Source organism: Mesorhizobium japonicum MAFF 303099, from assembly GCF_000009625.1.
Taxonomy (GTDB): Bacteria; Pseudomonadota; Alphaproteobacteria; order Rhizobiales; family Rhizobiaceae; genus Mesorhizobium; species Mesorhizobium japonicum.
Genome location: NC_002678.2, coordinates 2,760,001 through 2,816,344 on the forward strand (window position 1 = coordinate 2,760,001; position 56,344 = coordinate 2,816,344).

The following is a 56,344-nucleotide window of genomic DNA, read 5'->3' on the forward strand; positions in this document are numbered from 1 at the left end:
AGCAATGGCGATTCCGGCGAGGTGGCCAAGACAACCAGGCTGGTGGCGCCGCGTCAGATCGCCAAGGCCAAGGACCGCCGCCGCATGGAAGTGTCGATGGCCACCAAGGTCGGTGACCGCGATGTCATCCACACCATGCCTTTCGTGCAGATCAAGATGGCGCTCGCTGCGGGCCACACCACCAGCCGGCCCTACCCGCCTTTCGATCCGATGCAGGTGTTCGGCGACGACGGCGACGACGCTCCGGCGCAACCGGCGACGGCCTCCGCTGCCTCCGGCCAGATCTATGGTGCGAAGGTCGAAAGCGAGATGAGCCTGAAGACCGTCGACTTCCCCATCGAGACGGCGTCCTTCGACGAAAAGAGCGATCTGTCCGCCGACGAGGTGGAAAAGGTGGTGCGCGAGGCCGGCACCGACCTCAGCGACGGCGCCGTGCAGGTCGCTTCACTCCACTATGTCGATCCGCAGCGATTCGGCGAAGCCTTCGCCGAGAGCATGGCCGGCTCCTATGACGTCAAGATCGTGCCGGAAAACGTCTCGGTTTCGCCGCGTGCTGCCACTGACGACCAGGCGCCGGCTTTCGCCGAGGAGATCATTCCCTTCACCAAGGACACCGACCTCACCGAGGCCTTTGCCGATTCGGGCTATACGGGCGACGACGCCACCGGCATGGCCGAAGCGATTGCCAAGCTGTTGAACGCGCCGACGCTGAAAGCCGGAACGGTGCTGCGCGTCGGCCTCGAGGTTCACGGCGATGCCGCCAAGGTCGTGCGCACCAGTGTTTACGACAAGACCACGCATATCGTCACCATCGCACTCGACGATCGCGGCCAGTATGTGCCGGCGCAGGAACCGGAGCCGAACCCTGAACTTTTGACGGCGTTCGATGATTCGTCGGCACCGGTCGTGGTGCGCGGCAACCTGCCCAATGTCTATGACGGCATTTACCGCGCCGCCTATTCCTACGGCATGTCGAAGAAAATGACCCAGCGGCTGATCAAGCTGCTGGCATCTGGCGTCGACTTCCAGTCGCGACTCAATCCGTCCGATCGCCTCGAAGTGCTGTTCTCGCAACCTGATGGCGACGACCAGACATCGGACGATTCCGAGCTTCTCTACGTCTCGGCGACATTCGGCGGTACGACCCGCAACTTCTATCGCTTCCAGATGCAGGACGGCAGCACCGACTATTTCGACGAGGATGGATCGAGCGCCCAGCAATTCCTGCTGCGCAATCCGCTGCCCAACGGAAGATTCACCTCCGGCTTTGGTGCGCGCAAGCATCCAATCCTAGGGTATGTTCGGATGCACACGGGCACCGACTGGGCCGCCCCGATCGGATCGCCGATCATCGCCGCCGGCAATGGCGTCGTCGAGAAGGCCGGCTGGGCTGGCGGCTATGGCAAGCAGATCATCCTGCGCCATGCCAATGGCTACGAGACCTCCTACAATCACCAGAGCGCCTTTGCAAAAGGCATCGCGCCGGGCATTCGGGTTCGCCAGGGCCAGGTCATTGGCTATCTCGGCCAGACCGGTCTTTCCACCGGTCCGCATCTCCACTACGAGCTGATCGTCAACGGCACCAAAGTCGATTCGATGCGTGTTCGGCTGCCGGTCGGCAAGGTGCTGAAGGGCGACGACCTCGTCGCCTTCAAGCGCGAGCGCGAGCGCATCGACGATCTGCTGAAGCAGGAAGATGGCAACTCGCTGAAGGTCGCCAGCGCCAAGATCGACGGCTGAACCTCGGCCGATCCGGCAAGAGCAAATCAGCTTCGCGACGAATCAGTCCACGATTGGTCCGTGCGGCGCGGCCAGGGCAGTGCCTGACCCGAAACGGTCACCCAGGCGATGATCGCGGCAAGCAGGCAGAGCACGGCGGTCGTCAAGGATATGGCTGAAAAAGCCATGTCGCTGGCAGCAAGCCGTGTTGCTTCAAGTTCTGGCGGCAAGCCTGTCGATACCGGTTCGCCAAAACCCGGAATGCCCGGCCGGACACTGGTGTCGAGCATCGTTGCATAGACCCACGTGGCAAGCGAGCCCATCGCCGCCACCGCGATCAGGCCGCCAATGCGCGAGACGGCATTGTTGATGCCGGAGGCAGCCCCCGTGTCCTTGTCTTCCACCGCCGTCATGATCGCGGTCGACAGTGGTGAGACGACCAGCGCCATGCCGAGGCCCATCAGCGCCATCAGCGGAAGTATCCCAGTCCAGAAATGGTGGATGCCGGCATGGCTGAGCAAGGCAAGTCCGGCGAAAGCGAAAGCCACGATCAGGCTGCCGCAGGCAATCGGGAAACGCGGTCCGATCCGGTCCGACAACTGGCCGGCCGGTCCCGACAGAAGCGCGATCGATGTCGACAGCGGCAGGAAGATGAAGCCGACCTCGGCCGTGCTCAGTCCCCAGCCGGCGATCAGCAGCATCGGCAGATAGAAAAGATTGGCCGACAGCGCGAAATACAGAAAGAAGGTCGCCACATTGGCACCGGCGAAGGCGCCGATGCGAAACAGGCTGAGGTCGATCATCGGCTCGCGCTGGCGCTGCTCGAACAGGATGAAGACGACAAGCAGCACCGCGCCGGCGGCAATGCTCGGCCCGGCCATATGGCCCTCGCTGCTCGAACTCATCGAGGTCAGCCCGTAGGCGAGTGCGCCGAACGCCAATGTCGCGAGCGCGCCACCGCCGAGGTCGAGGCTGCGTTTTTCCGTCGCCGCATCGGCCGGAATCTTGACGAGCAGCAGGTAGATCGAGATCAGGCCGAGCGGCAGGTTGACGGCGAAGATTGCCCGCCAGATGCCATCGCCAAAAACCGACAGCACCAAACCACCGAGCACCGGCCCAAGGGCCGTGGTCAGCGCCGAGGCTGCCGCCCAGATGCCGATCGCACGGCCGCGCTCCTTTTTCGGATAGGCCTTGGCAATGATGGCGAGGCTGCCCGGCACCATGATCGCCGCCCCAATTCCTTGGAGAGCGCGAAAACCGATCAGCACGACAGCATTCGGCGCCAATGCGCAGGCGAGCGAGGCAACAATGAACAGCGCGATGCCGGCCACGAAGGCACGGCGCAGCCCGAACCGGTCGCCGGCGGCGCCGCCGGCAAGGATCAGCGCCGAAAGTGTCAACGCATAGGCATTGGAGATCCACTGCGCCTCGGCAAGGCTGGCGCCGAGGTTGACACGGATCGCCGGCATGGCGATGGCCAGGATCGACCCGTCGATGAAGCCGAGCGCCGAGGCCAGGATCGCCGCGATCAAGACGAATCGCCGCTGCGATTGCGGACAAAAGGTTCCGTTCGTGAGCCGGCTGGTCAGCGGGATTGCGGCGGCTTCATTTGGCGAATGCATGGCACCTTGCTTAGACCCCAAGCGCGCCGGCAACAATCCGCCAGCAGCTTGCAGTCCTTGAAACCAGCCAATTGGCCAGGATGCGTCCCGTGCCGATGCAAATGCCGGTAGTCATGCTAGGTTTTCCGGAAAACGGCAGCCGGGGAAAAATCAATGAAACGTCCACTCGAAGCGTCGGCGGAAGGGCGCGGCCGCATTGTCGGCATCACCGACGGCGTCTTTGCCATCGCGCTCACGCTCATCGTGCTCGAGATCAGGGTGCCGGCGCATGAGACCGTGCATTCCGAGCACGATCTGCTTGTCGCCATTGCGGCGCTGGCACCGCGCTTCCTGACTTATGCCTTGAGCTTCCTGACGCTGACCATCTTCTGGTTCGGCCAGCAGGCTCAGCACGGGCTGATCGCCAAATCCGACAGGCGGCTTGCCACGCTGAATCTCTGCTTTCTCGCCTTCATCGCGCTCTTGCCGTTCTCGACCGACCTTCTGGCGGACTTCCTCGAATTCAGGACCGCGGTGCTGGTCTACTGGCTCAACCTGCTGATGCTCGGCGTCACGCTGTTCGCCAGTTGGCGCTATGCGGACAAGAACGGCTTTGTCGCGGAAGACGCCGATGCCGAAACGAAGCGCACGGTCTATCTGCGCATCATCAAGGCGCAGATCCTGTGGGCGATCGGTGCGCTGCTCTGCCTGATCACGCCGTTGCTCAGCGTCGGCTTCATTCTGGTGGTGCAGCTGATCTATGCCACCGCGCTGCGCGGCTCATTGCTGCGCAAAGTCATCGGCTGACGGTCCGCCGACGAACTCCACGGTGACGCCCGGCGACACCAGCTTGGCAAGTTCGCGCGCGTCCCAGTTCGTCAGGCGAACGCAGCCATGGCTTTCGGTCTTGCCGATCTTCGAGGGCTCGGGCGTTCCGTGGATGCCGTAAGTCGGCTTGTCCAGGGCGATCCACACCGAGCCGACCGGGCCGTTGGGGCCTGGCGGAATGGTCAGGATCTTGTCGTTCTGGCCCTGCTTGAAATTGATGTTCGGGTTGTAGGTGTAGTTCGGGTCGAGCGCGATGCGCGACACGGCGTGGATGCCGGTGGGCGACGGCGTATCCGCCGAGCCGATGGTGGCGGGATAGGCTGCGACCAGCTTGCCGCTCGCATCGTAGGCGTACACTTCTTTCTTCGTCTTGTCGGCGACGATGCGCGCGACCGGCGTCGAAACCAGCTTGCCGAAATTGGCGACCTTGATGATCGTGCCGGGGCGATTGAAGTCGAGACCCTTGTTGATCGACTTCAGATAGTTCTCGTCCATGTGGAAGCGCTCGGCGAGCGCCTCGGTGACGGAGATGTAGCACATGCAGTTGAGCTGCGCCTTCTGGCCGTAGTCTTCCGGGATCGAGGCAACATAGGGGCCAGCCGCATCTTCCGCTGTAATGGTGTAACTGGCGAAAGCATCGCCGCCCGATTGCGCGAGCGCCGCCTGGATGCCGACTGTGTCCGTCGATTTCAGATTGCTGCCGGTGATCTGGTTATAGGCGGCCAGGGCCTTATCGACATTTGAGCCGAAACGCCCGTCGATCACGCCCGGCGAAGCGCCGCCGCGGTCGAGCAGCACCTGCAGCGCCGCCACGTCCTGGCGCACGCCGAGCGACAGCGACGGATCGACGGCGGCCTTGCCGCCAGTGTCCGGCGGCAGGGAAGCCTGCGTATCCGGATTCACCTGCTCTAAGTCCGGCTGCGCAGGGTCTATCGCGGCCTCGTTCAGCGGCTGGCGCTTGATGGTGCCCGGCTTTGCCGGCTGTGGCGCATCGGGATAGCTGTTGTCGTAGCTGCCGTCGTCCTGCGGCGCCGGCGGATAGGCTTCCACCGAATTGTCGCCATTGGGGTCGTATTCATCCGCCGGCGGCGGGATGACCCTGCCCTCCTCTTCCAACTGCTTGCGACGGAACCGCGCCATGTCTTGCGGATCGTCGAGATAGTAGCGGTCATCGTCGGCTGGGGCACGGCCCAATTCGCGCAGCCTTGTCTCGCGGCGCAGCGCGCGCCGGTCAAGCCGTGTCTGCGGCGGCTGGATGGCGATGACCTTGCCGGTGTCGGCATCGACGATGACGCGGTTGCCACGGGCGTCGTAGTAGATGTCCAGATTTCCGTCCTGGGCGACAAGAATGCCGCCGTCATTGGCAGTGCGGACAACCCTTGGGGCGTTATCCTGCGTCGGCGCGCCAAGCGCACCGAAGGACACGAGCCCGGTGGCGAGTGCCGAAAGGGCAAAGATCGTGCGGAACATCGTGGCCAACTCTCCGGTCCGTAATTGCCGCCGCCGGCATTGTTCTCTGGGCGAACCCCTTCGCCAGCAAACCAGTTACCTCACCCTATGGTTCCATTATGAACCGGGCATGAAGATGGCGGTTTTTCGGCGTACCGACGAATACCCGCTAGCTTGCAAGCCCCAATTCCTTGCGCGCCTGCTTGGTCAGCTTCAGGGCGACAAGGCGATGGCTCTCGCGCAAATAGTCCTTCAGAGCAGCATCATCCATGCTCTGGCTTGTCCGACGCTGGATCCATTTCATGCCGCGCGAGGCAAGATAGGGCGCGGGCCGCAAGCCCGGCTGCTCCTTCAGCACGTCATAGGCGATGTCGGAACATTTGAAGGTGACGAAGAACTGCTGGCCTTGATCCCAGCCGCCGATCGCAAACACCTTGGTCCCGACCTTCCAGACATGGGCGCCGCCCCACTGGACGACGTGGTTTGCCGCAGGCAATGAGGCGCAGAAGCCGTTGTAGTCGTCCAGCGTCATCCGCCCCCCAAATCACTATGAAAACGCCGCGCGCCCAGCCTGGACGCGCGGCGTTGAAAATCAGGCCGCCGCTTCGGTCGCGACGACCGTCGGCTTCGAGCGGAAGTTCAGCCGGTCGGAACCGGACGTGACCTTGACGGTCGAACCGTCGAGAATCTCGCCGAGCAGGATCTTCTCCGCCAGCGGATCCTGCAGTTCCTTCTGCATCACCCGCTTCAACGGCCGCGCGCCATAGGCCGGGTCGTAGCCCTTGGCCGCCAGCCACTCGATTGCCTCGTGATCCAGCGACAGCGTGATCTTGCGATCGACGAGCAGGCTTTCCAGCCGCTTGAACTGGATCTCGACGATGCGGTCCATGTCCTTGCGGCGCAGCCGGTGGAACAGGATCACCTCGTCGACGCGGTTGAGGAATTCCGGCCGGAACGATGCCCTGACCACGCCCATCACCTCGTCGCGCACGGCATCGACATCCTGGTCTTCGCCGAGATTGACAAGATATTCGGCGCCGAGGTTCGACGTCATGATGATCAGCGTGTTGCGGAAATCGACCGTGCGGCCCTGCCCGTCGGTGAGCCGGCCGTCGTCCAGCACCTGCAAGAGCACGTTGAAGACATCGGGATGCGCCTTCTCGATTTCGTCGAACAGCACGACCTGATAGGGCCGGCGCCGCACCGCTTCGGTCAGCGCACCACCCTCCTCATAGCCGACATAGCCGGGAGGCGCGCCGATCAGCCGGGCGACCGAGTGCTTCTCCATGAACTCCGACATGTCGATGCGCACCATGGCGCTGTCGTCGTCGAACAGGAAGCTTGCCAGCGCCTTGGTCAGTTCGGTCTTGCCGACGCCCGTCGGCCCCAGGAAGATGAACGAGCCGATCGGCCGGTTCGGATCCTGCAGGCCGGCACGGGCGCGCCGCACCGCCTTGGAAACGGCCTGCACCGCCTCGCCCTGGCCAACAACCCGCTTGCCGATCTCGTCTTCCATGCGCAGCAACTTGTCGCGCTCGCCCTGCAGCATCTTGTCGACTGGAATGCCGGTCCAGCGCGAGACGATATGGGCGACGTGGTCGGGGGTGACCACTTCCTCGACCATGCCGGCCTTGCCGTCCTGGGCTTCGGCTTCCTTCAGCTTCTTTTCCAGTTCCGGGATCTTGCCATAGGCGAGCTCGCCGGCGCGCTGGAACTCGCCCTTGCGCTGGGCAATGGCGAGCTCGTTGCGTGCCTCGTCGAGCTGCTTCTTCAAGTCGGCCGCAAGCCCGAGCTTCTGCTTCTCGGCCTGCCACTTGGCGGTGATCTCGGTCGATTCCTCCTCAAGGCCGACAAGCTCCTTCTCCAGGCGGACGAGCCGGTCCTTCGAGGCATCGTCCGTCTCGACCTTCAGCGCCTCGCGCTCGATCTTGAGCTGCATGATGCGGCGGTCGATCTCATCCAGCGCCTCGGGCTTGGAATCGACCTGCATCCTGAGCCGCGAAGCGGCTTCGTCGACCAGGTCGATCGCCTTGTCCGGCAGGAAGCGGTCGGCGATATAGCGGTTGGACAGCGTTGCCGCCGCCACCAGCGCCGAGTCCGAGATACGCACCTTGTGGTGCTGCTCGTATTTTTCCTTCAAGCCGCGCAGGATGGAGACGGTGTCCTCAACCGTCGGCTCGTCGACGAAGACGGGCTGGAAGCGGCGTGCCAGTGCCGGATCCTTCTCGACATGTTTGCGGTATTCATCGAGCGTGGTCGCGCCGACGCAGTGCAGTTCACCGCGCGCCAGCGCCGGCTTCAACAGGTTCGACGCATCCATCGCGCCATCCGCCTTGCCGGCGCCGACCAGCGTGTGCATCTCGTCGATGAACAGGATGATGTTGCCATTGGCCGAGGTCACTTCGGAGAGCACAGCCTTCAGCCGCTCCTCGAATTCGCCGCGATATTTGGCGCCGGCGATCAGCGCGCCCATGTCGAGCGCCATCAGTTGCTTGTCCTTCAGCGATTCCGGCACGTCGCCATTGACGATGCGCAGCGCCAGGCCTTCGGCGATCGCCGTCTTGCCGACGCCTGGCTCGCCGATCAGCACCGGATTGTTCTTGGTTCGGCGCGAGAGCACCTGGATGGTGCGGCGGATCTCGTCGTCACGGCCGATCACCGGGTCCAGCTTGCCCGCACGGGCATCAGCCGTGAGATCACGTGCGTACTTCTTCAGCGCGTCATAGTTTTGCTCGGCACTGGCCGAATCGGCGGTGCGGCCCTTGCGGACATCGTTGATGACCTGGTTAAGCGCCTGCGCGGTGACGCCAGCCTTGGCCAGGATGTCGGCGGTCTTTGCCGACTTCTCCATGGTGAGCGCCTGCAGCAGCCGCTCGACCGTGACGAAGCTGTCACCGGCCTTCTTGGCCAGTTCTTCGGCCGTCGAGAACACCTTGGCCAGCGGCTGCGCCAGATAGAGCTGGCCGTTGCCGCCTTCGACCTTTGGCATTGCCTCGAGTGCCGTCTCGACGCCGAGCTTGACGTCACGGACATTGCCGCCGGCGCGCTCGATCAGCGAGGCGGCCAGGCCCTCGTCATCGTCGACGAGCACCTTCAAAATGTGTTCGGGGGTGAATTGCTGGTGATTACGGGAGAGCGCCATCGTCTGCGCGGACTGGATGAAGCCGCGCACGCGCTCGGAGTACTTCTCAAGGTTCATATCTGTCTCCTTCCATCACCGGCCCGCTTTGCGGCACCGGATCAGATTGCGGTGACGGACCCGCCCATTCGAGCCGGGTCCTGTTCAGCCGAGATATGGTGCATGGACCATGCCGTCTCAAGACGCCTTGATATCGGTCAATGCATAATATTCCACCTCAGCCGAAACGAAAACGGCGGAGATTTCTCTCCGCCGTTCAACGCCTTGAAATGCCGTTCGATCAGTTGTCGATGTCGACGATCACCGGCTCGGCATTGCCGCTATCGGCCGGGGCCGCAGCCGCCTCGCCGGCATCCGCATTGTCGCTGCCGCTATCGACCTGGTCGGCATTGGTGCGCGGACGGCGCGGACGGCGCGGACGACGGGCAGCACCGCTCTCGGCGGCCGCCTCGTTGAGCTCGGCCTGGGCGGCAAGAGCCGCCGGCGAAAAACTCTCGAACAGCGGAGCCGGCTCGGCGACCGCAACGGTCTCGGCCGGCGAACCGGGCTCAACCTGCTCCTCTGCCTGGGCCGGGGCTTCGTTACGCTGCTGCTGGCCACCTTGCTCGGTCGACGAGGCATGATCGCGCTGGCCATAGCCGCCATTGGGGCGGCGATCGCGGTGACGCCCGCCATTGTTGTCGCGGCCACCATTGTTGCGTCCATTGTTGTCACGCCCGCCATTGTCACGATTGTCGCGGCCATCCCGGTTCAGCGCGACCTCGGCCGGCATGCCCTCGATCACCGGCTGCGGACCGGCGCCATGGTTGATGACAGGTATTTGCGGATCGGAAACGGTGTTGCCGCCATTGCCGGCGCCATTGTTGCCGGCATTTTCGAAATCGTCGCGATCCTCATCGCCATCATCGTCGAAATCGTCGCGGTTCTGCTGGACGTTCTGGATCGGCATCTGCGCCTGCGCGGCGGCAATGATGCGATTGTAGTGTTCGGCGTGCTGGAGGTAGTTCTCCGCCATGACCCGGTCGCCGGAGCTCTGCGCGTCACGGGCCAGAGTGGCGTATTTCTCGGCGATCTGCTGAGCCGATCCACGGATCTTTACATCCGGGCCGTTGCTCTCGTAGTTGCGCGTCAGGGGATTCGGGCCCTTGCGGTTGTTGTTGTTATTGTTGTTGCCACCGCCGCCGCCGCCATTGTTGTTGCGACCGCGCATGCGCCTGTTCTGCTGTTGTGGCCTCATTCGACTCTCTTCATCTTGAAATTTTCGAAAACTCGTTACGAACGGAGGCGCTCATGCAGCCAACCGTTTCGTTTCTTCACCGGCGTTCGCCCGCATCAATTGCGTTGGCGCCACGTGCCATCCTGTTCCGGTTACATCACTTGCCGGACGATTCCCGCACGAAGCTTGGGCGTCGTTTGCGCAAGAAGGCAGCTATTTCCAAGGAGGACCGAATCGCTAAGAGCACTGCCTGCTTCGTCTCATCCGGTTGAGGCGACCCTAGCCGCATTCCCGGGTATTGCCAAGCGGTTTTTTCGCACTGCGTCAAGGCTTATCCCCATTGAAAGACAAGAACCCTGTCGTTTCCGCCGAGATCACGCAAAGCAGCAACCGATGCATAACCAGCCGCCTTGAATATATCCGTAACCTCATCGCGTTGCGTATGGCCGATTTCGACCGCAATCCTGCTTTCGGCTTCTAGAAACCGTGCCGCCTCGGCGGCAATGATCCTGTAGGGGTTCAGCCCATCCACGCCGCCATCCAGGGCCAGGCGTGGGTCGAAATCGCGGACCTCGTCCTGCAGATTTCCAATGTCTCTTGTCGGTATATAGGGAGGGTTTGCGGCAATTACATGGTATCGGCCGGAAACTTTTTCGAACCAGTCCGACTGCACCGTCGTGAACCGGCCGCCGAGCCCGAGTTCCCCGGCATTGCGGGCCGCCGTCGCCAGCGCGCCGGCGGAAATGTCGACCCCGGTGGCGGTCGCGGCCGGCACGGCGCTCAGCAGCGCCAGCGCGATGGCGCCCGTCCCGGTACCGAGATCAAGGATGCGGCAGGTCCCCTCTCGCGCGGCCATCGCCTTGACGAAGGGCAGCACCGCCTCGACCAGCGTTTCGGTATCCGGCCTCGGCTCGAGCGTTTCCGGCGACAGCGACAGGCGCAAACCGTAGAATTCGCGGTAGCCGAGGATGCGGTGCACCGGTTCGCCACCCGCGCGGCGTCCCAGGGCCGCATCGATCGCGGCGATGGCGTTGCTGTCGATCGTGCGTTCAGGGTCGGCAATGGCCTGTGTGCGCGTCGTGCCGGAAAAATGCTCGACGATCAGCCGCGCATCGAGCGCCGGATCGCCGACCCCGGCCGCCACAAGCCTGGCCCGCGCTTCCCGCAGCAGCGGCCCCAGCGCCTCGGGCAGAGGGTCAGCCATCAAGGCCGATATCGGCCAACAGCTTCGACTGGTGATCGGCGATCAGCGCGTCGACGATCTCGTCGAGTTCGCCCATCATCACCCGGTCGAGCTTGTAGAGCGTCAGGTTGATGCGATGGTCGGTGACGCGGCCCTGCGGGAAATTATAGGTGCGGATGCGCTCGGAGCGGTCACCGGAGCCGACCTGCGATTTGCGCGATTCCGAGCGTTCCTCGTCCGCCTTGCTGCGCTCCAGATCATAGAGCCGGGCACGCAGGATCTGCATGGCCTTGGCCCGGTTCTGGTGCTGCGACTTCTCCGCCTGCACCACCATGATGCCGGTCGGCAAATGGGTGATGCGCACCGCCGAATCGGTGGTGTTGACGTGCTGGCCGCCGGAGCCCGAAGCGCGCATCGTGTCGATGCGGATGTCTTCTGCGCGGATTTCAATGTCGACCTCTTCCGCTTCCGGCAGCACGGCGACGGTCGCCGCCGAGGTGTGAATGCGCCCACTGGCCTCGGTCGCCGGCACGCGTTGCACGCGATGCACGCCGGATTCGAATTTCAAATGGGCAAACACGCCCTTGCCCGAGACGGTGGCGATGATTTCCTTGAACCCGCCGGCATCGCCGTCGCTGGCCGACACCGTCTCGAACCGCCAGCCGCGTTCGGCGGCATAGCGCTCATACATACGAAACAGGTCGCCGGCGAAAAGAGCGGCTTCATCGCCGCCGGTGCCGGCACGGATTTCGAGGATGGCGTTCTTGTCGTCGGCGGCATCCTTGGGCAGAAGCAGGATCTGGATGTCCTTCTGCAGCGCCTCGATGCGCTCCTCCACGTCAGGCAGATCCGCCTCGGCCAGCGCCCGCATCTCGGCATCGGTACCTTTGTCGGCCAGCATCGCCTCGAGGTCGGCCTGCTCATGCTCGGCCGAGCGCAATTGCCTGACCTTGGCCACCATGTCCTGCAGCTCGGCATATTCCGATGCCATCTTCACATAGGCGTCCGGCGCCGGGCCGGCCGACATCTGCGCTTCGAGCATCTCGAAACGCTTGACGACTTGATCCATACGATCGCGGGGCAGATTGACCATGATGGGGGCGCTACAACGGAATCGAGCGGTCGTCGGCGAAGGCCTGCAGCAGCGCCCGCATCGGCAGCCCCTGCGCCGGCGCCATCAGATTGTCGTCGAAGAACGCCGTCAGCTCATCCAGCGGCAGTTCCGTCAGCATCGCCTTGACCGGGCCGATCGAGGCCGGCGACATCGAGATCGAACGGAAGCCCAGACCGATCAGCGCCATCGCCGAGATCGGCTTGCCGGCGAGTTCTCCGCACAGCGTCACCGGCGTGTGGTTGCGGATGCCTGCATCGGCGATCTGCTTGAGCACGCGCAGGAACGGCGCCGACAGCGTGTCGAAGCGGTTGGCCAGTTGCGTGTTGCCGCGGTCGACCGCCATGACGAACTGGAACAGATCATTCGAACCGACCGAGACGAAGTCGACCGCCTTCATCAATTCGTCGAGCTGGAACAGCAGCGACGGCACTTCCAGCATCGCGCCCAATTTGAGGCTGGTCGGCAGATGGTGGGCGAAGCGCGAGAGATGCCGCACCTCGCGGTCGATGATTTCTCTTGCTTGCGCAATCTCGCTGAGTTCGGTCACCATCGGCAGCATCAGCTTGAGCTCGCGCCCGCCACTGGCCTTCAGCAGGGCGCGGATCTGGGTGCGCAGCAGCCCCGGCCGGTCGAGCGTCAGCCGGATCGCCCGCCAGCCGAGCGCCGGGTTCTCTTCCTGGATGGCGCCCTTGAAGTAGGGCAGCACCTTGTCGCCACCGATATCGATGGTGCGGAAGGTGACGGGCTTGCCACGCGCCGCCTCCAGCACGTCGCGATAGAGTTTCTCCTGCGCCTCGGCGCGCGGGAAGGTCGAGGCGACCATGAATTGCAGCTCGGTGCGGAACAGGCCGATGCCGGCCGCACCCGCCTCGGCCAGCTGCGGCAGGTCGACGGCAAGCCCGGCATTCATCAACAGATCGACCTGGACGCCGTCCCTGGTCGTCGACGGCTTCTTGCGCAGTTCGCGATAGACCTCTTGCCGGCGCGCACGGAACCGCACCTTTTCGGCATAGGCGGCTTCGAGATCGGACTGCGGCCGCAGATGGATCACGCCCTCCTCGCCGTCAACGATGATGGCATCGCCGTTTTCCGCCATGGAAACGGCGCCCTTCATCTGGCCCGCGACCGGAATGCCCATGGCGCGCGCGACGATGACGACATGGCTGGTGGCCGCGCCATCCTCGAGCACCAGCCCGCGCATTTTCTCCCTGGGATAGTCGAGCAGCTCGGCCGCGCCCATCGAGCGGGCGACGATGATGGCGTCCTTCGGCAGCGAGGCCGCGACATCTTCCGGCCCACGCCCCATCAGCTGGCGCAAGAGCCGGTTGGCGAGGTCGTCGAAATCGCTCATCCGCTCGCGCAGATAGGGATCGGTCATGTGCAGCATGCGCGCGCGCATGTCGCTCTGCACCTTTTCCACGGCCGCTTCGGCCGTCAGGCCGTTGCGGATGGCCTCTTCCAGCCGGCGCACCCACCCACGGTCATTGGCGAACATGCGGTAGGCTTCCAGCACCTGGCGATGCTCGCCCTCGAAGGCAACGTCGCGGCGTTCCAGCATATCGTCGATGGAGAGCCGCAGCGAGCCGAGCGAGGTCTCGAGCCGGCGGACCTCTTCCTCGCTGTCCTCGTTGAACAGATTGGTGACGACGATGCGCGGCTCATGCAGCACGACATGGCCAAGCCCGACGCCGTCGTTGAAGGACAGGCCGGTGAAGCTGACCGGCCGGCGCAGGTCGAGTTCGAGGCCCGGCCGCGTCAGCCGCGCCAGATCGCCAGTGGCGATCATCTCGGCGATGACCATGGCGGTGGTTTCCAGCGCCTCGACCTCGTCGTCGCGATAATGGCGCATGGTCTTGTTCTGCACGACCAGGACGCCCAGCGTGCGCCCTGCCCTGAGCACCGGCACGCCGAGGAAGGAATTGTAGATCTCTTCCCCGGTCTCCGGCAGGTAGGCGAAGGCCGGATGTTCCTGCGCATTGGAAAGATTGAGCGGCCGCGCGCTGGCGGCGATGGTCCCGACAAGGCCTTGCCCGAGCCGCAGCTGCGCCAGGTGGACAGCGTTCGGGTTCAGACCCTCGGTGGCATAGAGCTCGAGCACCGAATCGGCGCGCAGCACATAGAGCGAGCACACTTCCGCGACCATGTTGGAAGCGATATCGCGCACGATCCGGTCAAGCCGCTCCTGCGGCTCCAGCGGCTCTTGCATGAGCTCGCGGAGCCGTTTCAGCAAAACGCGCGGGCCACTGGCCTGGTCACGCATCGCGGCTTCTTCTCCAATGAAACACTTGCCGGCGCAGTTTCCGCCGCTGCCGGCATGCGCGCAACAACTGATTCAGTCTTGCTACTGCTTATCCAGACCGTAGACGGAATGCAAAGTGCGAACCGCAAGTTCGGTGTACGGACCGTCGATCAGTATCGAAATCTTGATCTCGGAGGTGGTGATGGCGCGGATATTGATCGCCTTGTCGGCCAGTGCCTTGAAAGCGGTGGCGGCGACACCGGCGTGGCTCCTCATGCCGATGCCGATGACCGAAACCTTCGACATGCCGGCTTCCGACTGCACGACATCATAGCCGACCTCGGCCTTCAGCCGGTCGAGCACGGCCAGCGCCTTGTCGACGTCACCCGAAGGCACGGTGAAGGTCATGTCGGTGAACTTGCCGTCCTCGGAGATGTTCTGGACGATCATGTCGACATTGATGTTGGCTTCGGCCAGCGGCCCGAAAATGCCGGCGGCGACGCCAGGGCGGTCGCCGACGCGGCGCAGCGAAATCTGGGCCTCGTCCTTGGCGTAGGCAATTCCGGTGACGACCTGCTGTTCCACGATCTCTTCCTCGTCGCAAATGAGCGTTCCCGGAGGATTGAGCAAATCCCCCATTCCGGGCGCATCGGGATCGTCGAAGGACGACCGCACGAAGGTACGCACCCTGTGCACCATGGCAAGCTCGACCGAACGCACCTGCAGAACCTTGGCGCCGAGCGAGGCCATTTCAAGCATTTCCTCGAAAGAGATCTTGGCCAGCCGCCGCGCCTTGGGCTCGATGCGCGGATCGGTGGTGTAGACCCCGTCGACGTCGGTGTAGATGTCGCAGCGATCGGCCTTGACCGCCGCGGCGATGGCGACCGCGCTGGTGTCGGAACCGCCGCGGCCGAGGGTCGCGATGCGATTGTCCGGCCCGATGCCCTGGAAGCCGGCGATGACGGCCACCTGGCCCTCGCCGAAACGCTTGATCAGGAAGGCGCCGTCAATGTCGAGGATGCGCGCCGCGCCATGTGCATTGTCGGTCTTGATCGGGATCTGCCAGCCCTGCCAGGACCGGGCATGCACGCCCATGTTCTGCAAGGTGATGGCGAGCAGACCGGCGGTGACCTGTTCGCCGGAAGCGACCACCGCGTCATATTCGCGTGCGTCGTGCATCGGCGAGGCCTCGCGCGTCCAGCCGACCAGCTCGTTGGTCTTGCCGGCCATCGCCGAAACCACCACCGCCACCTCATGGCCGGCGTCGACCTCGCGTTTGACGTGACGCGCCACATTGCGGATGCGGGCGATGTCGGCGACGGAGGTTCCGCCGAATTTCATCACGATACGCGCCATGGAAGCGAAATGCCTTTGACTGAAGCCGGCCTGAAGCCGAAAACGAAGGAAAGCGCCCGGCTGGCGCCGGCCGCTGAATGCGCGGCCTCCTTAGCCAAATGCTTTGGGTTTCGCAAGGCTGGCAGCGGAATGCCGGCTTCAAGAAACGGTATTTTGCCATCCGGCACCGCGCTGATTGCCAAACGTCGCCCGCGGGCAATTCCTTTTGGTTCGCCCGGCATGCCATGTCGTGGATATGCCGAACTCGTTCTGTCGGGTTAAGCCACGCTTTGGCTGGCGGTGGAAAGATCCCATTGCGGATCGGCCCTGCCCAATCCGGCAACAACGCGGTCGCGGCCGTCCGCCTTTGCCTGATAGAGCGAACGATCCGCGGCGTTGACGATTTCGACCCATGACGCGCCGAGTTCCGGGAAGGCGGACACGCCGAACGAGGCCGTGATGGTTCCGAGCGTGCGGCCGCGATGCGTCAGATGCAGCTGCTTGATCGCCTTGCGCAGCGCCTCGGCGCGCTCGGCGGCATCGGCGAGCGACGTTCCCGGCATCATAAGGGCGAACTCCTCGCCACCGTAGCGTGACACCACGTCGCTTTCCCTGGCATGGTCGAGCAGCGTGGCGGCGACCTGCTTGAGCACGAGATCGCCCGCCTCATGGCCGAACGTGTCGTTGAACTGCTTGAAATGATCGACATCGAGCATGATCATCGCCAGCGGCTGCCCGGAACGCTCCATGCGCCTCAGTTCGCGACTGCTCGTTTCCTCCAGATAGCGGCGGTTGTAGAGCCCGGTGTTCGGATCGCGGATCGATTGTTGCCGCAATGTTTCGCGCAGGCGCAGATTGGCCAATGCCAGGGCCAGTGTGTCGACGACGCCGCGCAGGATCTGTTGCCGCTCGGTCAGCCAGTCCGGTCTGTCGGCCGCGTCCGGTTCGCACAGATGCACGATGCCAAGCGTCTCCCCCTGCGCCGCCAGAGGCATGCAGACATAACCGCGGCCGCCATTCTCGGTGATGTGGTTGCAGCGCGGCGTCAGCATGCCGGGACCGGCAACATGTTCCTGGCCGCGCCGCAGCGCCCAGCAATCTTCCGGCGCGAACTGGCCAACGCTCGAACGGACGGCGCCCCAATGCGCCATTTCCTCGACCAGGTTGCGCGAGGCGCTGGTCAGATGAACGGTCCCGCTCAACCCGCCGAAGAAATCGGGCATGGCCGAGCCGACGACGGAAAAGGCTTCATGGAAGGTGACGCATGCCTGAAGCAGTTCGCCGAGCTTGACCAGCCGGGTCGTTGCCTGGGACGTCTCCTTCAGTTCGCGATTGAGCGTCGCCAGTTCCTCGGCGCGATCGCTGACCGCCCGCTCGGCGCTGCGCAGCTCGCTGATGTCGTTCAACGTCAATACGATCCCGCCGTCGGAACGATTGAGCGGATTGCAGCTTGCAATCACCGGCAGGTATGATCCGTCCGGCTTTGCCAGCCGCACCTCGGCCTGATGCCCACGCCCCGTGGTCAACGCCAGCTCGATCGGCGATGTCGCCTGCGCCATCCTGTCTCCCGACAGTCCCCTTATGTCGAGGATCGACCGCCAATCCTGCCCTTCGATCCTGTCGTTGCGCAGTCCGACGATCTCGGCGGCCGCAGGATTGGCCGAGACGATCCGGCCATCACCGTCAATGACGACAATGCCCTCGGCGACGGTACGGACAATATCCTCGATATAGGCCTTGTGCTCGACGAGCAGCCCACGCGAGGATTCGAGTTCGGTTGCCATGCTGTCGAAGCCTCGCGCCAATTGGCCGAACTCGTCGTTGGAAGTAAGGCCGATGCGCGCGCCGGCGTCGCCGCGCGCCAGCGATTCGATGCCGCGGTTGAGGCCGGAAAGGCCGGCGCCAAAGCCGCGCAGCAACAGAAGAGCCGAAATCGCCGAGATCAACACGGCGGCTGCGGTACACAGGCCGATGAGCCAGAGCACGGTGTTGGTGCGCTGCTGGGCGGCACGCAGCAGCGGCGTGTACTCGAACAACACCGCGCCGACCGTCTTGCCGGGAGCATCCTTGATCGGCACCGCGACGAGATTGATCGCTTCCGATACGTCGGCGCTGCTTTCAACGAAGTCACGCGGCGCGCCGTCCTCGATCGTCCGGCCGACTTCATTGTCGGGATCGTGGCCGTACCGTGTGCCGACATTTTTTTCTTCGCCTGGGACATCGGCAAGGATGACCTTGTCGTGATTGAGGACAACGAGGTCGCGTTTCGAGTCGCTGTGTTGCGCGGTCACGAATTCACGCAGCGCCTCGGGCCTCTCGAACAAGGAATGCGGCGCATCGGCAGCCTTGAAGGCAATCGTTTCGGCCAATTGCCGCCCAACGCTCGTCGCTTCGGCGAGCGCACCGGATCTTGTCAGCGATATCTGGGAGATTATCGCAATCCCGCCCACCAGGCCGATCAAGACCGCGGCGCTCAACAAGGTGGCAACAATCTGGGTCTTGATCCGCACCAAGCCATCCCAACCAATGGGAGGGCAATATACATGCCGATCCCCGCTCGTGCTTCAGGAAACCGCCAACCTCGTAAATTTCATGTTAAGGCGTCCTAATAGACCACCTTTTCCCAGACCGAGCGATGCTGGGTCAGCCTGGCCGCGCCGTGGTTCTCCACAGGCCGGGATAGTCGACCACGAAGCCGTGCGGCGAGACACCAAGGATCTCGTCATAGCCGAACACGGGCGCGCTATACGCGTAGCGGGTCTCGTCGAGACGCCTATAGCTTTGCTCGAGAAGCACCATCTCGAGCGTTGGAAAGCTCAGGTAGGCGGCTGGAGCGAGCGTCGTCTCCCCGATGCCGAGGTCGAACCGGCGTATCGCCAGCAGGTTCGATGCCGGTGTAAAGCCGAGGTCGACGTCGACAAGGCCGGCAACGCCCCGCTGAGGCTCGCCGTTCAGCATCCACTCGCCGTCGGCACGTCGTTCAATGGCATAGTGCAGCTCGCGCAGGCCGAGAAAACCATCGACCCGAGCCGATCGCGTGCGCCAGCCGGTGTCGCAAATCACCTCATAGGCAAGGCAGCATGGCTTGCCGTCCTGGACGAAAATGGCCTGTCCCCGAAGGCTGTGCCCGCCATCGGCTTGCGACAGCAGGCAGGCATCGTGGCCCTCCACATCCAGCCTGCGCCAAAGGATCGAAGCCGTCATGACTGTCATCGCGCACTCCCTCTAATCCAAACGATGCCCCTCATTCGCCCGCCACGCCAATTGTGTTTCACCGCCGCACCCGACAGCTGACATGCCCTGACAGGATGTTTCGGCCTGTCGGCAGAGGAAAATTGTTGCCTTGACTTTCCCGCTCCCACGCCCGACTTCCTAGCGTTCGAGGAGACCAACCAATGCCAGAACCCCGACGATCGACGATCGATGCCGGAGAAGTCGAACGCTTTTCCGCCCTTGCTGCCGAATGGTGGAACCCGAACGGCAAGTTTCGTCCGCTGCACAAGTTCAATCCGGTCCGGCTTTCCTATATCCGCGACCAGATAGCGGCGCGCTTCGGCCGTGACCCGCGTGCCGCGCGGCCGTTCGAGGGGCTGCGCATCCTCGATATCGGCTGCGGCGGCGGTCTTTTGTGCGAGCCGATGGCGCGGCTTGGCGCCGAGGTCGTGGGAGCGGATGCCTCCGAGACAAACATCGAAGTGGCGAAACTGCACGCGGCCGAAGGCAATGTGATCGTCGACTACCGAGCCACGACGGCCGAGGATCTTGCCGACGCCGGCGAGACATTCGACGTCATCCTCAACATGGAAGTGGTCGAGCACGTCGCCGACATCGACCTGTTCGTCGCCAAATGCGGGCAGATGGTCCGGCCCGGCGGCATCATGTTCGTGGCCACCATCAACCGCACGCTGAAGGCGCTCGGCCTGGCTATCATCGGCGCCGAATATGTGCTGCGCTGGCTGCCGCGCGGCACCCACCAGTTCGGCAAGCTGGTGCGCCCGGAAGAACTGGAGAAGGCGCTCGGCGGCGCCAGCCTGACGATCATCGACCGCACCGGCGTCACCTACAATCCGCTTGCCGACCGTTGGGCGCGGTCGAAGGACATGGACGTCAATTACATGGTGCTGGCGGAAAAGGGATCGGTCTGATCCGGCACACTTTTCCTGGAATTTGTTCCAAGGTGTGTTGAGATTCAGGTCAGGCCGAGTCGAAAATGGTGGCTTCCGAGAACCGGAGCGGAGCGTACTTTTGGGTGAGCTCAGTTCTACTGCGACGCAGTAGAACGGGGAAGCGCAGGTATCAGCCATTTGCAGGCCGGCATCACCTGAATATCAGCACACCTTAGGCGTCGAGCGGCCTATAGCCGCCCCGCCAATAGATCAGCGCCTGGCCGGCATCGCGGGTGCGCACCGCCTCGACCGAACCGATGACGATGGAATGCGTGCCCCGGTCGATCATCTCGTCAAGGCTGCAGTCGAAGGCGGCCACGGCGTCGGAAAGCAGCGCGGCTCCGGTCTTCAGCGTCACCCATTCGGCGCCCTCATAACGATCCTTGCCCTTGATGCCGCCAAAGCCGGAGAAGCGCTCCGCCACGGCTTGATGCTGAGGGCCTAGCGAATTGACGCCGAAATGCCGGTAGCGCTCGATAACCGGCCAGGTGGATGACGATCGGTTGACGCAAGCGATCACCTTGGGCGGCTCGGCCGACAGCGAGACCACCGAAATGACGACAAGGCCGGAACGGTCGTCGCCGACACCGGCGGTGATGACGCTGACATTGCCGACGATGAGCCGCATGGCGGCGCGGAAGTCGGCGACGCTGACCTGAGCTTCTGTCATGGACATTGCCTCTTCGCTTCTTTGCTAAGCCGCCGACTGCATCGCGGCCGGTGCGATGCGGATGCCTCTCTCTTCGAGAATGGGTAGCACGGTGTCGCGGAAATAGGGGAATTCCTCGACATAGTTGACGAAGGACAGCGTCGAGCCGCGAAAACCTGCCTCGTGCAAGGCGGTGATCCCGTCGGCGACCTGCTCGGGCGTGCCGGTGAGCGGAAAGCCGCCATGGCCCGCCGCCATGCGGTCGCGAATGAGCGCCAAGAGATCATGCGGGAACGACTGCGCATGGGCGAATTGCAGCCGCACCAGATTGTCGACCGCCGCCCAGTCGGCATTGGCGCGGCCGAAATGTTCGAGATAGTCCGTGGCTTCCTTCTCGGTCGGCCGGCAGACGACATGGGCAAAGGTCAGCACGTCGACATCGCTGCCGGCGGCCCTCGCCTGCTCCTTCAGCGCAATGATCTCATCCTTGGAGCGCGCCAGGTCGATTGCCGGGGTGAACAGGAAATCGGCGTTGCGGACCGCGAATTTGCGGCCCTCCTCCGACCCGGCCGCATTGAGGATCGGCAGCCGTGACGACGGGCGCGGGTCGCCAAGCACATTCTTGAGCTTGAACCACGTGCCGTCCCAGTCAAAGGCTTCCGTGCGCCCCCACAACGCCTGGACAATGTCGAACCATTCCTGGGCATAGCCGTAGCGCGTGACATGGTCATCGGGCAGCGTCAAACCGAGCGCCTCATATTCCGGCTTGTTCCAGCCGGCGACGATGTTGAGGCCGATGCGGCCACGGCTGATCTGGTCGATGGTCGCCAGTTGCTTGGCGACGACCACGGGATGGTTGGCCGCGGTATGGGTGGTGGCGAAAACCGTGATGTTGCGGGTGAGCGCCAGAAGCCCGGCCGCCCAGGTGATCGTCTCCAGCACGTTGCCGTGGAAATTCGTCTCGCCGCCATAACCGATCCAGCGCGCGATCGGCAGCATGAAGTCGATACCGGCCTCGTCGAGCAGATGCGCCAGGCGCAGATTGTTGTCCCAGGAACTGGCCCAGCGCTCGGGAACCTTGGTGACGGTCATGCCGCCGGAACAATTGGACGCGAAAGTGCCAAGAAAGAAGGGCTGCGCATGAGGCGCGGTCTTGTCGAGCATGCTCATTGGCGGTGTTCTCCTCATTTTTGCTTATAATTTATGATAGAAAGTCTATTATAAATTCATGTGGACGCAATCACCGGGATCAGCGCATGCTGATGGCAGGGGACAGGCAGATGAACGAACGGCGCAAATCCTTGGAAACACCGGCCGAACTGCTGGATCGCGGCTGGCATCTGGCGCGCACGCCGCTGGAGATCGACGTCACCGAAGTCGAGTATGCGCTGATGCGCTCCTACGAGGCGTTCGGTCACTGGCAGGCTGAATGCCTCGCCACGGTGATTGAGTTTTCCGCCAGCGGACCCGAGAACGCGCTGCTCCACATCATCCGCATGAACGACCGGCCGAAAAGCGTGCGCGATCTTGCCCAGATGACCAACCGCGACGACATCCCCAACATTCAGTACAGCCTGCGCAAATTGCTGAAGGGCGGTTTGATCACCCGCACCGGGAGCGGCAGGGCCGGCGTCACTTATGAGGTGACGCCGCTCGGGCATCGCGTGACCGAGCGCTATGCCGACATCCGCTCCGTCCTGCTCATCGATGCCGTGACGCGCATTCCCGAAATGGCCGACAAGCTCGAAGATGTCGCGCGCACGCTCGAACTGATGACCGGCATCTACGAACAGGCGGCGCGGGCCGCCGCCACACACCGCCGCCGGCATCCAAGGCCGGAGCCTGGCGGCGACGCCGACGGCGGCGGAAAACTTTGACGACGTTTACGCGGGCTGCGGCTTCGCGACAGCCTGGCTCTGCGCCTTCGTGGTGATGAAGACGCCGGCGGTGATGATGGCGGCGCCGGCCCAGGTCAGCAGCTGATAGTGCTCGCCAAGGAAGATCGTGCCGGCAAACAGGCCGACCGCGGCTGCCACATAGCCGATCTGGCTGAGATAGACCGGGCCGCCGACCGCCTGCAGCCGGAAGAAGAAGGCAAACATCGCCGACGCCGATGCGACCTGCCCGACGAGGACCAGCGGTACGCCGCCTAGCGGCGCGAAGGCCTCGACGCCGAACAAAGCGAGAATGCCGGCGAGCAGCAGCGTCGCCGACGCCAGGTGGCTGCCGACGGCGAGCTCGATCGGACCGGTGCTTTCCGGCCAGTCGACGGTGCGGTAGATGTTGCCGGCTGCAAGGCTGACCGGGATCAGCAGCCCCATCACCACCCAGAACAGATCGGCCGGCTGGCCGGCCTCGCCGCGCGTCACCGCCACCATCACGGCGCCGATGAAACCGACGGCGATGCCGATAATGCCCAGCACGTTCGGGCGCCGGACACGCAGCAGGATCGAGAACACCAGCGTGACGACGGGCGACAGCGTGAACATGATGCCGGTATAGCCGGCGCCCAGATGCGGAATGGCCGAGAACATCAAGAGATTGGGGACGGCATAGGACACGGCCGCCGTGACGAAGAAATAGCGCAGCTTGTGCGCGGTGAGCCGGACACGCTGGCCGCGCAGCAAAAGCACGCACAAAAGCACGCCGCCGGCGCCGAGCGAGATGACGAAGGCCCAGACCATGGCCGGCACGCCGGCTGCCGTGGCGAGCTTGCCGAAGGGCAGTGTCAGGCCGAGCAGGCAGCCGGTGACGACAAGCAGGCCGAACGCCGAATCCCAGAGAAATTTCATCGGATGGTCCCGTCATTCAATTGCGAAATTTGGCACTTGCGGCGCTCGGCCGGTTCTGTATCCTGAGATAAGATAGCGCAAAGATTCTTAACGTCAAGATATTTAACGGTGAGACAGATGGATCGCGCGGCAAAAGCGATCGAGCAGTGGAAGCGGGAGCGGCCGGACCTTGATGTCTCGCCGATGGGCGTGCTCGGGCGATTGAACGAAGCCTCGTCGCTGATCGCGCGTGATCGCCTGGCCCCGCTGTTTGCGCAATTCGGGTTGCAAGCCGGCGAGTTCGACGTGCTGGCAACGCTGCGCCGCTCAGGCTCACCTTACGCGCTGACGCCGACAGATCTCTATGAAGCGACCATGGTGACATCGGGGGCCATGACCAACCGGCTCGACCGTTTGGAGAAGGCCGGATTGATCCTGCGCGGCCCGCACCCCAACGACCGGCGCGGCATTGTTGTGCAGCTCACCGGGAAAGGTCTCGCCTTGATCGACGAGGCCCTGACCGCCCACGTCGCCAACGAGCACGAGATCCTCGCGGGCCTAAACGACGCCGAACGGGAGACGCTTTCGCGTCTGCTTGAGAAGCTGATCGGCAGCGTGAGCTGAACGTTCAGTTGCGGTCGTCGGGAAACACCGGGATCGGCATGAAATCGACGCCATCCTCGGCCAGGCCCTTGGCCTCTTCCAGTGTCGCCTCGCCGTAGATACCGCGTGGGTCGGTTTCGCCGAAATGGATTTTTCGCGCTTCCTCGGCGAATTTGTCACCGACATAGTCGGCATTCTCGCGCACCTTCTCGGCCATCGCCTTCAGTTGCGCCAGGGCCTGCTTCTGCGCCTCGCCCATGGCGAGCGCTATGGTCTCCTGCTTGCGCGCCGTCGAAACGGCCGGCGCCATCAGGGCCTTCTCCACCTTGTGCGAGCCGCAGCTAGGGCAATCGACAAAGCCGCGCTTCTTCTGGGTGTCGAAATCGTCATTGCTGCGGAACCAGCCCTCGAACTCGTGTTCGTTTTCGCAGATCAGGGAAAAGCGGATCAAGAGGCGGCACCCCTGAGACGCGGCGCGTCCACCGCGCCGGCATTGATGGTGAAATCCCGCGCATTCTTCAAATTGGGGATCTTCTTGCGCGCCGCAAGCGACTGCGCCGGGTCGATCTCGGCGACGACCACCGCAGGCTCGTCATGCGCGGCTTCGGCGAGGACGCGCCCCCACGGGTCGACGATCAACGAATGGCCATAGGTTTCGCGGCCGTCCTCATGCAGGCCGCCTTGCGCGGCGGCGACGACAAAGGCGCCGTTCTCGATGGCGCGGGCTCTCAGCAACACATGCCAGTGCGCCTCGCCGGTCTGCCGGGTGAAGGCGGCGGGCACGGTCAAAACATCCGCGCCGGCCAGCGCCTCGGTGCGGAACAGCTGCGGGAAACGCAGGTCGTAGCAGACCGCAAAGCCCAGTCTGGCGCCCGCTACCTCGGTCACGACGGCTTCGGTGCCGGGTTCGTAGGCAGCCGATTCGCGCCAGCTTTCGCCATTGTCGAGATCGACGTCGAACATGTGGATTTTGTCATAGGTGGCGAGCGTCGCGCCGTCCGGACCGAACAACAGCGCCCGATTGGCGAGCTTGCCGTCGGCGCGCAGGATGGCGGTCGAGCCGATATGCAGGAAGACGCCGAGTTCGCGCGCCAATCCGCGTGCGGTCGCAACAATGATGTCCTTGTCTTCGGAGGTGAAGGAAGCGGCACGCGCCTGCTTGTCGCGGATCAGCGCCCCGGTCATTTCCGGCGTCTGGATATAGGTCGCGCCCTGCCCGGCCGCTTCACGCACCAGCCGTTCGAGATCGACCGCGTTGCGCTCGGGGCTTTCGCCGGAACGCATCTGAACCGCCGCAGCCTTGAAAACACCCATCATCATACCCTCAAATCGTCGCGCCGTTGGCGAGCAGCCTGTCCAGCCGGCCTTCGGCCTCCAGCTCGTGGAGATCGTCGCAGCCGCCGACATGCGTCTCGCCGATGAAAATCTGCGGAAAGGTCGTGCGGCCGTGCGCGCGCGAGATCATCTCCTGGCGCAGTTCCGGCGAAAACGAAGCGTCATGCTCGGTATAGGCAACGCCCTTGCGCTCCAGCAGCCGCTTGGCTGCCGTGCAGTAGCCGCACATCATGCGCGTATAGATCGTGACATCGACCATGATGAATTCCGCTTTCGTTGCCGACTTATATAGTCGCGGACTCGTCCGCCCGAAAGTCCCCCGGCAACACACGCGCGAAGGTCAGCACGTCGACGGCAGACGCACCGCCCCTTTTCAGCGCCTTGGTGGCCGCTCGCACGGTGGCGCCCGTGGTGTAGACATCGTCGATCAGAAGCACCCTGCGGCCGGCGATCTCGATCTCCGCCTCGGCCGGGACGCGGAAGGCGGCCCGCACATTCTCCTCGCGCTCCTGCCGCTCCAGCCCGACCTGCTGGCGGGTGAGTTTCACGCGCCGCATGGCGGAAGGCGCGAAAGACAACCCGCTGAGCTCGCAAACCGCGCGCGCCAGTTCCGCCGACTGGTTGAAGCGCCGCCGGAAAAAACGCCGCCAGTGCAGCGGCACCGGCACCACCACATCGGCCTCGGCGATGAGATCGGCGCCTGCGCGCACCATCCAGCGCGCCATCCAAGGCGCTAGATCGGTGCGATCCTGGTATTTCAGCCCTTGCACCATCTGGCGGGCCACGCCGGAATAGGCGACGGCTGCCCGCGCCCGCTCGAAGGGTGGCGGGTCCGCGATCGCCTCGGCCGACAGAAAACCCTCGCCCATATGATGGGTGAACGGCGTGCCCATAACCGGGCACCAGGGCCGTTCCAAGAGCCGCAGCTTCGGCCAGCAGGCGCCGCACAGCACGCCGGGCTGCGAGACATGCCGGCGGCAACCGGCACAGACTGGCGGAAACAGCATGCGCGCCGGCCAGCCGAGAGCCGATCGGGCGAGGTTCCTGATCCCGACGGACTTGATCTCTGGCATCGGATCGGCCACGTGGTTGTTCTCCGCACCGAGTGTACCAAGTATATCAGGGCGTGGACAAACAAGGATCCACCCGTTGCAGCCCATTATGGATACCTCTTTGTGGCTGGCGCACAAGCGGCGCGCGGTCAGCCATCCGGTCGACGGCGCCGATTTCCTGATGAACCGCGCCGCCGAGGACCTTGCAGACCGGCTGGGCGCCGTCGAGCGCCGGTTCGGCAAGGCGGCGGTGCTGTTTTGCCAGACGTCGGCCGCGGCCGATGTGCTCGCCGCCAGCGGCAAGGTCGCGGATATCGTCCGCGTCGAGGCGGATACGGCTTTCCTGACCGGCGGCGGCGCCGGCTTAATCGCACCGTTCGAAACCGTGCCGTTCGAGCCGGAGAGCCTCGATCTGGCGGTGTCGCTTCTGTCGATGCAGGCGATGAACGACATTCCCGGCATGCTGATCCAGATCCGCCGCGCGCTGCGGCCGGACGGACTTTTCCTTGGCGCCTTTGCCGGTGCCGGCACGCTTTTCGAGTTGCGCGAAAGCCTGCTTGCGGCCGAGACGGAACTTTACGGCGGCGCCAGCCCGCGTGTCATCCCGTTCACCGACGTGCGCGATGCCGGCGCGCTTTTGCAGCGCGCCGCCCTTGCCCTGCCGGTCGCCGATGTCGAGACCGTGACGGTGCGCTATGCCAATTTGTTTGCGTTGATGGCCGATCTGCGCGCCATGGGCGAAACCAGCGCACTCACCGACCGCAGCCGACGGCCGGGCGCACGCCAGCTGTTTGCCCGCGCGGCCGAAATTTACGCCGAGCGGTTTTCCGACGCCGACGGCCGCGTAAGGGCAAGTTTCTCGATTGTCTGGATGTCCGGCTGGGCGCCCGACGCCTCGCAGCAAAAACCGCTGAAGCCAGGGTCGGCCAAGGTCTCGCTGAAGACGATACTTGAGGCTCCCGACGGGCAATGATCGGCGTCAGGCGCCGACAGCCAGATCAGGGTGCGAAGGCGTTCGCAAGCCGGCTGCCATTGTCGCTGAACAGCCAGGTGATCGAGTTGAAGACCTGACTGATGCCGGCGACGATGGTCAGCGACAACACAGCGACGATCAGGCCATATTCGACCGCCGTGGCGCCGGTTTCGTCCTTCAGAAATCGCAGCAGCACTGCTTTCATGACCTCAACCCCTCTCGCCAGGATACTACCGCCGATCTGTTAAGAAAGGTTAATGGCAAAGGCTTAACAGGCAGTGAAACGGCCGCCCTTCCCCAAACATCTTAGCCATGTCAGCAGTCGCCGCTGGTTCTGCCATCGGAGCTGATGATGCAGACCGAACCGGGCTGCGCCTGCAGCACGCTGCGGCGCACCGTATAGGTGCTGCGATGGCTGATCGAGCCGGTGGCCGTCATGTCGAGACCACCGGAAAAACTATCGCGCGTCGATTGCGAGCGCGTCTGGCTGTCGAGGAAAGGGGTCGCAATCAGCGCCAGCGCCACCGCGGCCGAGCCGAACAGCAGCGTCACGCGCAGAATGCCCATGCCCGCATCGGCGGCACGAAAGCCGCGGTCGGGCCGGATCGAATCCCAATCCCTGTCGAGGCTCATAACTATCGCTCCCCAGCCAATCCGCGACGCGGCCGCGACGACACGGCCATCCATCAATTTTTCATGATGAGATAAATCTTCCATTAACGCTGACTGATATGGGCCCGTGGCCCGCTCCGTCCCGGATCCTCAGAGCAGATCGATCAGGAACGGGATCAGCGGCGCGTCGGCCGGCGGCATCGGATAGTCGCGCATCTCTCTCGGCCGCACCCATTTCAGCGCCTGCCCTTCCCGGGGCTGGGCGATGCCGCGGAAGCGGCGGCAGACAAACAGCGGCATCAACAGATGGAAGTCGTTATAGGAATGGCTGGCGAAGGTAAGCGGCGCCAGGCACGGGATTTCGGTCTCGATGCCGATCTCCTCGTGCAATTCGCGGATGATGCATTGTTCCGGCGTCTCGCCGGGCTCGACCTTGCCGCCGGGAAATTCCCACAGGCCGGCAAGCTGCTTGCCCTCGGGCCGCTGCGCGAGCAGCACCCGGCCGTCGGTATCGACCAGCGCGCAGGCCGCGACCAGGAGCAGGCGCTTGCCGGCATTGGCCAGATCATTCATGCCCAATTTCACTCATGACCAGGCGGCCGGCGATAATGGTAGCGATAGACTTCCTCGAAGCCGAGCGACCGATAGAGCGCCAGCGCCGGCACATTGCCGGCCTCGACCTGCAGCCAAGCCTCCCGCGCGCCGCGCAGCCGCGCCCATTTCAGCGCTGACCGGATCAGGTTGCGGCCATGGCCCTTGTTGCGCGCCGCCTTGTCGGTGGCTACTTCGAACAGGCCGGCGAGATCGCCGTCATGCACGCAGATCAGCGTCGCCAGCGCCTCCGCCCCATCTTCCAGTGCGAACAGCCCGGCCTCTGGCTGGATGGCGCCGATGATCTCCGACAGGCCGGGCCGCAGCGAAACGTCCGAGCCGCTGACCTTGAGCGACGCGCCGATGAAGCGGCTGATGTCCTTGAGCGGAATCTGGTCCATCGCGGCATCGAGTTGGGCGTCGGCCAGCGGCAACCGCATGACCAGCGATTCGTCGAACCGACTCCAGCCCTCCTTGTCGAGATGGCCGGCAAGATCGGGACCCGACAGCGGCGACATGCGGAACGTCAGCGGCCTGCCATAGGCATCGAAACGGCGGCTGGCCCGGCCGATGCGGTCGGCTATGTGCTGGATATCGCCGGGATCGAGCGGGTTGACCGAATTCAGCCGCTTGGCCGGGTGGCCGGCCGTGAGCCGCACCACCCAGGTACCGTCATAGTGGACGGCGGCCGCCGGCCAGGCGCGAAAGCCGGCCGCCTCGTAGCGGCGCACGATCGCGAGCATGCTTGCCGGATGCCTGGAAGCCAAAACCGTCAGCTCCGATAATCGCCGTTGATGGCGACATATTCCTTGGTGAGGTCGCAGGTCCACACCGTCGCCTTGCCGCGGCCGATGCCGATGTCGGCACGGATGCGGATATCGTCGCGCTTCATGTAAGTCGACGTCGCTTCCTCGGAATAGCCGGGGTCGCGCTCGCCCTCATGCGCCAGCCTGATATCGCCGAACCAGATCGACAGCCGGTCGCGGTCGGCGGGCTCGCCGGCCTTGCCGACGGCCATGACGACACGGCCCCAATTGGCGTCCTCGCCGGCGACCGCTGTCTTGACCAGCGGCGAATTGGCGATCGACAGCGCGATGCGCTTGGCCGAGCGGGCCGATTTCGCGCCGGTGACGGTGACTTCGACCTGCTTGCGGGCGCCCTCGCCGTCGCGCACCACCTGCAGCGCCAGCGACTTCAGCACCTTGCCGAGCGCCCGGCGGAACTGACCGAGCCGTGCGTCTTTCGGGTCGGTGATTTCAGGCGCACCGCGCTTGGCGGCCTTGCCGGTGGCGAAGATCAGCAGTGTGTCGCTGGTCGAGGTGTCGCTGTCGACGGTCACCGCGTTGAAGGTCTTGGCCGTGCCGCGCGACAGCAGGTCCTGCAGCACGGGGGCCGCGATCGGCGCGTCGGTGGCGATGAAGGACAGCATCGTCGCCATGTCGGGGGCGATCATGCCGGCGCCCTTGGAGATGCCATTGATGGTGACATCGGTGTCACCAAGCTTGACGGTCTGCGTCGCCACTTTCGGATAGGTGTCCGTGGTCATGATGGCCTTCGCCGCCTCGGTCCACAGGTCGGGCTTGCCATCACTGACCAGTCCGGCAAGCAGATGGCTGAACTTGGTCGTGTCGAGCGGCTCGCCGATGACGCCGGTCGAGGCCAGGAACACCTCACCTGCCGTGCAGCCGGCAGCCTTTGCCGCCGCCTCGCCGGTCAGCGCGGTGGATTCGCGGCCCTTCTTGCCGGTGAAGGCGTTGGCATTGCCGGAATTGACGACCAGCACCCGGGCCTTGCCGGCGGCAAGGTTCTGGCGGCAGAAATCGACGGGCGCCGAGGGGCATTTCGACTTGGTGAACACGCCGGCGACCGCAGTGCCGGCATCGAACACCATGGCCAGCAGGTCGGTACGGTTCTTGTACTTTATCCCCGCTTCGGCGGTGGCGATGCGCACCCCTTCAATGACAGGCATTTTGGGGTACTTCTTCGGCGCGAGCGGCGAAATCGTCGTGGACATGGGGACCTCGGGCGGGAAAATCGCAAGGGGAAGGCCGGTTTGCCCGATACGGCGCGCCGGCGCAAGGGCGTTTTCGCCGCGCCTGCCGGGGCGGCGGACCGCGCCGGATTAAGCCTGCATTTCAAATCTGTTGGCGTCGCCGGGACCTGTGGCGCTATGATTGCGCCCCATGGGCAGGCTTGCGATCCTCGCTTGGGCATTTCTGGGACTGTTGCTGCTGAGCGCCGACGCTGAGCCGGCGCGGCGCGTGGCGCTCGTCATCGGCAACGGCACCTATGCCGAGGCCGGCACGCTGGCCAATCCGGTCAACGACGCCCTCGACATCGCCGACAAGCTGCGCTCCATCGGTTTCGAGGTCATCGAAGGCAACGACCTCGGCAAGCGCGAGCTCGAACGCAGCATCGGCGAATTCTCCGATGCGCTCGAAGGCGCCGGGGTCGGGCTTTTCTACTATGCCGGCCACGGCCTGCAGGTCGACGGGCGCAACTACATCGTGCCGGTCGACGCGAAGCTTGACATGCCGGTGAAACTGCAGCTCGAAGCGGTACCGATCGACGAAGTCCTCGACATCATGGAACAGCAGACCAAGGTCAGCCTGGTGTTTCTCGATGCCTGCCGCAACAATCCGTTTGCCCGCAGTCTAAGCCGCACCGCCACGACGCGCTCGGCGACCGCGCTCGCCGGTCTCGCGCAGTTCGATTCGACGCGCGGCTCCTTCATCGCCTTCTCGACCGCGCCAGGCGCGGTCGCCATGGACGGCACCGGGCGCAACTCGCCCTTTGCATCAGCCCTTTTGCGGCACATCGCCGAACCCGGCCAGAGCATCAACGACATGATGATCGCGGTGCGCCGCGACGTCGTTTCGCAAACCCGCGAAGGCCAGCGCCCCTGGGAGCAGGGCTCACTGCTCGAACGTTTCGAGTTCGTCCCGGGTGACGGGCCAGCCCCGAAGCCCAAGCCGGCGGCCGAGCCGGCGTCGGCCCCACGGGTCGCGGCGCTGGAGCGCTCCGTGGGCGATGACAAGGCTTCGATCGAACAGTTCCTGCGCCGGGATTATCTGGCGCCCGACACCAGGACGATGGCCGAAACGGTCAAGCGGATCTACGGCTCGTCGGCCACTATTTTCGGTACACGCTACGACGCCGATGCCATCGTCAAGGTGAAGACCGACTGGTTCGCGCAATGGGCTTCGTGGTCGCTCGGGCTGGAACCCGGCAGCCTGGAGATCACGCCGCATGGCGAGGACCGCACTGAGGCCGCCTTTGCCATGCGCTACGACTACGTACCGAAGGACAAGTCGGCGGCACGGCTGACCGGCAAGGCGCGCGTCACGCTTGGGCTGGTCAAGGCCGCGGAGGGATGGCGCATCGAATCCGAAACCTCGCAGGCGATGCAATGATGCGCTGGCCCGGGCGCGAATTCACGCCCTTTGGCGCGACATGAATTCGGTGGCGAAACAAAGCAGTGCCGCAACCGGCAGCGCCAGGCCGATCCAGGACACCAGTGGCCAGCCGTCTTGCGCATAGGCCCAACCGCCGACACCCGAGCCGATGGCGCCAGCGATGAAGAACGTCGCCATGTAGAGCCCGTTCAGACGGCTGCGATGGGCGGCGCCGAGCGCGAACAGGTCGCGATAGCCGAGGACAAGGTTGGTCTGCACGCCGAAGTCGAGGACGATGGCTGCGGCAACCAGCAGCGCCAGCGAAAGCGTCGAACCGCTGGGGGCGATATGGGTTACGAGAAAGGCGACGGCGACGCACAGCATGGCAAAGGCTGTCGCCGGGCGGCTCCATCCGCGGTCGGCAACCCTTCCGGCGAGCGGCGCGGCGATAGCGCCGGCGACACCGGCCAAGGCGAACAGGCCGATGCCGCGCTGCGTCAAGCCGAAATCGGGTCCGGCCAGCAGCAGCGGTGTCGTCGTCCAGAACAGGCTGAAGGCCGCGAACAGGAACGCCTGATAGAGAGCCCGCCGCCGCAGGACCGGCGTCGAGCGCGCAATCTGCACCATGGACGCCAACAGTGCGCCATAGCTCAGACGCGCCGTCGGCACGCGCCTGGGCAGCGCGAACCGCAGCACCACGGTCAGCAGGATCATAACGGCGCAAGAGGTGAAGTAGACCACATGCCAGGACGACAGCGCGGTGATGAAACTGGAAAACGGCCGTGACAGCATTATGCCCAGCAACAATCCCACCGACACATTGCCGACCACGCGGCCACGCCTGGCCTCCGGCGCCAGATGCGCCGCATAGGGGATAAGGGTCTGCACCGCGACCGAGCCAAGGCCGACAAACAGCATCGCGGCCAGAAAAAACGCCGGCTGCGTTGAAATCGCCGCGCCCAATAAGGCGAGCGTCGCAACGGCGAGTATGCCAAGCACGAGCCTGCGGTTCTCGATCAGGTCGCCAAGCGGCACGATGAACAGCAGGCCCACCCCGTAGCCGATCTGCGCCATCGTAACGATCAGGCCCGCCGCATGTGGCGGCAGGCCAAGTTCGGCGCCAATCGGGCCAATCAATGGCTGTGCGTAATAGATATTGGCAACGATCAGCCCGCAGGCGGCAGCCAGCAAGAAGGTCATCCAATTCGAAATTGTCGTCTCGGCGGATGCGGAGCCGGATGCGGTAATGGTGGTCATGATGATGTCCATCGGAACGAAACGTTCCGTTGAATAGAACGAGCCGTTCCGTTTCGTCAAGCGATGATGTATGAGCATCTCTTGGCATCGGTGTATTTTGCGGCCAAATGGCTTCGTTTGGTCCGCAAAAGACAAACGGTTGCCGGCGGGTTGTTTCAGCCGAAACGAGAAACCGCTTCAGGAGGAACGGCTCATGGGCGAAATCGCCGATCCGGCACGCAAATCGATTGGCGCCAGGCGCAATCCCGACAGCGCCGAAGCCATTCTGGAGGCTGCCGAAGCCGTGCTGATCGAGGCCGGCTATGCCGGTTTCTCGATCGAGGCGGTGGCGCGCCGCGCCCGTGCCGGCAAGCCGACCATTTACCGCTGGTGGCCTAGCAAGGCGGCGCTGCTGCTCGAAGTCTACCAGCGCCAGAAGCGCGTCGACATTCCCGATACGGGAAGCCTGGAGGAGGATCTCGTCGGCTTCCTGGTCAATCTGTTCGCGCATTGGCGCGAGACATCGTCGGGCAGCGTCTTCCGGTCGCTGATCGCCGAGGCACAGTCGGATGAAACCGCGGCGGCGGCCCTGGCGGGCTATGCCGGAGCGCGCCGCACCCACACCGGCCAGATCATCGAGCGCGCCAAGGCGCGGGGCGAGATCGCCGGCGATATTGATCCGGGCGTGGTTGCCGATATCATCGCTTCCTACGCCTGGCGGCATCTCCTGACCAACCGGCTCGATGAACCCAAGGCCACGATACGCAAAATGGTCCGCTATCTCCTGCAAGGCATAGCAGCCGGCAGATAACGGCATGGCGGTCAACAAAAAAAAGGGCGCGGCAACCCTTGGCTGCCGCGCCCTTTTTGAAAAGATCGTTCAGACTTACTTGCCGGCTTCCATCGTATCGACGGCCTGCTTCAGCTTGGCGTCGGGGATCTCGACCTTGGCGCCGGCGCGCAACGACTTGACCAGGGCGAAATACTTGTCGCGGATGACCGCCTGCTTGGCCTGGTCCTTGACGTCGTCGAAGGCCGGCGGCTGCTTGGCGCGCTTGTCCTCGAGCTTGATGACATGCCAGCCGAACTGCGTCTGCACCGGCTGCTCGGTGTATTTGCCGACCTCGAGCGCGAAGGCTGCCTTGTCGAACTCCGGCACCATCTGGCCAGGCCCGAACCAGCCTAGGTCGCCGCCATTGGACTTGCCCGAGGGGTCGCTGGTGTGCTCGTTGGCGAGCTTCTGGAAATCACCGCCTCCGTCGAGCTGCTTGATGATCGCCTCGGCCTCTTCCTTCGTCTTCACGAGGATGTGACGGGCATGCACCTCGTTGACCGGCGGCGTGTTGGCGATTTCCTGGTCGTAGCGAGCGCGGATCTCGGCGTCGGTGACCTTGTTGACGACGCCCTTCTCGACCATCTCGCCATGCAGCGCGCGTTGCTGCAGGAAGGCCATGCGGCGCTGGAAGTCGGGATCCTTGTCGAGACCGTCGGTAACGGCCTTGGCGGCCATGACGCGGATCTCGATGGCCGCCGAAAGGGCAGCCGCGCGGCGCTGTTCGGGCGGCAACTGCGCGAATTGCTGCGACAGCTCGCCTTCGGCAAGCACCAGGTCGGCTTCGGTCAGGGGCTGGCCGTTGACCGTGGCGACCACGGCATTCGGGTCGACCGGCGCCGCAGCGGGTGCGGCCGGAGCAGCAGGAGCGGCCTCCTGCGCCATGACGGGCGACAGGCAAAGAGCCGACAGGCCGAAGGCCAGACCAAGGCTGGCAAGCGACGCACGGCGGAACAACAAGGGCATAAGGATGACTCCGGTGAAGGATTGTAAGGAGGGGTGGCTTCCAATCAGCCAGATTGTGGCGGAATTTGGCGCGACCGGCAGGGCCAGCGCGGCGTTGACATCAGTTGAGCCCCCTCTTATCTGTCCAACGACTTTGCGTCCAGAACCGTTTTCCGGGCGCTTTTTGTGTTTGCCCGTATTCAGGCGGTGCGATCACGCGGATTTGATGGGGCCGGCCGGCGCCTGTCTCAAGATTGAGAATTCTATCGAAAGGACCATTGGATGGTCAGTCTCGGCGGTCTCGCCCGTAAGGTTTTCGGTTCCTCCAACGACCGTCGGGTCAAATCGACCCGGCCCCGTGTCGAGGCGATCAACGCCATGGAAAACGAGATGCGGGCGCTCTCCGACACCGAACTCGCGGGGCGTACGGAAAAATTCCGCCAGGACATCGCCAATGGCGCCAGCCTTGACGACCTTCTGGTCCCGGCCTTCGCCACCGCGCGCGAGGCGGCACGCCGCGTACTCGGCATGCGCCCCTTCGACGTCCAGCTGATCGGCGGCATGGTGCTGCACAATGGCGGCATCGCCGAGATGCGCACCGGCGAGGGCAAGACCCTGGTGGCGACACTGCCAGTCTACCTCAACGCACTCGCCGGCAAAGGCGTCCATGTCGTCACCGTCAACGACTATCTCGCCACCCGCGACTCCGAATGGATGGGCCGCGTCTACAAATTCCTCGGCCTCTCGGTCGGCGTCATCGTCCATGGCCTGTCGGACGAGGAGCGCCGCGTCGCCTACGCATCCGACGTCACCTACGCCACCAACAACGAGCTCGGCTTCGACTATCTGCGCGACAACATGAAGTATGAGCGCGCCCAGATGGTGCAGCGCGGCCACAATTACGCGATCGTCGACGAAGTCGATTCCATCCTGGTCGACGAGGCGCGCACGCCGCTGATCATTTCCGGTCCGCTCGAGGACCGTTCGGAAATGTACAACACCATCGACACTTTCATCATCCAGTTGCAGCCGCAGGATTATGAGATCGACGAGAAGCAGAAGACCTCGATCTTCACCGAGGAAGGCACCGAGAAGCTGGAGAACCTGCTGCGCGATGCCGATCTGCTCAAGGGCGAGTCGCTCTACGACGTCGAGAACGTCGCCATCGTCCACCATGTCAACAATGCGCTGAAGGCGCACCGGCTGTTCCAGAAGGACAAGGACTATATCGTCCGCAACGGCGAGATCGTCATCATCGACGAATTCACCGGCCGCATGATGCCCGGCCGCCGCTATTCGGAAGGCTTGCACCAGGCGCTGGAAGCCAAGGAGCATGTGGCGATCCAGCCGGAGAACCAGACGCTCGCCTCCGTCACCTTCCAGAACTACTTCCGCCTCTACAAGAAGCTGTCCGGCATGACCGGCACGGCGCTGACCGAGGCCGAGGAATTCGGCAACATTTACGGTCTCGAAGTCACCGAGATTCCGACCAATCTGCCGGTCATCCGCAAGGACGAGGACGACGAGGTCTACCGGACGGTCGAGGAGAAGTACAAGGCGATCGTCAAGGAGATCCGCGAAGCCAGCGCCAAGGGCCAGCCAACGCTGGTCGGCACCACCTCGATCGAGAAGTCCGAGCAGCTGGCGGATCGCCTGCGCAAGGAAGGTTTCAAGGATTTCGAGGTGCTGAACGCTCGCCACCACGAGCGCGAAGCGGCGATCGTCGCCCAGGCCGGCAAGCCCGGCGCCATCACCATCGCCACCAACATGGCCGGCCGCGGCACCGACATCAAGCTCGGCGGCAATGCCGAGATGCGCATCGCCGACGAACTGGGCGACATGCCTGAGGGCCCCGAGCGCGAGGCGCGCGAGAAGGAAATCATTGCCGACGTCGAGCGCCTGAAGGAAAAGGCGCTGGCCGCCGGCGGCCTCTACGTGCTCGCCACCGAGCGCCATGAATCGCGCCGTATCGACAACCAGTTGCGCGGCCGCTCCGGCCGCCAGGGCGACCCCGGCCGTTCGAAATTCTTCCTGTCGCTGCAGGACGATTTGATGCGCATCTTCGGCTCCGAGCGCATGGACGGCATGCTGCAGAAGCTCGGCCTCAAGGAAGACGAAGCGATCATCCACCCCTGGATCAACAAGGCGCTGGAGAAGGCGCAGAAGAAGGTCGAGGCGCGCAACTTCGACATCCGCAAGAACCTGCTGAAGTATGACGACGTCTCCAACGACCAGCGCAAGGTGGTGTTCGAGCAGCGCATCGAGCTGATGGACGGCGAAGGCCTGTCGGAAACCATTGCCGAGATGCGCGAGGGCGTCATCGACGAGATCGTCGCCAAGGCCATTCCCGAAAACGCCTATGCCGAGCAGTGGGATGTCGCCGGCCTGAAGGCTGAGGTCGCCGAATTCCTCAATCTCGACCTGCCGGTCGAGGACTGGGCCAAGGAAGAGGGCATCGCTGAGGACGACATCCGCGAACGTATCACGCAGGCCGCCGACGCCGCCGCCAAGGAGCGCGCCGAGCGCTTCGGCCCCGAGGTGATGAACTATGTCGAGCGCTCCGTGGTGCTGCAGACGCTCGACCATCTGTGGCGCGAGCACATCGTCAACCTCGACCATCTGCGTTCGGTCGTCGGCTTCCGCGGCTACGCGCAGCGCGATCCGCTGCAGGAGTACAAGGGCGAGGCCTTCGAGCTGTTCCAGGCGATGCTCGGCAATCTGCGCCAGGCCGTCACCGCGCAGCTGATGCGCGTCGAACTGGTCCGCCAGGCCGCCGAAGCCCCGCCTCCGGAAGCGCCCGACATGTTCGGCACGCATATTGACGGCACCACCGGCGAGAACGATTTCGAAGGCGGCGAAACCGCCCTCCTGGTGCGCCAGGAGCAGAACGCCGTCGTCGCCCCCGAAGACCGCGACCCGAACAACCAGGCGACCTGGGGCAAGGTCGGCCGCAACGAAGCCTGCCCCTGCGGCTCCGGCAAGAAATACAAGCACTGCCACGGGGCGTTTGCTTAAGGGCGCCGCTTCCTTCCCCCGTCACTGTACGGGGAGAAGGAAGCTCTCCACCCACGTTTTCTTAATGTGTCTCCGCTACACCAACGCCTGAAAAAGAGGCGGAAAACGGAGAGAGATCGGGGTGCGCTTTTCCGCGGCCACGACTGCCGGGCGGTTCTTGCCGCAGCGTTTGGCGCTGCGCGTGGGGCCACTGCTTGGCCGCATCGACGCCGTGCTGTTCACCGCCGATGAGCGTGGCGAGGCCGGCCGCATGTCGGTCATCGCCTTCTCCATCCGCATCGTCAGCGCCGTCATCGCCTTCATCAGCCAGGTGCTGATGGCGCGCTGGATGGGGTCGTTCGAATACGGCATCTTCGTGCTGGTCTGGGTGACGATGGTGATCGTCGGCAACCTCGCCTGCCTCGGCTTCCACACCTCGGTCATCCGCTTCATCCCCGAATACCGCGAGCGCGGCCTGATGGACGAACTGCGCGGCATCGTCGTGGCCAGCCGCCTGTTCGTGCTGATCGCCTCCACCATCATCGCCGGGCTCGGCGCGCTCGGCGTCTGGCTGGCGGCACCCTGGATCGAAAACTACTACGTCATCCCGTTCATCCTCGGCGTCATCTGCCTGCCGATGATCGCGCTGTCGGACCTGTTGCAGGGCCAGGCCAGGGCGAACAGCTGGGCGCTTTTCGCCCTCTCGCCGACCTACCTGATACGGCCGGTGCTGATCCTGCTGTTCATGGCGCTGATGCTTCTCGCCGGCTACGCGGCCGATGCCAGGACGGCGATCTTCGCCTCGATCGCCGCCACCTATGTCACCACGCTCGCGCAGCTGGTCGGCGTCACCCACCGCATGGAGAGGCAGATCCCGGCCGGGCCGATGAAAGTGCATTTCGCGCAATGGTTCATCGTCTCGCTGCCGATCTTCCTGGTCGAAAGCTTCTTCTTCCTGCTCACCAATGCCGATGTGCTGATGGTCGGCGCCTATATGGATCCCAACGACGTCGCCGTCTATTTCGCCACGGTCAAGACGCTGGCGCTGGTGCATTTCGTCTATTTCGCCGTCAAGGCCGGTGTCGCCCAGCGCTATGCGCAGTTCACCCATGGCGAGCCGGAAAAGCTTGCCGTCTTCGCCCGCGAGACGGTGTCGTGGACCTTCTGGCCCTCGCTGCTGATGGCGCTGCTGGTGCTGGCGCTGGGCAAACCCATGCTGGTGCTGTTCGGCCCCGAATTCACATCGGGCTATCCGCTGCTGTTCCTGCTCGTCTTCGGCGTCGTGGCGCGCGCCGCCGTCGGCCCCTGCGAAAGCCTGCTCACCATGAGCGGCAACCAGAACATCTGCGCCGCCGTCTATGCCATGACACTGGCCTTCAACATCGGCCTTAACGTGGTGCTGATCCCGCGTTTCGGCCTGTGGGGCGCCGCCATGGCCACCGCCTTCGCCATGATCTTCGAGGCCAGCGCGCTGTCCTTCACGGTCTGGCGCAAGCTCGGCATCGTCATGGCGATCTTCGTGCCTGCCAAAGGAGCCGCCTGATGGTCGCCATCCCGTTGCTCGAGGAAACCAGCGGCGGCACCGCCGGCGCCATGGTATCCGGCCTCGCCGGTCTGGCGCGCGATCCCGATCCCGCCCATATCGAAATCCTCGCCAACAACCGGCCGGAGCGCAAGCTTGCCATCTATCCGGCGTCCGCCGGCTTCGACCTGGTCGAGGAACTGGATTATCTGTGCGCCCGCACGATCGAGCCGAACGTCTTCTTCAACCCGCGCTTCCTGGCGCCGGCCATGCCCCGGCTGGAGGATCGCGAGGTGCGCCTGGCGGTGATCCGCGACGGCGACGAATACCGCAACCGGCTGCGCCTGCTGGTGCCGATCTCGGTGGAACGCCCGGTGGTGCCGCTCGGCGTGCCGGTGATGCGCACCTGGTCGAGCCCGTTCGGTCCGCTCGGCACGCCGCTGATCGACCGCGACGATCCGGTCGGCGTCGTCGAGGATTTCTTCTCGATGCTGTCGCGCCCGCATCTCAAGCTGCCGAAAGTCTTCGTGCTGCCCGACATCAGGCTGGACGGTCCGGTGGCGAGCCTGCTCGACACCGTGGCCGAGACGCGTGGCCTGACGCTGGTCACCACCGGCCAGACCCCGCGCCCCGTGCTGGAGAGCGAGCTCGACGGCGACGACTATCTGAAGGCATCCCTGCGTTCGCACCATTATCGCGAGTTCCGCCGCCTGAAGCGGCGTCTTGCCGGCCTCGGCAGGCTGGAGCATGTGGTGGCGCGCGGCCCCGAGGAGATCCGCCACGCCATCGAAAGCTTCCTGACGCTGGAAGCGTCCGGCTGGAAGGGCCGTGAGCGCACCGCCATGGCGATCGACCGCTTCCGCGCCGCCTTTGCCCGCGAGGCCGTGCACCGGCTCGCCGAGCAGGACATGTGCCGCATCCATTCGCTGACGCTTGACGGCCGCACCATCGCCTGCCTGATCGTGTTCGTCGAGGCTGGCGTCGCCTATACCTGGAAGACGGCCTATGACGAGACGCTATCAGCCTATTCGCCCGGCACGCTGCTGATGATCGAGGTCACAAGGCAGCATCTCGACGATCCCAACATCATGATGACCGATTCCTGCGCGGTCCCGGATCATCCGGTGATGAGCCGGCTGTGGGCCGAGCGCAAGCCGATCGGCACGCTGGTGATCGGGTTGACGCCGGATGCCGATCGCCTCGCCCGCCAGGCCGCCTCGCAGCTCCATCTCTACCGCGAGACCCGCAACATGGCTCGCCTGCTGCGCAACCGCATGAAGAGCCTGCTGAGACGGCGGTAGCCATGATCCCGAACCTTCGTGGCCGCCGGCGTCATGCCGAGACCCCCGCCCCCGGACTAATTGCAGGAAATCGGCGGACATCCGGTCCGGTGCAGCGCATCGCCCGGAGGCTGATCGCACGGCATGGTTTCACGTTCGCGGGCATTGTCGTCGGCCTTTGGTTTCTGTCGGGTCTTGCCTCAGCCGCCAACGCGGCCAATGCGTCGGTCTTCCTAGAAGACCAGACCTGGACCGAACTGCGCGACAGGATCAACGCCGGGACGACGACGATCATCGTCCCGATAGGCGGCACCGAACAAAGCGGTCCTGCCATGGCCTTGGGCAAGCACAATGTACGGGTCAAGTTCCTGGCCGAGAAGATTGCCGGTCAACTCGGCAACGCCTTGGTCGCCCCGGTGATCTCCTATGTCCCGGAAGGGACCATCGACCCGCCGAGCGCCCATATGCGGTTTCCCGGAACGATTACCATCAGCGACGAGATTTTCGAGCAATTGCTCGCATCCGCGGCGCGCAGCTTCAGGCTGCACGGCTTCAAGACCATCGTGCTGATCGGCGACCATGGCGGCTATCAAGCCGACGAACGCCATGTGGCCGATCGTCTGAATGCCGAATGGAGCAAAAGCCCGGTCCGGGTCTTTGCGGCGCTGCAATACTATCAGATCACCCAGGGCGCCTATGTCGACAAGCTCCTGTCGGCCGGCGCGAGGCAGTCCGAGATCGGCACCCACGCCGGATTGGCCGACACATCGCTGATGCTCGCCATCGACCCTTCCATGGTGCGCAAGGATCGCCTCGCGGCGGCTCCGAAGCTCGATGCCGGCGACGGCGTCTATGGCGGCGACCCTGCACGATCGTCGGCCGAGTTCGGTCAACTCGGCGTCGACATGATCGTCAGCGGAACGACCGAAGCGATCCGCGAATTCGCAAGACAACAGCCCAAATGATCAAGCCATTTCCACGGTTCACAAGCTCCCGCGCGCTGCTCGTTTTGCTGCTTGCCCTGTCGCCGGCATCGGCTTCAGCTGGTTCATGCCCTGAGGATTGCAGCGAGCCGCCGCCTGCCCGCTCTCCGATCAATATCTACGGCCAGACAACCCCCGACCATTTGAGCCAGGCCACGATAGGCGCACTGCCGCGTGTCTATGTTCCGAACCGCTCGTCCAACAGCGTATCGGTCATCGACCCCGCGACGCTCAAGGAGGTCGACAGGTTCCCTGTCGGGCGCAAGCCGCAGCACGTCGTTCCTTCCTGGGATCTCAAGACGCTCTGGGTCGCCAACAACGCCAGCGGCACCAGCAAGGGCAGCGTGACGCCCATCGACCCCAAGACCGCCAGGCCGGGTCACGAAATTCCGGTCGATGACCCCTACAATATGTACTTCATGCCGGACGGAAGTGCGGCCGTCATCGTCGATGAGGCCTATCAGCGGCTTGATCTGCGCGATCCGCAGACCATGGCGCTGAAATCGGCGATACCGACGCCGACCTGCCCGGGCATCAACCATGCCGATTTTTCCGCCGACAATGCCTACGCCATATTCACCTGCGAATACGGCGATGGCGGACTGTTGAAGGTGGACCTGAAAAACCAGAAGGTGCTCGGACATCTCGCTCTGTCCAAGATGGGCATGCCGCAGGACATCCGGCTCTCGCCCGACGGCAAGGTCTTCTATGTCGCCGACATGATGAACGATGGCGTGTTCCTGATCGACGGAGATAGCTTTTCCGAGATCGGCTTCGTCGCCACCGGCATCGGGACGCACGGCTTTGTCGTGAGCCGCGACGGGACAAAACTATACGTTTCAAACCGCGGCTCGCACAAGATGGAGCAAGGCCGCGCAAAGGGGCCGGGCAGCGTGACCGTCATCGACTTCGCTACCCGTTCGGTCGTCGCGCAATGGCCCATACCCGGTGGCGGCAGCCCCGACATGGGCAATGTCAGCGCCGACGGCAGGCAATTGTGGTTGTCCGGCCGCTTCGACAGCGAGGTCTACATGATCGACACGAATTCGGGCGCCGTGACGAAAATCCCCGTCGGCGTCGAGCCTCACGGCCTGACGGTCTGGCCACAGCCCGGCAGATACTCGCAGGGCCATACCGGCAATATGCGGTAGCGTTGCATTTTCAGGAAATGGTGCCCCTAGCCGGGATCGAACCAGCACTCCTTGCGGAACTCGATTTTGAGTCGAGCGCGTCTACCAATTCCGCCATAGGGGCTCAGGCCGGGCGGCCTGGATGGGCGCGGACTATACGGTCGGAGGCCTGTTCGTCAACTGGCCAAATCTCGGGATCACCGAGATGCGACCAATCTTCGCCTTTTGATTTCGTGACCGTGCTGCCATTGTGCAGCGCGGAAAATCTTTCTAGACAGGCGGCGCATCAAAGCGAGGCGCGTCCCACCGAATGGATGGCGCGCTTTGGGTCTTTGTTTTGTGCATGCCATTGCCCCGAAACCGCTGCGCACCGTTTGGGCGACACGCATAGGAGTGCCGATGCTTCGCGGACTTTACGACTGGACCTTGTCGCTGGCGGCCAGGAAATCCGCGGAATGGTGGCTTGCCATCATCGCCTTCATTGAAAGCTCCTTCTTCTTCGTGCCGGCCGATGTACTCTATCTGCCGATGGCGTTGGCACGCCCCGACCGCGCCTACCGCTATGCGCTGACTGCCACGGCCGCCTCGGTGCTGGGCGGCATCGCCGGCTGGATGATCGGCTATTTCGCCTACGACACCATCGCCCGTCCGATCCTGGAGCATTTCGGCGGCCTGGAGACCTTCGAGCGCTGGCAGAATTCTGGCATCGGCCTGATGCTGGTGCTGCTCGTTACTTCCGGTCTCGCGCACCTGCCGCCGATCAAGGTCGTCACCATCCTTGCCGGCGCCCTGCACGTCAATTTGCTGATCTTCATCATCTCGGCCATCGTCGCTCGCGGCGCGCGCTTCCTGCTCTTGGCCTGGCTGCTGCGCCGCTATGGCGAATCGATCCGCGAATTCATCGAAAAGCGCCTCGGGCTGATCGCCGGCGCCGCGGCCGCTGCCCTGATTTTGCTCTATATCGTCGTCAAATACGCGTTTTAAGCGGCCGGCGAACTCAACGGACAAAAGACCCATGACAGCGACCATGATTGCCGACACCGGACGCCAGCGGACGCGGACCGCGCTGTTTCTTGCCGTCGCCATGGCCGCGACCGTCGGCTCGGCGCTCGGCTTCCAGTACATTGGCGGCTATATCCCTTGCCATCTCTGCCTGGAGCAGCGCACCCCCTATTATATCGGCGCACCGCTGATGGTGCTGGCGGCCATTGCCTCGATGCTACGGGCGCCGGCTTGGCTGACGCGCAGCCTGCTCGGCATTGGCGGTCTCTTGATGCTCTACGGCCTCTATCTCGGCGTCTATCATTCCGGCGTCGAATGGCAGTGGTGGGCCGGCCCGACCGACTGCACGGCGGGCGCCGGCCCGGTCGACACCGGCGGCAAGGGCGTGCTCGACGCGCTCGACAAATTCGTGCCGCCCTCCTGCGACAAGGCGGCACTGCGCATCCTGGGCCTGTCGCTGGCCGGCTGGAACGCCATCGCCAGCCTTATCCTGGCCGCCGTCGCCTTCCGCGGCGCGTTTGCCAAGGACTGATCTGGCGCGGCGCGAGATCGTTCAAGAATTCGGCAGGCTGAGTCGGGTGAAGTGATTTTCGGGAACCGGAGCGGAGCGTACTTAAGTACGTGAGCACCGGAAGCGCAGAAAGCTGCGTCAGGCGGCCAGCATGGCGGATTTCTGCCGAACTCTAGGGTTCGAGTTCGACGTCCCAGTACAGATAATCCATCCAGCTTTCATGCAGATGGTTCGGCGGGAACAGGCGGCCGTTGTTGTGCAAATCATGCACCGTCGGCTGATAGGGCTTCTGCAGCGGCCACATCTTGGCGTGCGCCGGCATCATGCCGCCTTTCCTCAAATTGCAGGGCGAACAGGCGGCGACGACATTCTCCCAGGTCGTCGCACCGCCGCGATGGCGGGGGATGACGTGGTCGAAGGTCAGGTCGTCGGGCGTGCCGCAATACTGGCACTGGAAGCGGTCGCGCAGGAAGACGTTGAAGCGGGTGAAGGCCGGGTGCCTGGACGGCTTCACATAGGCCTTCAGGCTGACCACACTCGGCAGCTTCATCGAGAAGGTCGGCGAGGACACCGCATGCTCATATTCGGCGACGATGTTCACCCGGTCGAGGAACACCGCCTTGATGGCGTCCTGCCAGGACCAGAGCGACAAGGGGTAGTAGCTGAGCGGACGGTAATCCGCATTCAGCACCAGTGCTGGAAGCCCATCCGGAGATACGGCGACCGTCACGTGTTTACCTCCTTGGTTCTAGACCCGAACGGCGCGGATACTGTAAGCCCGACATGACAGGGATGTGAAGCGGATTGTCGCTTGCCCAAACCGTCAAAAAACCCCGATTTTTATGCATTTTTGCGGATTCAGGACGGTGGCGCGGCGTCCCGCCCTCTGGTTTCGCGATAATAGGACCAGAAAAGCCGCGATGCGACACCTCGCCACGGGCTCCATGATTCGGCCAAAGCGATCAGTGTTTTCTCCGGCGGACGCGGGTCGATACCGAGCGCATGACCGACCGCGCTCTGCAGCGCAACGTCGCGCGCGGGGAAAATGTCGGGGTGCCCGGCGGCGAACAGAAGGTACACTTCCGCCGTCCATGGACCGATGCCGGGCACGGCCGTCATCGTTGTAATCGCCTCCTGAGCGTCGAGCGAACAGAGGTGATTGAGGTCAAGCCCGTCGGCCACGGCCTGGGCGACCGCGATCAGCCCGCGCTGCTTGGGCCGCGACAGGCCGGCCTCGCGAAACATGTCCTCGCCCGCGGCCAGGATCGCCTGCGGCGTCAGCGGATCGACGAGCTTCGTCAGCCGGCCGAAGATGGCGTCGGCGCTGGCCCGCGACACTTGCTGCGAGACGATGATCGAGGCCAGGCTCCTGAAGCCCGGCTCCGAAAGCCTGAGCGGCACCTCGCCGGCCATGCCGCGCACCTTTTCCAGGCGCGGGTCGATGGTGCAAAGCGCATCGAGCCCGCGGGCAATGTCGTCCAGTGTCGCGATTCGTTGCATGGTAGCCTTGCCCGCCAATGTGCAGCAAAGTAGCAACCGCCAAAACCGCAGCACAACCCGATTGCCGCTCGAGACATGACGCTCCTGACATTCCGCTTCGCCCCCAGCCCCAACGGCGAACTGCATCTCGGCCACGCCTATTCGGCGCTGCTCAACCAGAAGCTCGCAGAGGCCCATGGCGGCCGCCTGCTGCTGCGCATCGAGGACATCGACACCACGCGCTGCACGCCGCAATTCGAGGCCGGCGTACTTGCCGACATGAAATGGCTGGGTTTTGGCTGGGAGCAGCCCGTGCGCCGCCAGTCCGAGCATTTCGTCGAGTATCAGGCGGTGCTCGACCGGCTGATCCGCGAGGAGCTCGTTTATCCCGCCTTCATGAGCCGAGGCGACATCCGTGCCTTCATCGCCGACAGCGAAAAGCGCGGGCGTGACTGGCCGCGCGATCCCGATGGCGTGCCGTTCTATCCTCCGTCCGACAAGGCGTTGCCGGCGAAAGAACGCAAACGGCGCATCGCTGAAAACGAGCCTTTCGCCTGGCGGCTGAATGTCGATGCCGCTGTTGCGCGTGCCGGCAGGGACCTCGTATGGACCGAATTCACCGATGAGTCGCTATCGGCGACGCGCTCGGTCGAGGCCCGCCCACAGGACTGGGGCGACGTGATCGTGGCGCGCCGCGACATCCCGACCAGCTACCACCTCGCCGTCATTGTCGATGACGCCCTGCAAGGGGTCAGCCATGTCGTGCGTGGGCAGGACCTGTTTTCCGCCACCGGCGTGCAGCGCCTGCTACAGGAATTGCTCGGGCTGCCGCAACCGGCCTATTTCCACCATCGGCTCATCCTCGGGCCGGACGGGCGAAAACTGTCGAAGAGCCTTGGCGACACCGGCCTTGCCAGGCTGCGCGAGGCCGGCGCGTCACCTGACGATATCAGGCGGATGGTCGGTCTCTGAGTGTGGCGAAGAGCTCTGGCAAACGCGCGCCGCACGCACCGCCGATTGAATTCCCATGATGCATGGATCAATCGTTTCGTTTTGCACCCCGGGTTGAACCGGATTAGAGCAGCGCCACGGTCAGTTTCTCACCAGCGTGGCGGTCTCCGGAAAATGCAAAGCATCAAGCGGTTCATCCCCGCCACCTTCGTCGTCCTGTGGGCGACCGGCTTCATCGGCGCTCGCTACGCCATGCCCTGGGCGGAGCCATTCACTTTCCTCGCCGCGCGTTTCGTCATAGCGGCCATCCTGCTGGCCGTCCTGATGCCCGTTCTGGGTTCGAAACGAGCCACCCGCAAGGAAGCGCTGCACGCCACCGGCGCCGGCGTGCTGATGCATGGCGTCTATCTCGGCGCCGTCTTCTGGGCCATCCACAGGGGCATGCCGGCCGGGTTTTCGGCCCTGATCGTCGGCCTGCAACCACTGATCACCGCCGTGCTTGCCGGCAAATTCCTTGGCGAAGCCATCCTGCCGCGCCACTGGCTTGGCCTTGGCATCGGCCTGATCGGCATCGTCATCGTGCTGTGGCCAAAGCTTGGCGCGCTCGGCGGCGGCGTGACCGCGGCGACGCTGACCGCCTCGCTGGTCTCGGTGCTCGGCATGAGCGCCGGCACCATCTGGCAGAAACGTTTTGCCTCCGGCGGCGACCTCGTGGCGGCGACCATGTGGCAATATGTCGGCGGCGCTTCGCTGATGATCCTGGCCGCGCTCGCCTTCGAGACGCACACCGTCATCATCAACGGCGAACTGATCTTCGCCATGGCCTGGCTGGTTTTGGTGCTATCGCTCGGCGCCATCTTTCTGCTGATGGTGATGATCCGCGACGGCGAGATGTCGAAAGTCGCCTCGCTGTTCTACCTGGTGCCGGCAGTGACGGCGATCATCGCATGGGCCTTGTTCGACGAACAGCTCAACGCGCTGCAGATCGTCGGCATGGCGATCACCACCTTCGGCGTCGGCCTGGCAACGGCGCGGCCGGCCAAGGGAAGAACTGAGAGGCTGGGAATTGGAGAAATGAAGAATTGAGGAACGCAGCGCCAGATATGGCCAATTTTTCTTCAATTCTTCAGTTCCTCAATTCTCCAGTTCCTCATTTCCTCACCCGACCCGCGCCCGCGCCTCCAGATACCGGCTGATCGCGGCGTTGAGCTCGCCGCCGAGGATGAAGATCGCCGAGACGATGTAGAGGAAAACCACCGCGATCATGATCGAAGCAAGGCCGGCATAGGTCGTCACATAGGACGAGAAATGGTCGAGATAGGTGGCGAACATGGTCGAGCCGATGAGCCATGCGGCCAGTGTGAAGACGATGCCCGGCACCAGCGAGACGAAGCGGCGCTTGCCGGCCGGCAGCCAGTAATGCACGGCAAACAGGCCGCCGATGATGACGGCCGAGGCGATGACGTAGCGCCACAGGGTGATCGTGCCGGTATAGGGCTTTATCCATTCGAAATGCGCCTCCGCCAGTCGCGCCAGCAGGGGGGCGAACACCAGAAGCACGCTGATCGCCAGGAAGCCGGCCGTCGCGATCAGCACGAAGAAGATGCTCTGCACCCGGCGGTAGATGATGCCGCGCGTCTCCGTGACGCGATAGGCGCGGTTGAGCGAGGTGCGCAGCGCCTCGATGCCGTTCGACGCGAAATAGGCGGCAAGCAGCACGCCATAGGTCAACAAATCGGTGCGCCGGACGGTCAGCACGTTCAGCACCTCATGCGCGATCGGCTTGGCGATCTGATCGGGCCAGGTGTCGAAGACCAGGTGCACGGCCGTGTCGGCAAAGGCCTGGGCGCCGAGGAAGCTGCCCAGCGTCGTGGCGAAGATCAGGAACGGGAACAGCGCCATCAGCGAGGTGATCGCCAGATGGCTGGCCATCGCCCAGCCGTCATCGGTGTTGAAATGGCCGAGCGCGTCGTAGAGCACGCGGCGCAGGGCGACAATATTCCGCAACAAGAACCCGCGTTCCCTTCGATTGTCTCGACGCCGCGAATATGGGAAGTGAATGCGGCAAATGGCAACCCTAGACGAAACCACGAGTCCGACGGCGCAGCAATTGCGCACCATCATCATCACCGGCGCCTCGTCCGGCATAGGTGCATATTGCGCCCGGGCACTCAAGGCGGAAGGCTGGCGGGTCTTTGCAACAGCCCGAAAACCCGAGGACATCGCCGCCCTTGAAAGCGACGGCATCGAGGCTTTCTACCTCGACTACAGCGAACCGGACTCCATTGCTGCCCTGGTGGCGGCGGTGCTCGAGCGCACCGGCGGCCGGCTCGATGCCCTGTTCAACAACGGCGCATACGCCCAGGCCGGTGCGGTCGAGGATCTTTCGGTGGCCGCGCTCAAGGAGCAGTTCGAGGTGAATTTCTTCGGCTGGCATGATCTGACCAGCCGCCTGGTTCCGGCGATGCGCCGCCAGGGTCACGGCCGTCTCGTCCATTGCTCGTCGATCCTCGGTCTGGTGCCGGTGCGCTTTCGCGGCGCCTATTCGGCATCCAAACATGCGCTCGAGGCGCTGATGCTCTGCCAGCGCCAGGAACTGGATGGCAGCGGCGTTCATGTTTCGCTGATCGAACCGGGGCCGGTGAAATCGAAGATCGCCAGCAACGGCCTGCCCTGGTTCCTGAAAAACATCGACATCGAGAATTCCGTGCACCGGGCGGACTATGCCGCGCAGCTGGAGCGATTGCGCGCCGGCGGCAGCCAATCGGCGCTGAAGCCCGGGCCGGAAGTGGTCCACAAGGTTCTGCGTCATGCCCTTCTGTCGCGGTGCCCGCGCCCGCACTATGTGGTAACAGTGCCGGCCAGAATCGGCGCGGCGCTCAAACGTATCCTGCCGGCATCGATGCTCTACCGCCTGATGGCCAAACGCGCCTGAACGCGAAACAACTGGAAACGCAACAATGGCAACCGTCTTCAACATCCTCGCCATTCTGGTCATGGCCGCCGTGGCGATCGTGCTGATCCGAGGCCTCATCAACATGATGCGTGGCGGTTCCGGCGCCACCTCGAACAAGCTGATGCAGGCACGCGTCATGCTGCAGGCCGTGGCGCTGGTGCTGATCCTGCTGGCCGTGTATTTCACCCGCAAGTGAGGGCCGTTCGGGAGGCGATGTGGTCAAGCTCAACAAGATCTACACCCGCACCGGCGATGACGGCACGACAGGTCTCGGCACTGGTGAGCGGCGGCTGAAATCCGACCTGCGGGTGGACGCCTACGGCACGGTCGACGAAGCCAATGCCTGCATCGGCATGGCGCGCGTGCACACGGCAGCCAACCACCCGGCGATCGATGCCATGCTGTCGCGCATCCAGAACGATCTCTTCGACCTCGGCGCCGATCTCGCCGTGCCCGATGACGGCAAGACGCTTGACTATGAGCCACTGCGCATCGTTGCCGCGCAGACCGACCGCGTCGAGAAGGACATCGACCTCCTCAACAAGGATCTCCAGCCGCTCAAATCCTTCGTGCTCAACGGTGGCACGCCGGCGGCCGCGGCGCTGCATCTGGCCCGCACGGTAGCGCGGCGGGCCGAACGGCTGATGGTGGCGCTGGCTCAAGACCCGGGCGAGCACGTCAACCGTGAGGGGTTGAAATACATAAACCGCGTCTCGGATTTCCTGTTTGTCGCCGCCCGGGCGGTCAATGACAACGGAAATGCCGACGTGCTATGGGTTCCCGGCAAGAACCGCTGAGCTGAACGGATCGAAAAGGCGGGAGGGGACCAGGCACGCATGTTCATCCCGCTTTACGACACAAACAGGCTGCGCCACATCCGCCTGCAATATGTGACGATCGGCCTGATCGTGGTCAACGCGCTGGTCTATTGCGCCACGGCACTCGGCGGCGAGAACTTCACCAATGCCGCCGTGCTTGGCCTTGGCTTCATCCCCTCCGTCGTTCACAACACGGCCGAGCTTGATCCCCGGTTCATCATCATCCCGGAAAGCCTGAGCTACCTCACCTATTCCTTCCTGCATGCCGACATCTTCCACCTTGGCGGCAACATGCTGTTCCTGTGGGTGTTCGGCGACAATGTCGAGGACGCGCTTGGCCACATCCGCTACCTGATCTTCTATCTCCTGTGCGCCATCGCCGGCGCCGCCTTCCAGGGGCTTGTCGCCTGGGATTCGCAGGTGCCGCTGATCGGCGCCTCCGGCGCCATCGCCGGCGTGGTCGTCGCCTATTTGATCCTCTATCCCAGGGTGAAGGTCTGGGTGCTGGCCTTTGCCCGCATCCCGCTGCGCATTCCAGCCTTCATCCCGCTCATCCTGTGGGTGCTGTTCCAGGTCTTCATGTTCGCCGCTGGCGGCGAGGACCGGATTTCCTGGGCCTGCCATATCGGCGGCATCATTGCCGGCGCCGTGCTAGTGCTGGTCTTGCGCAGCCGCGGCGTGCCGCTTTTTGCCGGTGCTGACGAGGATGCCGTGGTTCCCACATCAGACCAGTCGCCGGTAGCTTCCGAACCAGCGGCGCCTGAACCGCAGGCCACCACGACGCGCTGGGGCCGGGGAACCCCCTCTGGCCCAAACTGAACCGATTTGAGCCGCTTTCAGCGTATTGACGGCAAGGGTTGCCCCAACTACGGAAACGTCTCCGTCCGAGCGCCAGGGCTGTTAAGGAGCAGTCCAAGACGGGCAAAGACCAGAATTTCCATCCGGCCAGAATTCCGTCTGGCCGGAATTCAGTCAGGAATGTCGGCTTTCGACAACTCAGAAGGGGCGCAAGCTGTTATAGCGCGCCCAACTAGCGTGAAGAGGTGACAGGCAAATGAAGATCCTTGTGCCCGTGAAGCGGGTTGTGGATGCGAACGTCAAGGTTCGCGTGAAGGCCGACGGTTCGGCGGTGGAACTCGCCAACGTCAAGATGGCGATGAACCCGTTCGACGAGATCGCGGTGGAAGAGGCGATCCGGCTCAAGGAAGCCGGCAAGGCAGAAGAAATCATCGTCGTCTCGATCGGCCCGCAGCAGGCGCAGGAAACCCTGCGCACCGCGCTCGCCATGGGCGCCGACCGCGCCATCCTGGTCAAGACCGACGAGCAGACCGAGCCGCTTGGCGTCGCCAAGGTGCTGAAGGGTGTCGTCGATGCCGAACAGCCCGGCCTCGTCATCCTCGGCAAGCAGGCGATCGACGACGATTCCAATCAGACCGGCCAGATGCTGGCGGCCCTGCTCGGCTGGGCGCAAGGCACGTTCGCTTCCAAGGTGGTGCTCGATGGCGACAAGGCCAAGGTGACCCGCGAAGTCGACGGCGGCCTGCAAACGGTGGAACTGAAGATGCCGGCGATCATCACCGCCGACCTTCGCCTCAACCAGCCGCGCTATGCCTCGCTGCCCAACATCATGAAGGCCAAGAAGAAGCAGCTCGACGAAAAGACCCCGGCCGACTACGGCGCCGACGTCAAGCCGCGCCTCAAGGTCATCAAGACCGAGGAGCCCGGCGGCCGCAAGGCGGGCGTCAAGGTCAAGAGCGTCGCCGAACTGGTCGACAAGCTCAAGAACGAAGCCGGCGTTTTGTAAACGATCGGGAAAGGAACAGACAAGATGGCAATTCTCCTCATCGCCGAACACGACAACGCCAGCCTTTCCGACCAGACCGCCAAGGCGCTTTCGGCGGCCCTGCAGATCGGCTCGGACGTGCATGTGCTGGTGGCCGGCAAGGGCGCCAAGGGCGCGGCTGACGCCGCGGCCAAGCTCAAGGGCGTGAGCAAGGTGCTGCTCGCCGAAGCCGACGAACTCGCCGAGCGTCTCGCCGAACCGACGGCAGCCCTCGTCGTGTCGCTCGCCGGCGGCTACGACACCATCATCGCGCCGGCGACCTCGTCGGGCAAGAATGTCGCGCCGCGCGTGGCGGCCCTGCTCGATGTCGCGCAGGTCTCCGAGATCATCGAAGTGGTCTCGCCTGACACGTTCAAGCGGCCGATCTATGCCGGCAACGCCATCCAGACCGTGCAGTCGACCGACACCAAGAAGGTCATCACCGTGCGCACAGCCTCCTTCCAGGCAGCGCCCGAGGGTGGCTCGGCCGCGGTTGAGACCGTCAAGGCCGCGGCCAATCCGGGCCTGTCCACCTTCGTCGAGAACAAGCTGTCGGAGACCGACCGTCCGGAACTGACCTCGGCCAAGATCATCATCTCCGGCGGCCGCGCGCTCGGCTCGTCGGAGAAGTTCCAGGAAGTCATCCTGCCGGTCGCCGACAAGCTCGGTGCGGCGGTCGGCGCCTCGCGTGCCGCCGTCGATGCGGGCTATGCGCCGAACGATTGGCAGGTCGGTCAGACCGGCAAGGTCGTCGCCCCCGATCTCTACATCGCGGTCGGCATCTCCGGCGCCATCCAGCACCTCGCCGGCATGAAGGATTCCAAGGTCATCGTCGCCATCAACAAGGACGAAGAGGCTCCGATCTTCCAGGTTGCCGACTACGGCCTCGTCGGCGATCTCTTCGTTATTCTGCCGGAGTTGCAGAAGGCGCTTTGACGCTCTCTGGCAAAGCGTATTAAATGCTTGGGGTGGGGTAGACGAAATCGCCCCGCCCTTTTAGTTTGCACCGCACAAAAAGCAGGCTGCAAAAGCCTTTGGACGGGATCGGTGTAATGAGCAAGATCGAGACGATCGGCATCATCGGCGCGGGCCAGATGGGCGGGGGTATCGCCCATGTCTCCGCGCTATCGGGCTACAAGGTGCTGATCTACGATATTTCGCCCGACCGCATTGAAAAGGGCATCGCCACCATCAGCGGCAACATGGCCCGCCAGGTGGGCTCCGGCAAGCTTGACGAGAAGCTTCGCAACCAGGCGATGGCGCGCATTGCCTCGGCACCGGCTATGGCCGATCTCGCCGGCGCCGATCTGGTGATCGAGGCGGCGACCGAGGACGAGACGATCAAGCGCAAGATCTACGCGCAGCTCTGTCCGCAGCTCAATCCCGAAGCCATACTGGCGACCAACACCTCGTCGATCTCGATCACGCGGCTTGCCGCGCAGACCGACCGGCCGGAGCGCTTCATCGGCATACATTTCATGAACCCGGTGCCGCTGATGAAGCTGGTCGAGCTGGTGCGCGGCATCGCCACCGAGGACCAGACCTTCGAGGCGGCCAAGACCTATGTGAAGCAGCTCGACAAGACGATCACGGTCTCGGAAGATTTCCCGGCCTTCATCGTCAACCGCATCCTGCTGCCGATGATCAACGAGGCGATCTACACGCTCTATGAGGGTGTCGGCTCGGTCGACGCCATCGACACCGCCATGCGGCTCGGAGCCAACCATCCGATGGGACCGCTGCAGCTGGCCGATTTCATCGGCCTCGACACCTGCCTGTCGATCATGCAGGTGCTGCATGACGGCCTGTCGGATTCGAAGTACCGCCCCTGCCCGCTGCTGGTGAAATATGTCGAAGCTGGTTGGCTCGGCCGCAAGACCGGGCGCGGTTTCTACGACTATCGCGGCGAGCACCCCGTTCCGACGCGCTGACGCGTCCGTTCATGACGCCGCGGCAAGCGGCGCGGGCGGCTCCGACTTGTCGTCGGGCGCCACGCAGACGCATCCGCGGCCGGCCGCCTTGGCGGCATAGCAGGCGGCGTCGGCCCTTGCGATGATCTCGTCCGCCTCGCCGCAATTGGCGTTGATCGCCGCCACACCGATGCTGGCGCCGATGGCATGCGGCCGGCCATCCCAGGTGAAGTTCAATCCCGCTATCGCATCGATGATGGAGCGCGCCGCGATCGTGGCGCCGGCGATCGAGCCCGATTTCAGGATGACCGCGAATTCATCGCCGCCCAGGCGCGCGACAATGTCTTCAGGCCTCAGTACGCCACGCACGGCCTGTGCGACCCGCTTCAGCAAGGCGTCTCCGGCGGCGTGACCGCCGGTGTCGTTGACCAGCTTGAAATGGTCGAGGTCGATGAACATGAACTGATGGCCGCTGCTGCCAGCCCCGGCGGCATCCTTGCGGGCCTGATCGACGAGCTCCTCCATGGTGCGGATGAAGCTCGACCGATTGGCAAGGCCGGTCAGCGCATCATGCGCGGCGGCGTGGGCAAGCTGGCGCTGCAGGGCGCGCGCGTCGGTAAAATCCTGGAAGACGATGACCAGACCACTGAATTCGTTGCGCTCGTTCATGATCGGCGACACGACCTGGCGAATGCTGCAGCGTGTGTCGTCGCGGCGGACCAGCACGGCGCGGCTGTTCTTGTCGGAGGGCGTCTCCGCGCCGATCGCCGGCCGTGTCACGCCGATCCTGTGTCCCGTTTCCTCGTCGACCGCCCAATAGACATGGCCGAGCGTCTTGCCGAGAGCCGCCTCCGCCGAAACGCCGGTCAGCTTCTCGGCAACCGGATTCATGAAGGTGACTCGGTTCGCCGCATCGGTGCAGATGACGGCATCGCCGATCGACTGCAGCGTTACCCGGAGCCGCTCTTTCTCGTCGGCCAGCATTGCCGCCGATACGGTCAGACGCTCCTCGGCCTCCTTGCGCCGGGTGATGTCGGTCAGGCTACCGATGGCCCTGACCAGACGCCCCTCTCCGTCGCGCTCGATGGCCTTGCCGCGGTCGAGAATCCAGATCCAGCGGCCGTCCTTGTGACGCATCCTGAACTCGGCCTCGAAGAACTCAGTCTTGCCGTCGAGATGGGCGCGATCCGCCTCGGCGACGGTTTCGCGGTCGTCGGGATGGATCATCGTCAGCCAACGATCCGGGTTGCCGTCTAGTTCGCCATCCGCATAACCCAGCATCTTGACCCAGGTCGAGGAGTAGGTCGTGCCGCCTTTGCGGATGTCGAGATCCCAGACGCCCTGGCCGGCGCCGGCAAGCGCGAAATTCCAGCGCGTTTCGGCCTCGGCGATGCGCGCCTCGGCCTGCTTGCGCGCGTCGATGTCCTCGATCTGCGAAACGAGATAGAGCGGGCGGCCGCTCTTCTCCTCTCGAATGACGGAGCCGGCGAGGTGCGCCCAGACAGCTGTGCCGTCCTTCTTAAGGTAACGCTTCTCGAACTGGAAGGCGTTGACCGTGCTAGCCTTGACGCCTTCCATGGTTTCCCGCCCGACATGCAGGTCGTCAGGGTGCGTGATCTGGAAAAAGGTCAGCGCCTCGATCTCTTCACGGCTGTAGCCGAGCATCGAGGCGAAGGCCGGATTGGTCTGCACAATGCGCCCATCGAGGCCGACGACGGCGATGCCGATTGCCGAGTCTTCCATCGCCCGGCGGAAGCGCTGCTCGCTTTCCGCGATCTGCCGCCGATCTTCCCAGATGCGGCCGATGAAGAGATAGGCGAAGAAAAGCGCGGCGATTGTCATCGCGACCGACACTTGAAGGCAAAGTCTGAGCGCTTCCGCGCCAATGTCCAGCCTCGACAGAAGGGCCGAGGCCGCGGCCACGGCGAAGCCGGCAACGAGCAACGCCGGCGTTGCATGTTTGTCGAGCCTGATCGGTCCTCGTAGTCTCACGATCCGTGCCA

54 protein-coding genes and 1 tRNA gene (1 of these 55 cut by a window edge) are annotated in these 56,344 nt (G+C 64.0%); 25 read left to right on the forward strand and 30 right to left on the reverse strand.

Features of this window, described 5'->3' with window-relative positions; genetic code table 11:
- A protein-coding gene (locus tag MAFF_RS14490; protein WP_044550932.1) for a M23 family metallopeptidase crosses the window boundary here: on the forward strand, positions 1–1,740 show its 3' portion. Its footprint begins 231 nt before the window's first position; the window shows 1,740 of its 1,971 coding nt (coding positions 232–1,971); its start codon lies off the left edge, out of view; the stop codon is at positions 1,738–1,740.
- Between the two features lie 26 nt (positions 1,741–1,766).
- On the opposite strand, the gene MAFF_RS14495 is transcribed toward MAFF_RS14490, so the two are convergent.
- Positions 1,767–3,341 carry an MFS transporter gene (locus MAFF_RS14495; protein WP_010911661.1) on the reverse strand — a complete coding sequence of 525 codons (1,575 nt, stop codon included), beginning with the start codon at positions 3,339–3,341 and terminating at the stop codon, positions 1,767–1,769.
- Positions 3,342–3,494: 153 nt separating this feature from the next.
- Between MAFF_RS14495 and MAFF_RS14500 the strand changes: the two genes are divergently transcribed.
- Positions 3,495–4,127 carry a TMEM175 family protein gene (locus tag MAFF_RS14500; RefSeq protein WP_010911663.1) on the forward strand — a complete coding sequence of 211 codons (633 nt, stop codon included), beginning with the start codon at positions 3,495–3,497 and terminating at the stop codon, positions 4,125–4,127.
- On the opposite strand, the gene MAFF_RS14505 is transcribed toward MAFF_RS14500, so the two are convergent.
- From MAFF_RS14505 to MAFF_RS14540, 8 genes are all read right to left on the reverse strand, one after another.
- On the reverse strand, positions 4,101–5,618 hold the full coding sequence (locus MAFF_RS14505; protein ID WP_010911664.1) for a L,D-transpeptidase family protein: 1,518 nt from the start codon (positions 5,616–5,618) through the stop codon (positions 4,101–4,103). The genes MAFF_RS14500 and MAFF_RS14505 overlap by 27 nt on opposite strands.
- A gap of 148 nt (positions 5,619–5,766) precedes the next feature.
- A complete protein-coding gene (locus MAFF_RS14510; RefSeq protein ID WP_010911665.1) occupies positions 5,767–6,129 on the reverse strand; it encodes an MmcQ/YjbR family DNA-binding protein in 363 nt (120 codons plus the stop codon).
- Positions 6,130–6,189: 60 nt separating this feature from the next.
- Positions 6,190–8,796 carry an ATP-dependent chaperone ClpB gene (gene clpB / locus MAFF_RS14515; RefSeq protein WP_010911666.1) on the reverse strand — a complete coding sequence of 869 codons (2,607 nt, stop codon included), beginning with the start codon at positions 8,794–8,796 and terminating at the stop codon, positions 6,190–6,192.
- Between the two features lie 220 nt (positions 8,797–9,016).
- Complete coding sequence (locus tag MAFF_RS14520) at positions 9,017–9,973, reverse strand: DUF4167 domain-containing protein (RefSeq protein WP_010911667.1); 957 nt, start codon at positions 9,971–9,973, stop codon at positions 9,017–9,019.
- Positions 9,974–10,283: 310 nt separating this feature from the next.
- Entirely contained in the window at positions 10,284–11,156 is an 873-nt protein-coding gene (gene prmC, locus MAFF_RS14525) for a peptide chain release factor N(5)-glutamine methyltransferase (RefSeq protein WP_010911668.1), read from the reverse strand.
- Complete coding sequence (prfA, locus tag MAFF_RS14530; protein ID WP_010911669.1) at positions 11,149–12,228, reverse strand: peptide chain release factor 1; 1,080 nt, start codon at positions 12,226–12,228, stop codon at positions 11,149–11,151. Before prfA ends, prmC begins: the two co-directional genes overlap by 8 nt.
- A gap of 10 nt (positions 12,229–12,238) precedes the next feature.
- The gene (gene ptsP, locus MAFF_RS14535) at positions 12,239–14,509 is read right to left on the reverse strand and encodes a phosphoenolpyruvate--protein phosphotransferase (protein WP_010911670.1); all 2,271 of its coding nucleotides are present in this window, start codon (positions 14,507–14,509) and stop codon (positions 12,239–12,241) included.
- An 81-nt stretch (positions 14,510–14,590) separates the two neighbouring features.
- Positions 14,591–15,844 carry an aspartate kinase gene (locus tag MAFF_RS14540; protein WP_010911671.1) on the reverse strand — a complete coding sequence of 418 codons (1,254 nt, stop codon included), beginning with the start codon at positions 15,842–15,844 and terminating at the stop codon, positions 14,591–14,593.
- Between the two features lie 9 nt (positions 15,845–15,853).
- Between MAFF_RS14540 and MAFF_RS39115 the strand changes: the two genes are divergently transcribed.
- Positions 15,854–16,105: a hypothetical protein gene (locus tag MAFF_RS39115; protein WP_129468824.1), complete on the forward strand. Its 252-nt coding sequence runs from the start codon at positions 15,854–15,856 to the stop codon at positions 16,103–16,105.
- Here MAFF_RS39115 and MAFF_RS36630 read toward each other — a convergent pair.
- Positions 16,102–18,333, reverse strand: coding sequence for a diguanylate cyclase (locus MAFF_RS36630; protein ID WP_157865997.1), 2,232 nt, complete (start codon positions 18,331–18,333; stop codon positions 16,102–16,104). The two genes, MAFF_RS39115 and MAFF_RS36630, sit on opposite strands and share 4 nt — an antisense overlap.
- A 133-nt stretch (positions 18,334–18,466) precedes the next feature.
- Positions 18,467–19,036, reverse strand: coding sequence for a putative glycolipid-binding domain-containing protein (locus MAFF_RS14555; protein WP_010911674.1), 570 nt, complete (start codon positions 19,034–19,036; stop codon positions 18,467–18,469).
- A 182-nt stretch (positions 19,037–19,218) separates the two neighbouring features.
- Between MAFF_RS14555 and ubiG the strand changes: the two genes are divergently transcribed.
- The gene (ubiG, locus tag MAFF_RS14560; RefSeq protein WP_010911675.1) at positions 19,219–19,968 is read left to right on the forward strand and encodes a bifunctional 2-polyprenyl-6-hydroxyphenol methylase/3-demethylubiquinol 3-O-methyltransferase UbiG; all 750 of its coding nucleotides are present in this window, start codon (positions 19,219–19,221) and stop codon (positions 19,966–19,968) included.
- A 193-nt stretch (positions 19,969–20,161) separates the two neighbouring features.
- On the opposite strand, the gene MAFF_RS14565 is transcribed toward ubiG, so the two are convergent.
- Positions 20,162–20,659, reverse strand: coding sequence for a flavin reductase family protein (locus MAFF_RS14565; RefSeq protein ID WP_044548341.1), 498 nt, complete (start codon positions 20,657–20,659; stop codon positions 20,162–20,164).
- Between the two features lie 24 nt (positions 20,660–20,683).
- Positions 20,684–21,808, reverse strand: coding sequence for an LLM class flavin-dependent oxidoreductase (locus MAFF_RS14570; RefSeq protein WP_032931811.1), 1,125 nt, complete (start codon positions 21,806–21,808; stop codon positions 20,684–20,686).
- 86 nt (positions 21,809–21,894) lie between these two features.
- On the opposite strand from MAFF_RS14570, the gene MAFF_RS14575 reads away from it, so the two are divergent.
- Complete coding sequence (locus MAFF_RS14575; protein WP_106406546.1) at positions 21,895–22,515, forward strand: winged helix DNA-binding protein; 621 nt, start codon at positions 21,895–21,897, stop codon at positions 22,513–22,515.
- 6 nt (positions 22,516–22,521) lie between these two features.
- Here MAFF_RS14575 and MAFF_RS14580 read toward each other — a convergent pair whose 3' ends face one another.
- The gene (locus MAFF_RS14580; RefSeq protein ID WP_010911679.1) at positions 22,522–23,430 is read right to left on the reverse strand and encodes a DMT family transporter; all 909 of its coding nucleotides are present in this window, start codon (positions 23,428–23,430) and stop codon (positions 22,522–22,524) included.
- Between the two features lie 117 nt (positions 23,431–23,547).
- Between MAFF_RS14580 and MAFF_RS14585 the strand changes: the two genes are divergently transcribed.
- On the forward strand, positions 23,548–24,033 hold the full coding sequence (locus MAFF_RS14585; RefSeq protein ID WP_044548342.1) for a MarR family winged helix-turn-helix transcriptional regulator: 486 nt from the start codon (positions 23,548–23,550) through the stop codon (positions 24,031–24,033).
- A gap of 4 nt (positions 24,034–24,037) precedes the next feature.
- Here MAFF_RS14585 and MAFF_RS14590 read toward each other — a convergent pair whose 3' ends face one another.
- The 4 genes from MAFF_RS14590 to MAFF_RS14605 are packed head-to-tail and all read right to left on the reverse strand — an operon-like array spanning position 24,038 to position 26,432.
- Positions 24,038–24,463 carry a DUF1178 family protein gene (locus tag MAFF_RS14590; RefSeq protein WP_032931815.1) on the reverse strand — a complete coding sequence of 142 codons (426 nt, stop codon included), beginning with the start codon at positions 24,461–24,463 and terminating at the stop codon, positions 24,038–24,040.
- The gene (locus MAFF_RS14595; RefSeq protein WP_010911682.1) at positions 24,460–25,326 is read right to left on the reverse strand and encodes a carbon-nitrogen hydrolase family protein; all 867 of its coding nucleotides are present in this window, start codon (positions 25,324–25,326) and stop codon (positions 24,460–24,462) included. The genes MAFF_RS14590 and MAFF_RS14595 overlap by 4 nt, the downstream gene beginning before the upstream one ends.
- A 10-nt stretch (positions 25,327–25,336) precedes the next feature.
- Complete coding sequence (gene grxC / locus MAFF_RS14600) at positions 25,337–25,606, reverse strand: glutaredoxin 3 (RefSeq protein WP_010911683.1); 270 nt, start codon at positions 25,604–25,606, stop codon at positions 25,337–25,339.
- A 25-nt stretch (positions 25,607–25,631) separates the two neighbouring features.
- Positions 25,632–26,432 carry a ComF family protein gene (locus MAFF_RS14605; RefSeq protein WP_032931818.1) on the reverse strand — a complete coding sequence of 267 codons (801 nt, stop codon included), beginning with the start codon at positions 26,430–26,432 and terminating at the stop codon, positions 25,632–25,634.
- A 64-nt stretch (positions 26,433–26,496) separates the two neighbouring features.
- Between MAFF_RS14605 and MAFF_RS14610 the strand changes: the two genes are divergently transcribed.
- The gene (locus MAFF_RS14610; protein WP_032931819.1) at positions 26,497–27,372 is read left to right on the forward strand and encodes a class I SAM-dependent methyltransferase; all 876 of its coding nucleotides are present in this window, start codon (positions 26,497–26,499) and stop codon (positions 27,370–27,372) included.
- A 25-nt stretch (positions 27,373–27,397) separates the two neighbouring features.
- Here the strand turns inward: MAFF_RS14610 and MAFF_RS14615 are convergent, their stop codons facing one another.
- The 5 genes from MAFF_RS14615 to argJ all read right to left on the reverse strand — a co-directional run bounded on the left by MAFF_RS14615 (position 27,398) and on the right by argJ (position 30,589).
- The gene (locus MAFF_RS14615) at positions 27,398–27,577 is read right to left on the reverse strand and encodes a Flp family type IVb pilin (protein WP_010911686.1); all 180 of its coding nucleotides are present in this window, start codon (positions 27,575–27,577) and stop codon (positions 27,398–27,400) included.
- Positions 27,578–27,687: 110 nt separating this feature from the next.
- The gene (locus tag MAFF_RS14620) at positions 27,688–28,005 is read right to left on the reverse strand and encodes a hypothetical protein (protein WP_032931820.1); all 318 of its coding nucleotides are present in this window, start codon (positions 28,003–28,005) and stop codon (positions 27,688–27,690) included.
- Between the two features lie 129 nt (positions 28,006–28,134).
- A complete protein-coding gene (gene mutT / locus MAFF_RS14625) occupies positions 28,135–28,557 on the reverse strand; it encodes an 8-oxo-dGTP diphosphatase MutT (protein WP_010911688.1) in 423 nt (140 codons plus the stop codon).
- Positions 28,558–28,565: 8 nt separating this feature from the next.
- Entirely contained in the window at positions 28,566–29,318 is a 753-nt protein-coding gene (locus MAFF_RS14630; RefSeq protein ID WP_019861363.1) for a GNAT family N-acetyltransferase, read from the reverse strand.
- Between the two features lie 29 nt (positions 29,319–29,347).
- Complete coding sequence (argJ, locus tag MAFF_RS14635; RefSeq protein ID WP_010911690.1) at positions 29,348–30,589, reverse strand: bifunctional glutamate N-acetyltransferase/amino-acid acetyltransferase ArgJ; 1,242 nt, start codon at positions 30,587–30,589, stop codon at positions 29,348–29,350.
- Positions 30,590–30,758: 169 nt separating this feature from the next.
- Between argJ and MAFF_RS14640 the strand changes: the two genes are divergently transcribed.
- The gene (locus MAFF_RS14640; RefSeq protein WP_010911691.1) at positions 30,759–31,988 is read left to right on the forward strand and encodes a caspase family protein; all 1,230 of its coding nucleotides are present in this window, start codon (positions 30,759–30,761) and stop codon (positions 31,986–31,988) included.
- A 21-nt stretch (positions 31,989–32,009) separates the two neighbouring features.
- Here MAFF_RS14640 and MAFF_RS14645 read toward each other — a convergent pair whose 3' ends face one another.
- On the reverse strand, positions 32,010–33,227 hold the full coding sequence (locus MAFF_RS14645; RefSeq protein ID WP_010911692.1) for an MFS transporter: 1,218 nt from the start codon (positions 33,225–33,227) through the stop codon (positions 32,010–32,012).
- Positions 33,228–33,420: 193 nt separating this feature from the next.
- Between MAFF_RS14645 and MAFF_RS14650 the strand changes: the two genes are divergently transcribed.
- Positions 33,421–34,017, forward strand: a complete 597-nt coding sequence (locus MAFF_RS14650; RefSeq protein WP_010911693.1) for a TetR/AcrR family transcriptional regulator — start codon at positions 33,421–33,423, stop codon at positions 34,015–34,017.
- Positions 34,018–34,092: 75 nt separating this feature from the next.
- Here the strand turns inward: MAFF_RS14650 and MAFF_RS14655 are convergent, their stop codons facing one another.
- Positions 34,093–35,004 (reverse strand): peptidylprolyl isomerase, encoded by a 912-nt coding sequence (locus MAFF_RS14655; RefSeq protein ID WP_010911694.1) that lies wholly within the window; start codon positions 35,002–35,004, stop codon positions 34,093–34,095.
- 261 nt (positions 35,005–35,265) lie between these two features.
- Between MAFF_RS14655 and secA the strand changes: the two genes are divergently transcribed.
- The 5 genes from secA (at position 35,266) to MAFF_RS14680 (ending at position 42,913) form a co-directional block, all read left to right on the forward strand.
- Complete coding sequence (gene secA, locus MAFF_RS14660; protein ID WP_010911695.1) at positions 35,266–37,998, forward strand: preprotein translocase subunit SecA; 2,733 nt, start codon at positions 35,266–35,268, stop codon at positions 37,996–37,998.
- Between the two features lie 121 nt (positions 37,999–38,119).
- Positions 38,120–39,520, forward strand: a complete 1,401-nt coding sequence (locus tag MAFF_RS14665) for a lipopolysaccharide biosynthesis protein (protein WP_044548344.1) — start codon at positions 38,120–38,122, stop codon at positions 39,518–39,520.
- Complete coding sequence (locus MAFF_RS14670) at positions 39,520–40,800, forward strand: GNAT family N-acetyltransferase (protein WP_044548345.1); 1,281 nt, start codon at positions 39,520–39,522, stop codon at positions 40,798–40,800. The genes MAFF_RS14665 and MAFF_RS14670 overlap by 1 nt, the downstream gene beginning before the upstream one ends.
- 2 nt (positions 40,801–40,802) lie before the next feature.
- Positions 40,803–41,744: a creatininase family protein gene (locus MAFF_RS14675; protein ID WP_010911698.1), complete on the forward strand. Its 942-nt coding sequence runs from the start codon at positions 40,803–40,805 to the stop codon at positions 41,742–41,744.
- 161 nt (positions 41,745–41,905) lie between these two features.
- Entirely contained in the window at positions 41,906–42,913 is a 1,008-nt protein-coding gene (locus MAFF_RS14680) for a YncE family protein (RefSeq protein ID WP_244420791.1), read from the forward strand.
- Positions 42,914–42,931: 18 nt separating this feature from the next.
- Here the strand turns inward: MAFF_RS14680 and MAFF_RS14685 are convergent.
- Positions 42,932–43,016 (reverse strand) — tRNA-Leu (locus MAFF_RS14685).
- A 275-nt stretch (positions 43,017–43,291) separates the two neighbouring features.
- Between MAFF_RS14685 and MAFF_RS14690 the strand changes: the two genes are divergently transcribed.
- Positions 43,292–43,876 (forward strand): YqaA family protein, encoded by a 585-nt coding sequence (locus MAFF_RS14690; RefSeq protein ID WP_010911700.1) that lies wholly within the window; start codon positions 43,292–43,294, stop codon positions 43,874–43,876.
- Positions 43,877–43,907: 31 nt separating this feature from the next.
- Positions 43,908–44,426, forward strand: coding sequence for a disulfide bond formation protein B (locus MAFF_RS14695; protein WP_010911701.1), 519 nt, complete (start codon positions 43,908–43,910; stop codon positions 44,424–44,426).
- A gap of 151 nt (positions 44,427–44,577) precedes the next feature.
- Here the strand turns inward: MAFF_RS14695 and MAFF_RS14700 are convergent, their stop codons facing one another.
- Entirely contained in the window at positions 44,578–45,135 is a 558-nt protein-coding gene (locus tag MAFF_RS14700; RefSeq protein WP_010911702.1) for an HNH endonuclease, read from the reverse strand.
- Between the two features lie 128 nt (positions 45,136–45,263).
- Positions 45,264–45,905: a DNA-3-methyladenine glycosylase family protein gene (locus MAFF_RS14705; RefSeq protein WP_044548346.1), complete on the reverse strand. Its 642-nt coding sequence runs from the start codon at positions 45,903–45,905 to the stop codon at positions 45,264–45,266.
- A 75-nt stretch (positions 45,906–45,980) separates the two neighbouring features.
- Here MAFF_RS14705 and gluQRS point away from each other — a divergent pair, with 75 nt between their 5' ends.
- Together gluQRS and MAFF_RS14715 are read left to right on the forward strand one after the other, a co-directional pair.
- Complete coding sequence (gluQRS, locus tag MAFF_RS14710) at positions 45,981–46,856, forward strand: tRNA glutamyl-Q(34) synthetase GluQRS (protein ID WP_010911704.1); 876 nt, start codon at positions 45,981–45,983, stop codon at positions 46,854–46,856.
- A gap of 153 nt (positions 46,857–47,009) precedes the next feature.
- Positions 47,010–47,921, forward strand: a complete 912-nt coding sequence (locus MAFF_RS14715; protein ID WP_010911705.1) for a DMT family transporter — start codon at positions 47,010–47,012, stop codon at positions 47,919–47,921.
- A gap of 72 nt (positions 47,922–47,993) precedes the next feature.
- Here MAFF_RS14715 and MAFF_RS14720 read toward each other — a convergent pair whose 3' ends face one another.
- Positions 47,994–48,845, reverse strand: coding sequence for a YihY/virulence factor BrkB family protein (locus MAFF_RS14720; protein WP_027047430.1), 852 nt, complete (start codon positions 48,843–48,845; stop codon positions 47,994–47,996).
- 58 nt (positions 48,846–48,903) lie between these two features.
- Between MAFF_RS14720 and MAFF_RS14725 the strand changes: the two genes are divergently transcribed.
- From MAFF_RS14725 to MAFF_RS14755, 7 genes are all read left to right on the forward strand, one after another.
- Entirely contained in the window at positions 48,904–49,770 is an 867-nt protein-coding gene (locus MAFF_RS14725) for an SDR family oxidoreductase (protein ID WP_080511861.1), read from the forward strand.
- Between the two features lie 25 nt (positions 49,771–49,795).
- Positions 49,796–49,987, forward strand: coding sequence for a twin transmembrane helix small protein (locus MAFF_RS14730; RefSeq protein WP_032931835.1), 192 nt, complete (start codon positions 49,796–49,798; stop codon positions 49,985–49,987).
- A 19-nt stretch (positions 49,988–50,006) separates the two neighbouring features.
- Complete coding sequence (locus MAFF_RS14735) at positions 50,007–50,588, forward strand: cob(I)yrinic acid a,c-diamide adenosyltransferase (RefSeq protein ID WP_010911709.1); 582 nt, start codon at positions 50,007–50,009, stop codon at positions 50,586–50,588.
- Positions 50,589–50,627: 39 nt separating this feature from the next.
- Positions 50,628–51,428, forward strand: coding sequence for a rhomboid family intramembrane serine protease (locus tag MAFF_RS14740; protein WP_010911710.1), 801 nt, complete (start codon positions 50,628–50,630; stop codon positions 51,426–51,428).
- A gap of 235 nt (positions 51,429–51,663) precedes the next feature.
- Positions 51,664–52,413 (forward strand): electron transfer flavoprotein subunit beta/FixA family protein, encoded by a 750-nt coding sequence (locus MAFF_RS14745; protein WP_010911711.1) that lies wholly within the window; start codon positions 51,664–51,666, stop codon positions 52,411–52,413.
- Positions 52,414–52,437: 24 nt separating this feature from the next.
- Entirely contained in the window at positions 52,438–53,367 is a 930-nt protein-coding gene (locus MAFF_RS14750; protein WP_010911712.1) for an electron transfer flavoprotein subunit alpha/FixB family protein, read from the forward strand.
- Positions 53,368–53,483: 116 nt separating this feature from the next.
- The gene (locus MAFF_RS14755; protein ID WP_010911713.1) at positions 53,484–54,362 is read left to right on the forward strand and encodes a 3-hydroxybutyryl-CoA dehydrogenase; all 879 of its coding nucleotides are present in this window, start codon (positions 53,484–53,486) and stop codon (positions 54,360–54,362) included.
- Positions 54,363–54,371: 9 nt separating this feature from the next.
- On the opposite strand, the gene MAFF_RS14760 is transcribed toward MAFF_RS14755, so the two are convergent.
- Positions 54,372–56,333 carry a PAS domain S-box protein gene (locus tag MAFF_RS14760; RefSeq protein WP_244420792.1) on the reverse strand — a complete coding sequence of 654 codons (1,962 nt, stop codon included), beginning with the start codon at positions 56,331–56,333 and terminating at the stop codon, positions 54,372–54,374.
- Positions 56,334–56,344 lie beyond the last annotated feature (11 nt).

Coding starts and splice junctions, on each gene's coding strand:
- MAFF_RS14565 (WP_044548341.1), bottom strand. CDS start 20,659: ATGACAGAAGCTCAGGTCAGCGTCGCCGACTTCCGCGCCGCCATGCGG.
- MAFF_RS14585 (WP_044548342.1), top strand. CDS start 23,548: ATGGATCGCGCGGCAAAAGCGATCGAGCAGTGGAAGCGGGAGCGGCCG.
- MAFF_RS39115 (WP_129468824.1), top strand. CDS start 15,854: ATGCCTTTGACTGAAGCCGGCCTGAAGCCGAAAACGAAGGAAAGCGCC.
- argJ (WP_010911690.1), bottom strand. CDS start 30,589: ATGTCCACGACGATTTCGCCGCTCGCGCCGAAGAAGTACCCCAAAATG.
- MAFF_RS14695 (WP_010911701.1), top strand. CDS start 43,908: ATGACAGCGACCATGATTGCCGACACCGGACGCCAGCGGACGCGGACC.
- ptsP (WP_010911670.1), bottom strand. CDS start 14,509: ATGCGTGACCAGGCCAGTGGCCCGCGCGTTTTGCTGAAACGGCTCCGC.
- MAFF_RS14575 (WP_106406546.1), top strand. CDS start 21,895: ATGCTGATGGCAGGGGACAGGCAGATGAACGAACGGCGCAAATCCTTG.
- MAFF_RS14570 (WP_032931811.1), bottom strand. CDS start 21,808: ATGAGCATGCTCGACAAGACCGCGCCTCATGCGCAGCCCTTCTTTCTT.
- MAFF_RS14740 (WP_010911710.1), top strand. CDS start 50,628: ATGTTCATCCCGCTTTACGACACAAACAGGCTGCGCCACATCCGCCTG.
- MAFF_RS14580 (WP_010911679.1), bottom strand. CDS start 23,430: ATGAAATTTCTCTGGGATTCGGCGTTCGGCCTGCTTGTCGTCACCGGC.
- MAFF_RS14630 (WP_019861363.1), bottom strand. CDS start 29,318: ATGCTCGCGATCGTGCGCCGCTACGAGGCGGCCGGCTTTCGCGCCTGG.
- MAFF_RS14705 (WP_044548346.1), bottom strand. CDS start 45,905: ATGCAACGAATCGCGACACTGGACGACATTGCCCGCGGGCTCGATGCG.
- MAFF_RS14675 (WP_010911698.1), top strand. CDS start 40,803: ATGATCCCGAACCTTCGTGGCCGCCGGCGTCATGCCGAGACCCCCGCC.
- MAFF_RS14725 (WP_080511861.1), top strand. CDS start 48,904: ATGGCAACCCTAGACGAAACCACGAGTCCGACGGCGCAGCAATTGCGC.
- MAFF_RS14650 (WP_010911693.1), top strand. CDS start 33,421: ATGGGCGAAATCGCCGATCCGGCACGCAAATCGATTGGCGCCAGGCGC.
- MAFF_RS14495 (WP_010911661.1), bottom strand. CDS start 3,341: ATGCATTCGCCAAATGAAGCCGCCGCAATCCCGCTGACCAGCCGGCTC.
- MAFF_RS14615 (WP_010911686.1), bottom strand. CDS start 27,577: ATGAAAGCAGTGCTGCTGCGATTTCTGAAGGACGAAACCGGCGCCACG.
- MAFF_RS14620 (WP_032931820.1), bottom strand. CDS start 28,005: ATGAGCCTCGACAGGGATTGGGATTCGATCCGGCCCGACCGCGGCTTT.
- MAFF_RS14745 (WP_010911711.1), top strand. CDS start 51,664: ATGAAGATCCTTGTGCCCGTGAAGCGGGTTGTGGATGCGAACGTCAAG.
- MAFF_RS14640 (WP_010911691.1), top strand. CDS start 30,759: ATGGGCAGGCTTGCGATCCTCGCTTGGGCATTTCTGGGACTGTTGCTG.
- MAFF_RS14510 (WP_010911665.1), bottom strand. CDS start 6,129: ATGACGCTGGACGACTACAACGGCTTCTGCGCCTCATTGCCTGCGGCA.
- MAFF_RS14730 (WP_032931835.1), top strand. CDS start 49,796: ATGGCAACCGTCTTCAACATCCTCGCCATTCTGGTCATGGCCGCCGTG.
- MAFF_RS14500 (WP_010911663.1), top strand. CDS start 3,495: ATGAAACGTCCACTCGAAGCGTCGGCGGAAGGGCGCGGCCGCATTGTC.
- MAFF_RS14655 (WP_010911694.1), bottom strand. CDS start 35,004: ATGCCCTTGTTGTTCCGCCGTGCGTCGCTTGCCAGCCTTGGTCTGGCC.
- MAFF_RS14520 (WP_010911667.1), bottom strand. CDS start 9,973: ATGAGGCCACAACAGCAGAACAGGCGCATGCGCGGTCGCAACAACAAT.
- MAFF_RS14755 (WP_010911713.1), top strand. CDS start 53,484: ATGAGCAAGATCGAGACGATCGGCATCATCGGCGCGGGCCAGATGGGC.
- secA (WP_010911695.1), top strand. CDS start 35,266: ATGGTCAGTCTCGGCGGTCTCGCCCGTAAGGTTTTCGGTTCCTCCAAC.
- clpB (WP_010911666.1), bottom strand. CDS start 8,796: ATGAACCTTGAGAAGTACTCCGAGCGCGTGCGCGGCTTCATCCAGTCC.
- prmC (WP_010911668.1), bottom strand. CDS start 11,156: ATGGCTGACCCTCTGCCCGAGGCGCTGGGGCCGCTGCTGCGGGAAGCG.
- MAFF_RS14595 (WP_010911682.1), bottom strand. CDS start 25,326: ATGGGTGTTTTCAAGGCTGCGGCGGTTCAGATGCGTTCCGGCGAAAGC.
- grxC (WP_010911683.1), bottom strand. CDS start 25,606: ATGGTCGATGTCACGATCTATACGCGCATGATGTGCGGCTACTGCACG.
- MAFF_RS14670 (WP_044548345.1), top strand. CDS start 39,520: ATGGTCGCCATCCCGTTGCTCGAGGAAACCAGCGGCGGCACCGCCGGC.
- MAFF_RS14690 (WP_010911700.1), top strand. CDS start 43,292: ATGCTTCGCGGACTTTACGACTGGACCTTGTCGCTGGCGGCCAGGAAA.
- MAFF_RS14505 (WP_010911664.1), bottom strand. CDS start 5,618: ATGTTCCGCACGATCTTTGCCCTTTCGGCACTCGCCACCGGGCTCGTG.
- prfA (WP_010911669.1), bottom strand. CDS start 12,228: ATGGTCAATCTGCCCCGCGATCGTATGGATCAAGTCGTCAAGCGTTTC.
- MAFF_RS14540 (WP_010911671.1), bottom strand. CDS start 15,844: ATGGCGCGTATCGTGATGAAATTCGGCGGAACCTCCGTCGCCGACATC.
- MAFF_RS14715 (WP_010911705.1), top strand. CDS start 47,010: ATGCAAAGCATCAAGCGGTTCATCCCCGCCACCTTCGTCGTCCTGTGG.
- gluQRS (WP_010911704.1), top strand. CDS start 45,981: ATGACGCTCCTGACATTCCGCTTCGCCCCCAGCCCCAACGGCGAACTG.
- mutT (WP_010911688.1), bottom strand. CDS start 28,557: ATGAATGATCTGGCCAATGCCGGCAAGCGCCTGCTCCTGGTCGCGGCC.
- ubiG (WP_010911675.1), top strand. CDS start 19,219: ATGCCAGAACCCCGACGATCGACGATCGATGCCGGAGAAGTCGAACGC.
- MAFF_RS14645 (WP_010911692.1), bottom strand. CDS start 33,227: ATGACCACCATTACCGCATCCGGCTCCGCATCCGCCGAGACGACAATT.
- MAFF_RS14750 (WP_010911712.1), top strand. CDS start 52,438: ATGGCAATTCTCCTCATCGCCGAACACGACAACGCCAGCCTTTCCGAC.
- MAFF_RS14555 (WP_010911674.1), bottom strand. CDS start 19,036: ATGACAGTCATGACGGCTTCGATCCTTTGGCGCAGGCTGGATGTGGAG.